The organism is Vibrio genomosp. F10 str. ZF-129 (assembly GCF_000287055.2).
In the GTDB taxonomy this organism is placed as follows: domain Bacteria; phylum Pseudomonadota; class Gammaproteobacteria; order Enterobacterales; family Vibrionaceae; genus Vibrio.
In genome coordinates, this window is sequence record NZ_AJYQ02000078.1 from 1 (window position 1) to 57,671 (window position 57,671).

The following is a 57,671-nucleotide window of genomic DNA, read 5'->3' on the forward strand; positions in this document are numbered from 1 at the left end:
GGCAGTTAATTTCTTTAACTGCCATTATCTCTATTGCGGGAGTTGGTATTCAAACGACAATGGTCATTTTTGAAGAGGCTCCAGATAAAGAATATATTCTGAGGTCAATTAAAGATATTGACCAGTCTTTAGAGGCTTATTATTCCGAAATGAGTGCTAGTCTAAATGCTGATGCTAACCAAGTAAATTGTAAGAATTTCAATGTTGATCTAGTAGAGCTTATTGATGGGGGCTTTTTAGATACAACCAATATTGATAGGTCATCAAACGTGACTTTTGAAGCAAACTACAAATTGACTAATATCCCTTCTCCTCGTATTACTGCAAAGGTAATCAGGCTTAACTTCCCTAGTGTACCTTTGGCTACAAAATTTGCATCGACTCAAACATGGACAAGCAACGAAGGTACATTCGTGACAATAGAGCGACTAATTGAACATAAGGGCCAGAATAATTCTATAAGCCGAATGTACATTGATACAGACTCTCGCTGTTGGAAGGAGCCAGTTAATTTATGAGAAATTCAATGAAAAAGCAGGGTGGTTTTGGGTATATATTACCTTTAGTTGTAATGGCTATATTGGCATCTTCAGCTTTACTAGATACTTTGATGTTTACTAAGGAAGTTAAACGTTACGACCATTTCGTTAAAAATACCACTGACAAAGTCGTAGAGATAGTTAAATCCGCCTGGACCTTCCATCTGGATGACCTTAATAACGAACCTGACCCTACAAGTATTAACAGGTGGCCAGAAAATACGGATTCATTGTATGCTGTCAACTACTTAGAGCAATGCGACCCGTTAGCAAGTTGTATTGAAATAAATCGAACACTTTGGGACTCACCAATTGAGTTCGAGAGATTTGTTCCTCAAGATGTTACCGATCCTCTTAATCCCATAGATTTACCGGCAAAAATTCGATTCACAATTGATACTAGTGGTGCAACCGACAATGGGGCAGGTGATATCGGTCTTGCAATGGAACTTGCTAGCCATTTTCCTGCCGGTTCGGTGATTGGTACGGAAATTTCATTTTCTGTATCAAGGCCAGCTGTTGATATTGCCCACAACGCCTTAACACGAACGGATGGTACCAATCTCCCAACAGCCCACTGGGATTTTGATGGTTTTAATATAACTGAAATGGGTGATATGAATTTTAAAGATTATATTGGTGGTGATGGTACCCCTGTTTCCTTGCGAGATTCAGTTTTTGATACTATAAGCCTCTATTCACATGGTTCCTACATCAATAAACCATCATGTCCTGCTGGCTCTATCTCGAAAATATATCTAGGAATGTCTCAGCTTGTAGGTAGAAACTCTAAGGCTGTAAAAATGGGTTCTTTTCAAACCTATGCGACGGATAGTGGTAGTCGATGGATGGTTAATATTAGATATTACACTCAAAATACGTCTGGTGTAGGGTATTGGGAATATCCCGATGGGAACAATGGTAAAGCTTTAGCGTTCACTCGTTGTGAAACCATTTAGAAACACTAATCTTCATGAAAATTCATTAAAAATTTCATAGAAATCAAACTCGACTCTAAATCTTTAGAGTTAGTTGATTTCATGTAAGTAGAACTTTAGTTTATGCAGTTAGAACAATAGATATGTTGATCATATTGTGCTCAAATTGATTTGTTAAAAGAGTAATTTCGATGCTTAGATTTACTACAACCTTTGGTTGGCATCACTTAATTCCATATCACTTCTGTGACCTATATATTTTTCTCCATTTGAGAAGAACCTCACAAGCCGCAATTTTTAAATTAGCTCTCACCATTTAATTCAGCGATGACTAATTTAAAGAAATCGAATATTTCCCACCTTCATATTTTTGCACACAAGGTCTAATCGTGTTCTCATGGTTGACACGTTGTGCAGAGTTTCATATTATATTTAAAAAAGGAGTATTATTATGCTTTCAACAAAGGTATTGGCATCGTTAGCCATTCTATTGAGTGCGACTACTGCAACTACTCAAGCTATGTCAATTGGTTCTAGAGACAAAACTTCAGTGGTATCCGCAAGGTCTGTTTCTTCATATTCTTCAGGGATTTCGATTCCAGTCTGTTCAATTGACTATACAACTCTATCTAAAGAGCACTATCAAAGAGTTGCTTTCTATGTGACTGAAGATGTTTTGGACTATGCGACAAGAGAGCAAGTTGAAGATTGGATCGATACTCAGATTAACTATTCAAATCTTGGTCTTAAGAACAGTTGCGTTGACTTCCAACAAGAAGTCGCGGTGATACGATATGTAGAGTCACCTGTTAATCAACAAGATTACGGGTCAAATTTTACTTACGATACACAAGAAGTAACAGCAGATGTTTATAATGACATCATTGCTTCTTTAGATGTTGATGATCTAAGGTTACCATCGCGAACCCCAATGGGTAGAACTGGCGACGTTATTAATGCAGATTGGTTGAAGTATTCATTTGATCGTGTAGTTAGTGTGCGACCTTATTACCAAGCAAGCGGCTCTAAAGGTTCAATCTGTGGTGTGGGCCTTGGCAATTGGTCCCGACCGAATAAAGCCTCACCAGACTACATGGATGCGCCAGAAAACTTTTGGGGTGAAGTGAAGATTGGTTCGGATGCATTCTCAACAGTGTTGTACCCAAATGATTCGATTTGTTCTTCAAACGATATTGTTGCCCATGAACTCGGACATACTAATGGCCTCTCTCATGAACGGTCTTCAAATCCAGAGAATAATCACGCTGATGCACTTGGGTTTGCTGCAAGTTGTAATGGCGAGAGAAGTATCATGTGGTCTGGAACTGGAAATGTACGATCTGTACCATTCTTCTCATCCCCTAATATTACGTCTTCAGGTATTCCTTGTGGTAGTCCTGATACATCGTTCGGGAATGACTCTAGTGAAACATTGAAGTATCAATTAGGGACTTCTTACAAACATAACTCACCTCGTGTTACTCCTTTTCAAGGTGTGGTTGATCCAGGAACCAGTGGATCTGTTGGAGACACTTCCACATGGAATACGATTACTAGTAATCGCTACAATAATATGACTGTTTCAGGTGAAGTAAACTTTGGGACTATGCCATCAATTATTAATGAATCTAATGGTTCATTTAATGTTGAAGTTACAAGAACCAATACAACTTTGGTTGGTGATGTGCTCGTTCGAGCATATGGTGATGGAAATATTATTGCTGGTTATGATTTCGACTTCGAAAAAATGGTCAGTTTTGGTATTGGAGAGTCTAGTAAGACGGTAACCTTTAATACGACTGAATCTGGTTTGTACCGTCAAAATGGTCAAGTAACCTTTAAGCTTGAAACGCCATATCAAATGATTTTAGGTTCGACAAATACCTATACCCTGAACTACCAACCTACGTTGAGTGGATTCTCTGGTAAAGTTCTAATTACCAGTGCAACCGCATCATGTAGCGTAACTTGTGAAGGGATCGTACAGTTAACGAGAACGGGTGGGGCTCAAGGTTCGATTGAAGTTGACCTAGTTTACAGACTAAATGGGTATGAGATTGTTAGTGACACTGTTACATTTGCTGATGGTGAAACTTCAAAGCAATCAAACATAACTCATACTTCCATGTTTGATTTAACAGTTGATGTATCTGCTGGAAATCCTTCGGTTGCTTCTTATAGTCGTGCCATGTTCAGCAATGATGATGGCGGATCCGATAATGGGTCAGACTCTGGTAGTTCAACTGATACTGGGGGCTCAAGTGGCGGCTCAATTGGTTTCCTTGGTTTGCTCATGATGATGATGATGCATTATAGGAGAAAATGAGAACATTTAAGATATAAAAACGACCTATTAAGGTCGTTTTTTTTGGTTTGATATGCAAACCTAGACTGCTGTTGCAGTAGAAATGAGATTGATAACTCGTCTCGAATCTCGACTTGCGTTACCATCTTGCAATAATGGTTAAATGGTGACATAATTTATTGGTTGAAACGAATATTGGCCTTCGGGAGTAAAAAATGATAGTTGAAGAATTAAATAAATTAGGGAAACGAGCTTCCTTTATAGCTAAAGGAAACCAAAAGACGATTGAAGCTTTTTCAAATAAAAATCATGCCGATGTAACTTATTCCTCTGATGAATTATGCGCAATGATGGATTGCTATGCTAAACCACGAGATCTCAGAGAGCATTTGAAGAAATTGATGGAAGATGGAGTCTATAGTTTTGATCAGTTAGCAAATAAACAATATGCTCTGACACAAGATCAGGTTCGATGGTTAGCCGATCACAACAAACAGCCAAAATATGAATACAAATCATTAAGAGCTGTCGTAGCAGCATTTCTCAATTTAAAAGGTGGAGTAGGCAAAAGTACTCTTACTGTAAACTTTGCTGAAGGTTGCACGTTAATGCCTTCAACAATCGTCCAAGATAAGAAGATTTTAATAATAGATCTTGACCCTCAAGCCTCAACGACATTTCATTTTCTTAAAGGTAAACTACAAGAAAATCACATTTCAGCTACTCAGCTTATGTCTATGGAGTCTGATGATATTAATAGAAAACTGATTGAGGAGTGGTCAATCTGTAAAACGAACAATGCCAATATTGATATCATCGCATCGTCAACTAATGATGGTTTTGTTGCAGATACTTTATATGGCCTTGCAGAAAAACAAAATATTGCAGTACATGATTTATTAAGAATAAAGGTTATTGAACATATTCAAGATGATTACGACTATATACTTCTAGATGTTGGTCCACATTTAGATGCGGTTCTCAAAACAGCTCTTGGTGCAATCGATGGTTTTTTCTTGCCGACCACACCAAAGATTATTGATTTCGATTCGACACTTAAATTCATTGGGCGATGGGAAGATTTGTTTGGTGAACTCGAAAATGAAGGTTATGACTTGAAAAGGCTAAAGTTCATTAAAGGCTTCTTAAACATGACTAGTGCATCAAGTTCAAGTTTAAAGGAAGAATACAATCATCGAGCGCATTTAGACTTAAGACAAATTTTCAAACAGTCCTATATACCTGCACAGTTATCAGATTCATTTGTTCATCAAAGGTGTATGAATTATGGGTACACAGTGTTTTCAATGAGTGAGCGTGGTTACAAGCATTATGAAATTGGAGATATCAAAACTTTTTCTAATAAAAAAAGTGAACTTTCGAAGTGGGTAGAACAAATAGAAATGACACTAATTGATTGCCATGAAGAAATGGAGACATACAATGAGTGAATCAAGACAAGCAAAAGAACTTAGAGAAAAAACTAAAAATGCGACAATGATTTCTCATATTACTACTGCTATGGATCTAAGCGGCGTTAGTTTGGATAAAGATGTTCTACTAAAGAATATTGATGAGTTACATAAATTAGCAACAAAGGTTATGGATGGGGATGAAGTAGACTGGTCAAAATTCACTTCCCATCAAGAAGGTCAAGTTACGGCTCTAAATATGACGATTGATTCGCTTCTTGAAGGATCCAAAGAAGTTCAAGTCTTACGAGAATATTCGACTCCTGGGATTATTGATGGAGAGGTTGTCACTAAATACTTAGTAATCATCCCACATCATTTGATTGAGGAGACGACATATGTTGTTGAAGAGAACGACCGTGAACAAAAATCCTTAAACGCAAATACATTGTCGTACATATTGAACACGCTTACTGAAAAGGGGCAACTTGTTGCTGCAGAAGCATACAATGATAAACAGAAGGGTAAATACGCTGTTATCGAAGGCTCTTCAAGACGTGCGAGTTGTATGTTGGGTAAACGTGCTTTTAGAATGTGGGTTACTGATACGGTACCGAGTAAGGAAGCTGCTGAGTATATTTCTGAGGTAGGCAATGCATCGAAAGCCTTTTCAAGCTATGAGATTGGTAAAAAGATAATTCGTTTCAGTAACAAGTTCCCAGACGCATCAAGAGAGGCCATTGCTGAACAATTCAAAATGAAGATGGGCCGAGTGTCGTTATTTATCAATGCTGTAGAAATAGTCCCAATTGAAGCTTATCTTAGATTTCCATCAGTGACCTCTGTTAGTCGAGAAGTTATCGAGAAACTAGTGCCTATTTTCCGTCGCTTTCATAATAAAGATAAGAAAAATGGCAATGGCGATTTTACTAAACGATTGCTCGATTCAATTAAGGCCATAGATTTAGATGGAATGAATGACAGTGAGGTCCTTGAAGAGGTCATCTTAACTGCTGATAACATTCTTCCAAAAGTTAAGACTGTCGCAGTTAGTAATTGGGTTAATGTTGGCAACTCGAAATATTTGAGCGACATCAATGAATCTGAGAAGTCTGTAACGTTGAAGCTACAAAATGTAGATCAAACTGTATTGGATAAATATAAGAGATTTCTTGAGTCCTTATAACAACATCAACGTACAAAATTCAAAACTATCCCAGAACCACACGTATTTTCCGTGTGGTTTTTTTTCATTCAAAAAACGCCGCTAAAATGATGCCAGTCAGACATGGTCAAAAATAGTTGTTCTCTCTAGTATCGTTAGTAAGAGTTTCAACTTAATGGATAAGCATGCTTCAGACTAATAATTCAAAATGGTTGTTTTTTACGGTTGTACTGATTATTTCCTCATCGGTTAATGCCAGTACTCAGTCATATCGAGAGCACCTCCTTAATGCCAGGGCTCAGTTAAACCAAGCAATACTTGCACTTGAAAGAGCAGAAAGAGCAAATGATGGTTCTCAGAGGTACAGTTTCGATACGATTGAAGGGAAGCGTTCTATACGTGAAGTTATGGAAGGCGTTGACCATTTTATGAGTGCACCACTACAGCCTCAATTGATACCTAATCAATACTCGAATAAAGAAGGCGACTGAATATGGCTTGTGATAAACCGAGTAAGGAATGTTTGAAGCCAGCATTTGATGCAGTGGCTGGTTCTGATGCGGTTAATGCACTTTTAAACGTTATTACAGCAACATGGTACGTATCGATATTGTTTCTAGGTCTACTTATCATACTTGCTATGATGGTTGGCCTTAGTACAGGTAAGCCGAACGCACTTACATATTTCACTCAGTTTTTAAGATTTGCAGCTTTAGTTACTTTTGTAGGTTTAATAATAGGGACATAACATGATTTACCAAGTTAAAAAAAGAATCTGTGCAATATACATCTTTATTTGCACTCAACTGGCTTCATTTCAGGCCTTCGCTTTAAATCCACCGTCAGCACCTAAGATTTCGGGGCTTACTCAGGGTGATAGTAATTGGATAAACGTATTAACCGTCATTGTTGCGGAAGTAGGTAATCTCGGCGCATTAAGTGTTACTGCATTCATCTCCTTAGCTGGCTTAATAGGACTTGGTGTAGCTATCTGCCTTGAATTATTTACTGAACGTGGTTCAGGTAAACAAATTGCTTTTGCGGGCGCGATTTTAGCAATTGGTTTGACTACATCCGCATACCTTGTTCAAGACTTATTGACACTTTTAGGTAAATCATAAAGTGTCTGGCCAATACCCTGAAAGTTCACTCGACGAAATTCAAATGTCCCCAAGTGTTATTAAGGGGGTCTCGCTAGGGGAACTTGCGATCATCGTATTTTTAACACTATTTGAAGTAGCTTGGTTTTGCATTCAATTGTCTAACCTGATCCCTTTCTTTAAATTCTTTGTGGTTGTATTTGGAATGGGGATGCTCATTAAAAGGTCGATTACACGCTGTATGAAAATGAGCAAGTTAAAGAAACAACTTCCTGGTGCATTGGCCCATTTATCAATTAAAAGATCACTTAAAAGTTATTTAACTCCATCAATAATTGTTCTGTTTTTTAGCTTGTTTTTTATATTGTTCATCATATTGCCAGTTATTTTTTCAATATTTGGATTGGCTTCGCTAAGTTTTTTAGCAGCACCCTATTTGATGGGGTACTTAATTATGAAATGTACAAGTGATGTTGAAGCTTTTTCCCCAAAGGCTACACCATCGAATAAAGATGATCTCATAGTTTCAGATACTATTTTTAGTACAAATAAATATTAAGGATACAATTCATGGCTGGTCCTAGAAGTAAGGCTGAACAACTTCAAAAGATTATTTTCTGGCTACTTGTAGGCCATGTAATATGGCCTGTTGTTATATTGAAACTGTCATCAAATATAGATGCAATCCCAAGAGAAATGACTGTAGATGTACCACCGGACCTAAATATGGGGATAACTCGTAAATTATATGAAAGGGATCCGGCTCAAGTGCATGGTTATGCTTATATGATTCATGAACTCATCAATAGTTGGGATGAGATTGAAGACAAAAAGAAGCTTGATATTTCAACAGAAGAAAAACGCAGTCAGTCTTTTCCGGTGCAGCTTGTGAGTGATTATCGCTGTTACATTACTCAGGAATTTGAAAAAGAGCTCACTCAAAGAAGAGAAAATTATGTGGCCAAAGGTGAATATATAGGCCAAGCCAGATACTCAAATCTGATCCCCGACCTGGCTTTTTCAGATAAAAATGTATATTCATTGGGCGACTCTTGGGTTGTCGATTTACCAGTCACGCAGACCGAGTATTACAACGGGACTAAGCTTTATTCTAGAGATATCAGCGTAAAGTACAGAGTCATAAGAGGCGAGTCACGAGCAATTAATTGTCATGGTGCTCAATGGAACTTTCAATTAGCGGGGTTCTATGAAGAACCTAAAACTATAATTAGAAACTCAGTGGAGACTCAATAATGAAAACTCTTTGGGTTAGTGTAATTATGATTTTTTTTGCATTTAGTGCAAACGCTGTAGAGGTTCATATATGGAAAGGTGAACCAATTAAAATCGTGTTGGAAACAGGTAAACAGCGCATCATTGAGTTACCAGATCATGCAAACCTTTCAGTACCAAGTTCAATTAAAAGTAAGGTATTAGTAGAACCGGCAAATGGGTCTATCTACATAACGGCCCTTGAGAAATTTGATACTACACCTGCAAGAATCACATTAAAAAACTCCAACATTCAAATTAGACTGAATTTAATGGTTGTTGATGCGACTGATTTAGAGGTTGAACATATAAAAATTGATCTGTTCGAAACTAGTGTACAAAATCCCACTGTAAGTAGAAATGCACAATCAAATAATGTCCCTCCATTCATGCAAAGTTCGAGCATCACGGACGTCGCTCTTATGAGGTTTGGCCATCAACTCTACTGGTTACCTGAAAGGTTGCGTCCTGAACTACCAAGAGGTGTTACTCCTGTGAGAATACCTGCCAACTTGGACCTTACATCGCTCATGACTCATTGCTCGTTCGGAGTTTTCGCTTTTAAAGCTTTGGATGGTTTCAAAACAAGAGATGGCCGTTACATCACTACGTTGGAAATGACGAATTTAACTGATCGTAAAAGGTATATCAATTTAACCCATTGGAACACACAAGCCCTTCGTGTATCCCCTCATGATTTGTATGTTCAACCAGAGGGTACCGCTGGGTCTTATACAACGTTGGTTGTCATTACTGAGACACAGTTTCATGCGGCCATAAACTCTAATCCTTACATTTTTACTGAATTTGGCATGGATGAGGGGTGTTATTAATGGCTAAGAAAAATAAAACCTTTGCGTTAATTGGTGTAGGTACCCTCGTAATGATTGTTTGGGCGGGTTACATGTTCTGGTCAAATACCATTGCTCCCAAGTTACTTGCTCCTGTACCTATTGTAAGTTCATATGAACAAAAATTAGAAGATAACCCAGTAACAGAAACTGATTTTATGCCGCCAGCTGCAATGCTTGAAAAATTACGTGGTGACATAAACAGCGCTAATTCGTTGGCGTTGAAAGCTATTCAGGATAATCAAGATTTAAAAAATCGACTCGAGACGGCACAACAAGAGGCCTATGAGAAAGGACTGACTGAAGGTGCAAGCAATTCTAAACCGGATAATGCAGAAGAGTGGATTGCTGGAATGAGTGAAAAATCCACACCACCATCAGATTCCACCACGCCAATTTACAAACGAGATGAAGGCGATGATTCCGTAACTACGTCACTTTCGAAAGCTATGGGTGGAGACCCTTTTGATTTGGCAGATAGAGTTGCAAGCTTTAGCGAAAATCGAGAGAAGGCATTTGGAACACGGTATACAGAAGATAAAGCCAATGTAACCATTGAGTCAGTTTTAGAGGGCTGGACTGGGGAGTCTCAAAAAAAGATGGTTGTCGATACAAGCGAGTCTGGTCGCCCTTCCGGTTTATCTTCAGGCAATGACAATGCCTCGTATGAAGCAACGTCTGGTGATACTAATCCTAGTGATAATGTCTGGGTCACTTTTGAGCCAATAGACAAAATTGAAGTATTGGATGAAAAGGGCATTGCAACGACAACTTACCCGAAAATCGTTGGCAGAAGAACATCCTCATTCGCAATGAATACTATCAATGAAGATCTAGATGAAAAGACTGAAGATACTGAACCTAAGCCAATTCCTTTCGCAACAATTAATGCTGGAGCAAAGATCGTAGGAGCGAGAGCACTTGACGGTATCATTGGTATAGTTCCTCTGGATGGTGATGTAACAAATCCGAATCGATTCTCTATAAAAGTGGGTCCAAGAGTTCTCGCTACTAATGGATTAATGATTCAAGGCCTTGAAGGCATGGAATTTTATGGTGTCGCCTCTGGTAATTTCTCTGATTCATGTGTTAGAGGGTTTATTGATGGAATGACTTATATATTTGAAGATGGAACTATTCATACTCTCAATACAGAGAACTCTGGAGATTTAGGTTTTTCAGATGCATTCCTTGGTAGGTTGGTTGATGATGAGGGCTATGAATGCATTCAAGGGGTGGTTACCAGTGATATTGATGAAGTTTTACTGGCTCGCGGTATTACCCGAGGTACACAAGGTATAGCGAATGCCTTCGCAGAAGCGGAAACTGAGAAGTTTACTAGCTTAGAGTCAGGATTAGAATCGTCAACGGTCAATGGAAACCCTTTTACTTACGCTGCTGCTGAAGGTATTGCAGAGGCGGCTGCAGGAGGGGCTGAAGTGGTCGATCAAGTATACGCAAGCCCTCAGATAAGTGTTTGGGTGCCAAATAATACACTACTTGGAATAAGAGTAACGCGGCAGTTAAATATTGATTACAACCCGAACGCTAGGAAAATTAATTATGAGTATGGATACAGTGATGAAAACAAAATTTATTCTTCCGAGCTTGATTAGTTTTTTAGTTCTAGGTTGTAGCAGTGGTTCACATATACCTAAGTCAGGTATCTCTACTGAGGATGTGTACCACGGGGGCACTTCCGCGACCTATACAGGTAACTCAAAAGCTAGTGGTAATAGGAATAGTGTTCCTTGGCGATCTACTACTCCACACGAGAGAGCTGAAGTTGATGTCTATACCTTGCATAACTCTCCTCGGGTGAATTTTCAATTGTTAGACAATCCGACTATCTATTTTTATGTACCTCCAAAATTAAGTAAAACAGATAGAGTGCCTATACCTGGGTACTTCAGTGAATTCAAGCTCCTTGAAAAAGACGAATATGCATTACCAAGTGAACGAAATCTGTCCAATAGCGAAACTTACAACTTTAAACAGGGAGAGTAGGCAATGAGTGAGTCCATGAATGTAGACTTAACTGAAGACGAATCAACGCTAGAAATGAGTGCTTTTTCTCAACTCTTATACTCCGCACGTAAAGTTTTGTCTGAATATTTGGATCCTGATAGAGTTGCTGGCGAAGCCTCACTCTCAATGGCAGAACATAAAGCATTATTTGAAACTCATGGTGCTTCATTTGGAAAATACATGCCATATATGGGTTACTGTCAAGAGACGGATATTTTCAGTTTTGATGATGGGAATAATTATGGAATCGTTTTTGATGTAAAGCCTCTAGCCACTGAAGGCCGATCTACCGACTACAAACGTGAAGTAGCCATTGAAATAGTTAAGACTCTATCTAACTCATTTCAAGAATATGATGAAGCTGATGGTGAATGGGTATTGCAACAATACCGTTGGAAAGACACGGATCTTGAATCACTTGCTGATGAGGCTTATGAATACGCTGATGCTTATGCAAAAGAGTCACCTTTAGCGGAAGTGGTACTAAAAGGCATGATGAAGAAACACTTTAAATCATGCGCTGCTGAAGATGGTCTTTTTACTGACAATGTAGTTACGAGACAACCATTTGTCGGTGGTATTGAACGAACAAAATTGGTTATTTATCGTCGACTTGGTCCAGATTCACTTAAGAGAAAACGCAAAGTTAATGCAAAGAAGGAGCTTGAGACTTTAGCGACAGGCCTTGAACAATCATTGAAGAAAATCGGAATTGATTTAGTACGTAACACAGAATTCGACTTTTTCTATTGGTTAATTAAATTCTTTAATGACAAACCTGAAGGCCAATCATCAAAAGATTACTTTGAGAATATTGTTCCTAAAGTCAATCTTGATGGCGACCTTCCTGAAAACGTTCAAGCAAATCTTTTTTTAAATCGTCCACGATACGAAGCAGAAGAAAATCTGTACACGATAGGCGAAACTCATCACAAACTGGTAAGAGTGAATGGTCTGAACGGGATGACAGACATAGGGCACTTAACAGGGGAGGTTGAGACCAGCGCATCTTCCACTTGTATAACGGATCAACTTCCTGCAGGGACAATGATGTGCATGACGTCAGTTTTCTGTACTAAAGAATTTGTACAAGGTCTACTGAACAGGAAAGAAGCGGTATCACAATCAAATCTGAGTCCTGGCAATGCGATTATGAGAGAGAAGATTCAATACCACCGCGAATGCTTGGGCCACGATCATGTTCGCCCTACAATGACCTCACTGTGTTTCTACGTTCGAGGTCGCGATAAGGACGAACTTCATGACCGATATTCTTCTGTTTGTAATACGCTGGTATCTGCAAACTTAACCCCAATTCAAGAGCGCGGATACATAGATCCTTTAGCGGCTAACGCTTTTATTTACAACTTACCTATGTGTTTTGACCCTACGATTCCAAACGCGAAAAAGTGCTTGGTACCAATCTATTTGCATGATGTGGGGAATTTGTCTTTCTTTTTCGGTCGAGAAGTTGGTTCAGGCAATCCATTGCTATTAATGTTTAATCGGTCAGGTTCAGTATTAACTAAAGACATAATGGTGAAGAAGGATAGGCAAGCTAATGCCCACATGCTCGTCACGGGTACTACAGGTGCGGGTAAGTCGGCCACTTTAGTTTATTTAACCTTGTTATTGATAGCTATAAAGCGCCCAAGATTGTACATAATTGAAGCGGGTGGTTCATTTCGCCATGTTGTTGGTTTTATTAAAGACCATGGAATGACAGTTAATGAGAAAAGGATAACTCCGTCTGACCCTAAGAACGATTATTATTGTCCAAATTTATGCCCTTTCAGTGACCTTGTTCTTTTGATTAATGATGGTGTTGTTGAGTTAGACGATGAAGAGATCCAAATCGCATCATTTAACCAATCGGCGGCCCCAGATGTGAGAAAGACTTTTACCATTGAATCCGGCATTTCGTTTGAACATTTAGATGGGGATGGTGGGTCATTGCACGAAGTTTTGATGGAGGAAGCAAAAGAGGAAATTGAGTCACATTGGGCTCTTATAAAGAAAGAGCAAGAGTTTGACAAAGCACGAGTTAAAGCAATCAATAAAGGGGAATCATTTACGGAAATATTTGAGGAAAGTGAGCAGAAGGACCGATTAGGGGAGATTGAGCTTATAGCGTTTTCCATGATTACTTCTGGTGAAGAGAAAGAAATGAATCGTTTCTACCAATCTGACAAACGATACTTACGACAAGCTTTGATGAATGCAGGGAAGTTAGGATACATCAATAATTTCACTCCAAATGTACAAACGGTTGCCGATGAGCTTTTCAGAATGGCTGAGGATAAGTCAAATAAACGTCTTTTAGAGCAGCAACGTGTCAGGCTATTTGATATGGCTGGTGCCTTAGAAAACTATACCCAAGGTTTTGATGGTGACTTGCTTAATAAAGTCCCCGCCAATGATGATGAAATATTTCCAGATGTTGATGTTACGGTGATTGATTTGGCTACTTTAGCTAAACCTGGCAAAGAAGCATTACTTGGTGTTGTATATGTTTCAATTCTACAGAGGCTAAATGCTCTAGCTGAAAAATACCAAATGACAGGTCGATTGCTCATTAAAATTACCGATGAGTGCCACCTCGTGACAAAAAATGTCTTAACCTCGTTGTACATAGTTAAAGTCATAAAATTATGGCGTAAATTAAATGGTTTCGCATGGATGGCAACACAAAACTTAAAAGATTTCCCTGGTGAAGCTGAAAAAATGTTGTCGATGATGGAGTGGATAATGATGCTCTTGCCTACTAAGAAAGAGGTCGAACTTCTTGAGGCGTTAAAACCATTGACAGACGAACAAAAGACCATGGCGTTATGCGCGAGAAAACAAGAGCACTCATACACTGAAGGTTGTCTATTTGGTGCGGATTTTAATGCTTTGTTTCGATGTGTCCAACCTTCAGAAAGTCTTGCAATGGCGGGTACGGATGGTGAAGAAAAATTGGAGATTGATCAGTTAGCTAAACAATATAATTGCCCTCATAAGCATGCGAGTTTGATTAAAGCATACAAACTAGACCGTATAAGAGGTGTTGAGCCTATTCGGTATGAGCATATTGCCTATACGGGGATTTACGATGAAGCTAGCTAAGATATTAAAGTATGTCTCAATTGCGTGGCCACTGGCAGCAACGAGCCAATTTGGGCATGCAAGTATAAAGATGGATGTTTATATAGATAGCAATACAGAAGTCTTTGTTCCAATGTCGCGTAAGATTTCAGCTTTTAATGTACATAAAGTTGATGCATTAAAAATAAATGAAGAGCGGATTTCCAAATTATTACCTAAAGACCCTAAACTAGCACAAGAACGCATCGCTAGCTTTGTTGAATCTGGTGAGTATAAGCAATATGCGCAGGACTTAATTGATAGTTGGTCATCTATTAGCTCGGTGGTTGGTCGGGGGATAAAGAAAGTACCGGCAGTAGTTATTAACGATAAATATGTTGTATATGGAATGAGCCCACAAAAAGCACTTATCTACTATGATGCTCATATCATCAAGTACGGCTCTCAGTAACGAGATGGATTGATGAAAAAAATAATTTCTATTCTATTAACTATCTGCTTAATTTCCCCACTCCAAGCTAGTGAAGACGCACAATCAACTATGCCATTTATGGAATTGTCCACGGCGTCCATGGCTCCTCAATGTGTAAAATGGAAGGTGACAGGTATGTGCTTTTGGATGACTTGTACACCATTCGGATGCTTCTTTTCGTCGTCTGTAAAAGTTAATCATTGGAATCCTGATTTAGTAGTCGAAGTTAAATCGGATACTGTAATGTCCCCGATGGGATATACGGCAATTACTGGGGAAATTTTTAAAGAAATAGGAGGAGAGTTACTTAATCTTGCAGGTATTGCAAACGATGGCTTACAAAGCTCTTCTTCAGGTAGTGCTAACCCAAACTCTAGCGGCGGGAATGCCTCTTCTAGTCAAAAGTTCTATGATGCAACAGTAATAGGAAATCCAGCATTATTACAATACTCAACATTCTATGGCACTGCATTTGGGACTATCGGGTGGTGCCAGTCTCCAGCGACACCTTTAAATATTTACTACGACTCTCTACTAGATGCATTTGAATGGCGTGTCGGGATGTTTGAAGGATTTACTGCAATGTATCAATCGGAACCCCTTGGTCCACCTTTGGTCGATACATTTGGAGATCTATACCCCCGAATAGGAACAACAATTAATAGTTCGCCATACAAATCAGCATCAACCTTAGCTTACAGGGCTGCACATATTGTAACAATGGGGTCAGGAATGCATGCGACATTGGGTACTTTACCCCCGACCAGTACAACCAGCCATTCATGGCCAGTACTTCCTATGACTAATTACACAGCTCTCTGGTCAAACGTTAAACCTTTCCCTAGCGTTATGTGCCAACCAATGGCTTCTGAACTTCAGCATTCAATACAGGAAGGTTCGGCACATTCTGAATTGCAAAACTATTTAAAAATTTTATGGCGAAACTACACTTGTTGTTATCGTCGCGGTTCGAAATTAATCAGTGGATAAAACGCCGCCTAAATAGTCAGATTATGGCTAGGGAATTTACTGATGGATAATGTTTAATCACCTTATTATTGAGATAATAAGGTGTTTTTTATGATAGGGATGTTTCGAAAATCATTCATAGTGATTGCAATGACTTTTCCAACGTTAGTACATGCAGACTTTCAAAAAGAGATTGATTTGCTTTCTGGAGGAACATCTACTCCTAATGTCCCAGTAGCAGCGAATTCGATTGTTAAATGGGGGCAATGGCAGGAACTTTTCGAAACAAGTATCGGTGGCTCAAATACTTGTGGCAACTTTGACCCTATCCATAGTGTCCAACAAAGCTTTAAACAAGCCAAAGGTAGGGTTAAACAGACTTTAGAAGTCATTCCCGATGCTATTAAAGGGTCAATAAACCCTGCATCAATCGCTGCCGCTGCACTCCAAAGAGCAAGCCCTCAAACATACGAAATGATGATGAACGGGATTTCTATTGGTTTTGATGAATTCAATTTAGCTAAAGATCTTTGTGAACAAGCCCAAAAACGCTTACTCGATACAGTCCCTGAATCTGAATATCAGAAAGTCGCTCAAAGAACAGAAATGGAATCTGTAAATAGACTACTAAAAAATGGTAATAAGATCGATATTGCTGACCTTTTCGGCAGTAATGGGGCGGAAAAGGAACTAAATGGTGATGGCGGTATTGATACCCCTGATGGTAAACGTGGTGGAGCTGGTGCCCCGAGGTTCCTTGTAAACGATTCAGCTCGATTTGGTTTCGATAAAATAGCTGAAGTAACTGGTGATGATGAGCCAGTTATGCCGATTAACCAAATGAAACCAAGGAGTATGAAGGAGTATTTCAAAGATGGAAACGAACTTAAGGAATATGTCGACCGCGTGATTGGCTCCATTGCCATCGCAACTTGTACAGATTGCAAAAAAATTGAAATACATCCTGGCCTTGGTATTGACCCGCTCATAAATGAAACTGCGATATCATATTATCAAGATATTTTCGAGTTAGTGGAACGGCCATTAGGTGAGATTGAAATGGCACACTTGAATGAAATATCTGTATACCCACTGGCTAGCGTAAGTAGTACGACAATCCGATATCTAAAGGGAACTGAGAGTAGCCAACGTCAAAATGATATTGCTTCGTTGGCTTATGACCTTGCGACCGCTGAACATCTTCAAAAAATTGAGTTTGCTAAACAGGCTTTGTTAGTCGGTAAAGCATCACCAGAATTTGCGAACAATGTAGCTGTTAAGAATGATGTAGATAATCAAATTGCACTTCTAGATTCCCAAAGAAGTAATGTAATTACTATGTACAACGCAAAACAGGTTCTAAATTCTGGTGGGATAAATACAATTTATGAGCGTAAACGTATCGAAGATAAGTATCGAGACTTTAGAAGTCCACAACCATTGGGGTTGCAATAATATGAATGACAAAGTCCATAGTTGTGAATCAGAAGAGCCTGAAAAAAACGTTAAAACCGATGTGGTTCGTTACGGTGTTATTGCACCAATATTAGTTTGTATTCTAGGTGCACTGTCGGGTCTTATAGCATATCTAACTGGAAGTACCATCTTTGATCCTATAGTGCGATATACGGTCAACATAACCATGATAATAATTCCTTTTGCGCTTATGAGAATTTATTTTGGGATGCCTAAAAAGAAGGAAACCAAATGGCAACTTACTCGTATAGCAAGCTATATGATTGTCTTATCTATCTTTATTTGTTGGTGGTGAGAATATGCTACAAGCTAATGATTATCTAGATATCTTCATGCTGCCTATGGGGTTCTTTATTCACAATAGACTGTTTGAAATATTGGAAATGACAGGCCTAATTTGGTTACCATTTTTAGTGATTGCAGTAAAATCTATTGTAGATGCTCGTCTAGCGGGTCTTTCGGGTGAAGAAGCCATGGCTTCGATTCTAGCTGTGATTGAAACAAGGTATGTGATGATGGCATTAGTTGTCATGGTTGCGGTTTCCCCTGTTGAATCTGTTGGTGTTGCAACACCAACTAGCGTGAAATATGAAGTAACAAGTTGCAATGACAAATATAGGCGTGTTTTAGTAGGTGAAAGTGTTCAAGGTGTTCGAGAAGGCTTTGAATTCACGCATGACATCGAGAGCTACACAACACTCGCATATGGCCTTACAAATATGCTGTCTACCGCGACAGTAAACAGTGTTATTGCTACTTTGCCTTGTACAATTGGTTATCGTGATTACCAACATATCTTCGATAATACTAACTTAAAGAATGAAAAGACGAAAAGACTTGTTGATGCATTTTCAACACAGTGTTACATACCGGCACTAAGCAAAATTCTCCGGAATCATTCAATTGAGTATGATTTTCAAGAAGATGCGTATTTTAAAGTGTTTGGTGTAATGGCTCCTGACATCGTTGATCAGTATGGTTCTAAGGACCCTCAATTGATAATGACTACCAAGATTTCTGATTGGGATATCCCCCCTGCAGACAATATGCTAGCTTCTGATTCAATCAGTCAAACTTGTTTGACAAGTTTCAATAAAATAAAAGAACTCATACTTAATGACCCTTATATTCAAAGACAAGTCACACTAGCAATTGAATTAGGTGAAGAAGGTACAAATTCATATATGCAGACTTTAACCAATGTCGGTTCACCAGACCTGAAGTACGTTGGTGAGGATTTAGATAATTTAAAAACCTATCAAATACAAAAGCTATTTAGGTCAGCTGTTGGCCAAGGACTGATGGAACGATCGCCTTCACGGTTAAAATTGCCTGAAGTAACGGGTGGCATATTTGAGTTTACTGAATCTACAGTATCATGGTTAGTGTCAGCAATTGGTTCAATAATCGCTTGGGGTATTGCAATTGGTACGGCGGGTGTGGCAGTAGACTTGATACCATGGATGATTTCAATATTCCAAGGGGTAGTAGCATCCTTTTTTATAATCATTCTGTTTTTTAATGCTTATTCAGGTAGGTCACTTATGATTGTGATCGGAACTGTTGTGGCACTAGAGTTTGGCATGCTTGCACTGGAACTCGCAATTTGGATAGACAATATAGTGTTTACTATTTTGAAATCTAAGTTAACGTCTTTCTCAACAATGGATCCAATGAGACCTCAAGGCATATTCTTAGCTGGTATGGCAGCGGCTACGATCTATATTGGTATACCGACATTCACTTACAAGTGGTTAAGTCAAAACATTGGTGCAGGGATGGGACATGCAGATATAACCGGAAATGCAGCTCAAGTAGGTCAAGCTGGTGCAGTTGGTTTACTTAAATTACTGAGTAAAGGTGGAAAAATGGGAATGGGGGCAGCTAAAGCAGGAAAGGATAAGTTAGCTAGTGCTGCAAAAGCTGGAGAAAATATCAATAACTCCCTAAACGGATAGGCATTTGAAAGGTACGAGTCAATAGACTCGTACCTTTCGTGTTCTTAAGCAAAGAAGAGCATAAGGACTACCCCTGCAAAAAGGGATACTAAAATGTGGTAACCACCATAAATTTCTAATGGAATAAACCCTACCCAAAAGAAAAAACGAGGACCAGTAAATAAACAAGTTAGAATATTGAAAACTATAGTACTCATAGTGAATCCTTAATATAGGGTTTACATTCATCGAAATAGCGGCAATTTTGACATTTTTTCTTATCTGGGTTTCTTTCTTTTACGAACTTACCGTTCAAAATCCTTTTTGCAAGACTTATAGATTTTCTGTATTTTCTAGCAGTTTTTTTAGGCGACAATGCATTCAGTGTTTTTTGTTCTGTTTTGTTTGAAATAACGATGTATTTAATAGGTGGGATATTTGGATCAGATGCCATAGCTAGTACAGCTATTTCTGCCTGTGCGATATCACTATCATAAATACCTTTATATCGAGCTTTAATTTCAACAACGGTACCTTCTCTAAATCCGGTTTCATAAACTGCATCAGGAGTCGCGCCTATGTCATATTTCTTATCGATAAATGCAAACCCTCTTTTTGATTTTGAATCATCAAGGAAGAGCTTTTTCCCCCTAAATCCAAACGGAGTATCTGAATATCGTAGAGCCGCAATAAAATCTAAGAATTTCGTAAATAGAACAATTGCTATTGCCAACAAAATTAAAATCAAAATAAACTGATACATACAATCACCACAATAACAACTAGGATAATCACGAATATTCGAGAACTGTTTTTTTCAGCTGAAACACATGCCTCATTGACGGAGTTATGGTACTGGTCGCCTTTTTCTCTCAATATCTTATCTTTTTCAGATATGACAGCACCTTGACGGTCACGACTTGCAGCGTACGGACATCTAACCACTTGCCCTAAAAGACTCGCTGGGACCAATTTTTTTTTCATAAGTATAATTCCTTGTGTGCACACATGGTGTGTATTTGTTCATAAGGTTAGTATGAATCCGATTTGAATAAATAGCAATCACTAATTTGACAACATTTAGTAGAACTGCGATTATATAAAGGCAAATTGATTATCCCGACACATTCTGATAATCACTAACTTTGTTAGCGTGTCATTGAACTACCTCAGTCCATTGGACTTTTTTTGCTACACCATTTGGGTCGTATGCGAACAACACACAAGGAAACGAAAATGTTTATTCTATCAATGCAAGTAGAACACCTAGCACTTCTAATTATCGTCACTATAGTAACTTATTTTTTTATGAAGGCCAAAATACGGTCTTTATTCAAGTTATTGAATAATATCGCAATTTATGCCTTCTTTAGAGCTGGTGACAACTGTGATAAAAACGGCAACTTAAAGGGTCAGGCTCACATCGAAAATCAAGCACGTCGTGCTCGAGAAAAGATGGTGTCCACTAGTCCAAAACCCAAAAATACAAGGGTTAAAGTGGAGAAACAATCAGACTTTGCTTCTGAGAGTTTTCACTTCACTGCAACTGAAGAAGTTGACCTTTCTGAGCCAACCTTTAAAAGGAATGGCTTCAAAGTAACTGATACCGATGGATTACTAACTGTCGGTAAGTAACTAACATTCTATTTTAACCATTAAATACCTCCGCTCTAGCGGAGGTTTTTTTTTAAGGGTCCGAAAAATGTTAAACAAAAAACTGTTCAAGAATAGCTTTGAACTTTGCGGAATTGTTTCTGAAGAGTCAGATGCTTTAATCAAATTGTCCAATAATGGAATGCTCATCAACATCGAGCATAACTTCACTGATACGCCTTTTATGGTGGGTTCTAACATCCAAGTATTTGGTACCTATTCTTATGAGGACAGACTCCCAATATTCAGAGCTTCGTCTATTGATTTTATTGACTCCCCAGAATCACTGAATGGACAAATTGAGGGGGTTGTTAAGAAACTAACCCGTATGGGAACAAAAGATAAACCATGGGCGAAAGTATTGCTTGATGTAAAGCATCATCATGCTTTTCGAGATCCGAAAGAGGTTACATCTTCAATCTGCCTCGTCAATTTAAGTCAATCATCACTGGAAAGTATTGGATACGATCTCTATGAAGGTGATGTTCTTGGCTGTAATGTCCATTCGGCTTCAAATGATGTTGAATTGACATTGAAGGTGTCAAAAATCTTCCTTCATTACCCCAAACACGTCCTTGATTACTTTCATTCTTCTCGATACACGAATGCAAGGCTAAAGGAGGCCTCGAATGGTAATTAACTACCTGGGCATGGGGTATTACAGAATGGGAGAGTTTATTGGAGTTGCTAAGAAGTTTGAATCAAAGACAAACCGAGTTCAGTTAGATACAGGGTTGTGGATTCAATTAGATATTTCATTAACCAATCAGAATTGTTGGTTAGGCAGTATCGCTGGATTGTCGGCATATTTCACCAACGGCATTAATAACAGATCTTCCTCGAAAGTGAATTATTCTGGCCAATATGAGTACACGATTAAGTACATAGAAGATACAGTCGTGCACATTTATGGTGGTGGCCAATCTGTTTGTATTCAACTAAATGAACCATGGTGGTTTTTTAGCTGTGCAGAACTGATCGGTCTAGCAATAAATGACTTTGAATCTGTACACCCTCACACAAGGAAAATCAATTTTAATAAAATTACTTCTATATCCGAAGACTCAAGTTTCTTAGATCTGGCGCAAGCCGTTGAAGTTATGAAATCTTATCAAGATTTTTTTGGCAACTTTTACTTCGAAAGTCAGAAGGAAATCGATGTTCTAAACGCCAATATTGGTTGTGATGTTAGATTGCAAGAGGCCGAAAGAGCACTTCGTAAATTCATTCATAACTCACAACTACGTTGTGAATACTTTAACAAAACCAACTCACGAAAATTGCGAGTTATTGAATTACAGGAAATAGACTATGACTGAACATGAACTAGATATATCTGATCTTATCTGCCCTGAATCATTGTTGCTGATAAAAAAAGCGGTGAAAAAGGCACGTCCCAATGACAAGATCAAAGTCATCAATAACCAAGATGATGTTATTGAGCGTCGAATTAACGAGTATGGTCATCTACTTGGTTACATTAAAGAACAATCGGAAATGAAGTATTTCAATAAGATTGGAGAGCACACATATCTACTGGAGGTTGCATGAAATTAAATTTGGTAGAATATGGGTTTGGCTTGATAAGAGCTGATCTAGCGGATGGTCTAAAGACAATAATGTTTTCAACTCCGTATGTTGAGCAGCAGATTAAAGCAAACATTGCAAACGCTATTAAAAATTGTACTAAAAAATCTAGTTTTTCTATTAAAGTATCTAATGGGAAATCCAATATCGAAATGAACTTAAATGCTGAAATTGATTCACACTTATCTTTAGTGAAAGTATGTGAGTTATAGCATAAAACCAATAAAGCCTACTCTTTTGAGTGGGCTTTTTTTTATGTCTGGGTATGACATAGAAGTTCATACCAATTATAATGAAGTGATGTATACAACTAATATGGAAGTGGCCTTGAATTATTAGTGGGTCAAATATGGAGATTTTGAATGAGTGTTACGAAGTATATTGGATTAATGAGTGCCTCAATAATGTTAGTGACATCCTTTTCAGTAGCAGCCAACCCTTTAGATGAGGCATTGAAGGTTGTGAACCTTGATAATGTTTCTTACGTCAAGATGGATTTTGAGGATTACTACTATGTACAGGGTATCAATAAAGAAAATAATCAACCGGCATCTATTCAACTAACAGAAAAGGCGGATACATTCATTAGTGGTGATATCTTAACAAGAAATGACAAGAATCAGCTAACAAATCAATCAGTTAGGGCGAAGCTTGCCCTTCTGAATCAATTCAAGCCAATTACATTTCCATCAAAGATAAATGAAATAGCACACATCAATGTCTTTACCGATACGACATGCGGATATTGTATTAAATTTCACAATACCTTAGTGCCGCTATTAAACGAGCAAGGGATTTCAGTTAACTATTACGCTTGGCCTGGCTCTGGGGTAGGACTGTTTAGTAATGATGATATGGCCAAAATCTGGTGCTCGGTTGACCCCAAACAGGCTTTGCATGATGCAAAGAATGGGAAACCTGTTACCGAAGATAAACCGTCTCTGATGACATGTCAGGACGATATAGTTGAACAATACGTTTTGGGTACAAATTTCGGTATGCGTGGCACCCCCGCCATTGTATTGCCAAATGGTAGAATGCTTGAAGGATACCCTGTGATAGGTCCAAACAAGTTGGTTGAGAATTCAGAGCAATTAGCCATTTGGTTAAATGATACAGCTCTGATGACTAAAGGAGAGTAATATGATTGCAAACAAGTTTTTGGATGAAACAAGAAGGTTGCTTGTTTTTCAAATAACACAACTTTCCCAGTCTAGAGAGGAGATACTAGACTTTCTAGATAAACATGAGTTAACAACAGAAGTGTCATATATTGACATTCAAGAAATCGACACATTGATCCAGCGACATAGCGCAGTCATTAGTGGTATCAATAAGCATGCGCTGAGTAAATTCGATGAGACACATGATGCCAAAATGAGTCAGTATCATAATGATATTGTACTAGACTTAACAAGATGTAAGCCATGCGATGTGAAGTATCGAGCAGTAGAAACCTTACTAGCAGAGATTTGTTTGATTGATGATTTTTTTGCTCTAGTAGATAGTTTTAAATTTGTAAATAAAAAATGTCAGGACGATGTTATTACTCTTCATTGCTCTCCTGCTAACTCTACACTTAGTGCCAAAACACAAAGTAGACTGGATAATCGGCTTTCATATTTGAAGCGAACTCTATCTCGCTTAGAAGGAATGGATAAAGGAATCTCGAATAGCATTGCAGTTGAGGTGAAGGACGGTGGCTTATTTAACAACACTTGTTTAGGTATTTGCAATGGTACCCAAGCTAAACATCAATACCTAATTTTAAGAACGGCATCATAAGTTTCACTGTAGTTGTTTACATGTTCTGCTCTAAGTGAGAATATTTAAATTCAAGTAGATAGCATTGGCGCAGAAGGCTATCACGCAATTAAGCGGTGCCCCTCTTAACACTTCACCCGATTAGGGTAATTTTAACACAAGGAAATCTCTATGAAACTTGTACGAAAAGCTGTCCAAGAACCTATTGAGCACATTCACTCTGAATTACAAAGCCAACAAGACGTTACTTTCGGATTGGTTAAAACCACACTACAGCATCATTTCGAACCAGCTATCACGTTTGAATACGCGGCTTAACCAACTGGCCATCCACGAATTGCTTGAATCGCTAATTAACAAAGCGAACTCCTTTTATCAGCAATTGCGCCACCGTGTCACATTGGCAGCTTAGTGCTGCATTATGTAAAGGAAGAAAACATGATGAACAATTTTTTTGAAGTTACCCCAGAAGATATTCGAGTCGCTCTAAATGTTACTCAAGAACAAGCGGATAAAATCTTTGATACCATTGATCTCGATGTAGTCTGTTCAGCAGCTTATTACGAGCAGACACTAGAAGAGCAAACCGTTGCAGTACATAAGGCGATTCGTCAGGAAGTGGAGCATTGGCATGTTCGTCGAGTTGATGCATCAGAGACTCATTACGCTGATTGGTATCAATACACTCAAGAAGCCATTGAAAAGGCCTTAGGAAACGAGGAAATAGGAAACCTAATCAGCGAACTCGGCAACGGTAAAACCAGTACGTCGAATCATACCATTCAGACCCATCGCGGCTTAGATTATCATGCGATAATAACCCTCAATGCGAGTTACCCTGTTTGGAAAGCGGCAGGGAAACCGACATCAATGTTACAGTTTCACTTGGTGAAGTTTTGCAAAAAAACAGGTGAGGCAACACTATGAATAAATCAGATTACATTGATGGTATTTCACTTCTGCAGTTTACTTTGCCGCAATAGAAAAACCACTCACTACATTGCTTCCATTTGCTAGGCAGAATTCGGTCAAGTAATACACAACCTGAGAAACATGCAAGGAGGATAATTGCTTAATGTGGCGAAAGAAATTGTACTTATTTTACTCATTGGTGGATTAACTGCATTTGGCCACCCATATTTAAGAAAAGTATTATACATCGGAATCGTCAGCTTATTACTGATTATTTATCTTGAGTCAAAACTTAGAGATAAGCCAATCTTCAGTGTTGCACGTAAGTTTCTTATCCCAATTGGTTTAAATCTAGGCTACCACTCTTTCGTTTTGACCATTCATTTGCATGGCAAACCAATAGAAGTTGCCTTGTATTCAGTTGCAGGTGTAGTTTGCTTACTAATATATGTAATGACGATACCATTCACTAAATAGCGCACAAGGAAAAATAATTACGGGCTAGCCATTTTGCTTGGTTAGCCTACTTCACTTCTTATTACTCGTATGGGTAATCACCACACACAAGGAAATAACATGTCAAAGTTAAATTTTGAAGATTTTATGATCTATAAAATGGCTATAGAATCTATTAAGGAGTTATTAAGGTCTGGAAATACTTTAATAATATCATGCAGTTACGGAAAGGACTCTACGTGTGTTCTTGTATTGTTTTTAGAGGCGGTTAAGCAACTGATAGCAGAAGGTGTATATGTACCGATTTGTTACGTTACTACATCAGACACTCGTCGGGAAATGCCTGAAATACATAATTATGTTGGTGGGCAAACTAGCTTACTAGAGGTATACATTGCCAAACACAATCTACCGATCGAGGTCGTTGTTGTCGAACCTGAACTATCTGGTCGATTCACATGGACAACGTTAGGTAGAGGTGTATTGCCAACCTATGTAGGTGGTGACCGTAAATGTGCAGTTGATGAAAAAATCACACCTCAGAGGCGTTTTCTTAAAAGTATTGAATCTAATGTTGGACAGATGATCAGTTTAGTTGGTTCACGCCGATCGGAGTCAGTAGTTAGAGGACATTCTATGGAGAAATATAAAATGTCTGAATTAGCGGTTTCTATTGACGAATCTGGCTTTAAAACATTTGCGCCAATAGCAAATTTTGATTTGGATGACGTTTGGTTACTACTTTGTTCGGTAGCGAAACCAATTGATGATCCAAATCTTTTATTTCAAACTTACGCCGATAATCTAGATGAGTTATTTAAACTTTATAACTCAGCGAATGGTGGGCAATGTGGAGTGATATTTGGAGATACATCGAAACAAAGCCCGTGTGGAAGCCGCTTCGGATGTGGGTACTGCGTAGCCAACAGCGGATCGGAAGGCACTGATAACTCTCTTGAAAATATGATTGCTGATGATTTAGATCGTTATGGATATATGAACGGTTTATTGAAGTTCCGAAAATTTCTTCTTGCAATACGTTGGGATTGGAATAGAAGAGACTTCAGAGGTCGGGTTGTTTCGGACATTGGGTATCTAAAAGTAGCACCTAATTACTTCAATGGCCGTACACGTCGTGAATTATTTAGGTACTTAGTCACATTGGATGCACTCGAGCGAGAACGTGCTGAAAAACATGAAATGGCATATCAAAGGGGTGATATCGAACAATCAAAGGAAAACGAACACCTTTGCAATGTTCTATTTGAGTTCATTTCGTTTGATGATGTATTAGCCATAGATTTTCAGTGGTCAGTATCTGGTGAGTTCCCACAAGAATCTTTTCCAGCTGCAAAGGACTATCTTGAAGTCCATGACTTGGGGATTCGATATCACATACCTGAGATCGAAGTAGAGGAAAAACCAGTCATTGACCAAAATCGCTGGATTGATATAAGTAGCGAACTTCTAGAGTTAGCTGAAGAAGGCAATCCACTTTTTAAGCGTCATCAAGCGACTGGAGCGAATCTCAAATACGATGTTGGCAAACGATTGAGTATAAGTGAAGGTTCAGGCTTTGCGTATCTTGAAAATGTTCGGGCACGTTTCTATGAGTTGCAGCACATACCATCAGAAGAAGTGGCGCGATATATTTTGGAGTCTGGTTTTCTAACACTCAATCAGTCTGATATAGGAGTATATGCCGCTATATCGGATAGGAATTGGGCGATCCTTAGAAAGTTCCAATCAAGTGATAATCTGTCGGTGAATGAATTTACGGGAAATGAACAATTGATGACTATCAATCGATATCTGATTGAAAACAGTATCTCTAACGAAAAGCATCTTGAACTACTCACTCAGCACACAGCAACTGTAATTGATGAGCAAGAGGAGCAGCAAGATATGTTCGGTTCTGATTCTATAGCAAATGCTTTGCTAATAGAGCCAGAGAAGGTGAAGAAAATCAGGAAGGTATCTACAGTACCTATTGAGATTTTCAGAAGCATTAACTCTCAAATTGCACTTTTTTAACCACTAACCCAGCATTGCTGGGTTTTTTTTTGAAATGACAAATGGAGGATTGTTAAACAAACCATTCATGTGCTAAATTTTAAAAAGAATGCGTATACCGAAAGTATGTGCATTAACAAATTTAAAAGGTAAAACAATTTAACTGGTCATAATATTGTTTGAAATTTTTTAGATAAGAGGGATAAACATAAAAATCTATGTATTGCCAATGACGTTATTATTAATGGCTATCTGGCCAACAATAGCTGTAACGGCGACTAATCAAGAAGACTTAGCATTTTAGGCCTTGGGTCTATGGACCCAAGAAAGACAAAATTCATGTCGATGTTTTGCTTGCTTACTGACACGGCTAAGAGTGGAAATGTTTCTGCGGCGTTCATTGATATTAATTATGGTACCTATAGAGTTAAAAACAGCAATTACATTCTGATTAATGGAATGTATTATTAATGGCCAAACCTGTTGGTAAGTAACTGAAATACATTATAAAGGACCAAGGGTTAGAAGATGCGAACAACCGATAAACATAATGTCTGGGAACTTTTAGTTAATGATATCTCGTATCCAATCGTTGCAACTCACTTCTTGAATCGTGTTGGTAATGGCATCCATGAAAAAGCACAAAGCGTTGTTAAAGCACGGATTGCACAAAACCCAGAATATGTTCGTTGTAGTGCTTGCAAGTGCGGCCTTGTTTACATAGCTGCTTCTCAGAACGGGTCGGCACATTTTCGACATAACTTAGCATGGGCTGACCCTCACCATGAACCAAAAGAATGCGTTTTTTATAGCCAACAAAATGAAGGGTTTCACCTGGTTGATCTTCTAGGAGAGAATGGGCAGTGGCATTTAAAAGCTAAGCTGACTCTATCGGAATTACTTTATCAATCACCAACTGTAAAGAGCGCATCAATAAGGGTAGACCCTTATTTGCTTAGCCATGATGATGATCTGAACACGTTCAGAAAACCGGATATATTTTTCATTGATATTTTGGGTAATAAGTGGGCTATAGAGTTAACACGCTGGTGGATGTCGCCAAAATTGGTACAGGCTAGAGAGCATTTTTTTAGGGAAGAAGGTATAAATCTTCTTTGGTTGTTTAGTCCTGGCTGCAAACAAAATAATCAGACGACCTTTTATCTAATTATGTATGGGTCAAATTGTAAAAATGGGGTGCGCCGTCGAAGCTCAAGTGACAGGCCACAATCAAACGCATTTATATTTGATGATGAAGCGATCAAGGCTAGTCGGTTGAACAATAACTTGAGTATTAAGGTCCAGTACCCAGTCTACACACTAATTGGTAACGAGATCTCAGCTGATTATAAAGAATCGATTGTTAGCTTGGCTGAACTGGATACTTTTCCGACTAAACGCTTACCTTACGCTATTGATACCGAATCAAACCTAAGCAGGGTTCTGAGCGCCAAAAATAACAGAGCAATTGAAAGAACAAAAGCCGACAGGAAATCTCTTTATGAAAAAATTAAAAGTGTAAGGAGAGCGTATTATCAATTGCTGGCTTACACGGGTTTAACTGTAAATGAGCAGCGTAAAGTAGAAAGAAAAATGGGGTGCTTTGAACGAATTCCTGATACCTACAAGTTTAAAGGTAGGCTTGCTATCATGCATGCCCAATCCAAGTTTTTCTGCAATTCATTTGAAGAGAAAAGAATTGCAGCAGCGAAACGCAAGATAAAAGCACAGAAACTATCTAGAATAAGAACTCAGGTTATCGAAGCAAAGTTACTTCTTGAGAGAAAACTCAAGAAGCAAGATTTAGATTACTTGAAAAGCCTATTAGATGGCCTTAGCAAGAGTTTAATCGATACACCCAACAAAGCACTTGAGAGTAGGGTACATCAGCTTAGGATCGAGCTTAGGGCTTCATACCAACGATTATCTACATCCCCGTTAGCAGACGCAGAAAAAATGAAAGATTATGAGTCATTATTAAAAGACCTACAAAATGATATGGCCTTTTATCAAATTCCGACTAATCGGGATGAATTGACGCTTAGACTTAAAAGGTTGAAAGATACCTGTGCAGCATCAGGAAAATCCCATCTAAATGAAGTCCTGGAAAGCGAATATAATTTGTCGCTCGCTAGATTTAGAAACCACTATTTACGTACACATTTTAACTTTGACTATGAAACGGCATGGACACCGGAACATAACTTTCATTCTGACTTGGAAATAATTAGAGAATTCCTTCAAAATTCGAAAGTCTTATCAGATGAACAAAGAGTGGTTCAGAAATGGCTATTCAGAGCAGTATCAATGTTTGTGGAAACTATTGTTACAGCTCAACAGCGTTACATTAGTGATTTGAAAGGGAAAGATGCTTTATACATGCAAGATTACCGAAACAACAGAAGACTTGGACCAGTTAAATCTGTTAGGACCCTTGAGTGGATCGATAATAAGAAACTTGCGAATTTGACAAGCGTACAAGTTCAAACGTGTCATAAGTTGAAACAGATAGTTAAGATTACCTAACTACCTAACTACCTAACTACCTTGCGCAATATTGGTTAAATCTGGTATTGAGCCTACTTGAATAGCTATAGCACATAACTCGTCTTTAGTTAGCTTCTCAGTTAATGATGCACCGCAACATTCCCTATAGTTATTGTAGAGAAGGACGATAGTTTCGGAATGGGTGATATTTTTAGCTTTTGAGATTTCTGCTAGCATGCGCCATGCATACATATGAAGGTCAATTTGTTTTTTCTTAACGGCAGTGGCTGCATTGTTATATCGATATCTTTTTGCCCGAATGCTGTTAGTTAATGAGTTTTTTGACTTGTCGGTTAGTGAATGTTCAAGCCAGAGTTCTATGTCTTTGTCATCGGTATGAGATTCTAGCTTTGCAAGAGCCTCTTTAATCTCATTTTCATCCAAAAATCTTGTCAAATTTACTCCCATAAAATCCTTTTTTAAAATGTACTCTTTCTTCCATGATGCTTCTAGGTGTGCCGCGCAATTATCAGCCATTATAGATCCATTTATTCAGTCGTTTTAAATACAATACAATACAATTATTTGAAGAAATACGAACGCCGCCTATTTTGACCAATAGTTAGTGTTTGTAATAAAACAATAAGATTCGTATACTTGACATCTACAAAGACACATCGGCTTAAGTGTCATCACGATTTTGTGCAGCCATTACGCTAAAGCGCTTTTCACTTGGTTAAACCAAGAACCACACAAGGAAAAATTATGGACAACCTTCTTGATCTATTTAATAAACTCCCAAAACTAAATTCGATATACGGATTCACCGCCGGTTATGAGATTGTCTTCTCTGAATCCGATAACAAACATTTCTATGAATGCTTGTTTAGATACAGAGGACAATGGGTAAAAGCAAATATCACAAGAGATGAAGTCGCTTCATTTCAATCTGAAAACCTGACCGAATCTACTCTGAATGCCCTTACAGAAAGATTCCCTACGGATGTTCGAATAGAACAGTTAGAACTACCAACAAGCGTTAAAGCTTTAAGTTCACAGCTAAGTGAGCAAGTTAATAGCTCATACAATTGTGATTGGGTAGACATACAAATTGACGATAGCCTTGTAGGTTACTTCAACCTTTCATTGAATACATTGATGATACTTAGCGAATCAGATTTGTTTCGCCATTCGGGTCATACGATTCAAGTGGATAGTGGGGGCTATAGAGCCAAAGGCATTGATGAAGTTTATTCTTTCAATCTAATCAGTCCTAGTATCTATGGCGTCCTACCGACGGCGGCAGCGAAAGATTGTGCAGATCGTGTAGCCCAGAAGATAAGATTATTCGAATCAATGAGCCACCGTAGAATCATTCCAGTAGAAAGTATAGCCAATCAGGATTCATATTTTGAAAGCTACGACGATGGTTTCTATCGAATTGTAAAAAATGGCGAAGTAATAACACTCGTAAATAACTTGAATGAACTTGGTTCAATTGTGCCCGATTCTCAAGGGTTTAAGGTTATATTAGAAACGTTCAACAGCTTGGAAAAACCAGCCTTTGTCAGTTCATTTGCTGATGCGCTTGATAGACTGTGGCTTAAGCGCTCAATTGCATTAGGCGCAGTTCATGCATAAAAATCACTGATACTTTGGTCAACACTAAAATGCTCTCCATTGGAGGGCATTTTTTTTTAACTAATTACACCTAAAAAAAAGCAATACTAAATAGTATTGCTTATGAGTTTGGTATGGTGATTCTGTGGTTTATGGATGAACCATAATCAACGGCTTTGTAAAACTGTCAGTCCAGTAGCTAAGGTCTGGGTTATTGAACCTTATCTCATTTAGAGATAATTGAAGTTCATTAATCAATGTAGAGTCACTGCATTGAAAACCTAGCGCAAATTTATAAACGTTATTATTGTCATCAGCCAATGGTTCAAAACTAAAACACTCTATAGGGAAGTTTTCTGTGAGGGCGCTTAATTCGATAAAATGAGCAACCTCTTCACAGAGTTTGGCAAGCGCTTCTCTATCTTTTGCATTACTCGAGTATATCGCGGTTTGTTTTTGCATTTGTATGTAAGGGTAATTCAAACCAGTGAGCCTTTTAGCAAACATGTCACCAAACGATGATAGATTGTAATTGATATCTTCTGCCGAACGTTTCATACATATTTCTTTACCGACAAGGGTACCCATTTCGTTTTCTAAATATACCCCAAACAAAAATGGTCCCGTAAGATCCACATTCATATTGAATGATAAATCGCAATAATGGGCGACTTCTCCATTTCCATTCTTCCTGGTTTGAAATGTGTCAGGGTCATATTCAATGCAACCGATGGATATCATTCCATCATCTAAGCATCTCGATGAACCGGCAAGTTTTGAGGCTTGCAATCTCAAGTTTCCTTTAATGATATCGGTCAGATCGTCGTTATTGAGGTCATTAAAAGAAATGGATGTGTCAGATACCGCATAACAGAATTTATCAATTGAGTATTTGATGCCAGTAGTACCGGATGAGCTTCGAGAGACACCTTCGATTGAAGGGCAGAAATGAACAGCATCAATACGAGACTCGATCATTGGCTTTTTAAAAAGAAGGACTTCATGTAACTCTTTGAGTAATTCTTCGGACAACTTTGAGGCTGCGTGTGTGATGTACGATACGGGTAACGCAATATTTAAGATAAGGCCCTGTGGTATGTCTGAACTAAAACACCAAATAGGATTGATTACATTTCGCCCTAACGCTGTCAATATCATGTCAATGCATGTAGAAATACTTGCTGGTGGCGGGGTTGGTAACTCGGCATCTAAATTTGCTTCAAATATTATTTGTAGACTAGCCCAGTCAACAGTGTTTCGTATTGAACTACTATTAATGATTACATCATGAGAAAGATGAGAGAGACCAAGCGAGGAATATATAGCGTCTAATATCGCTGGATAATGATCTTCATTGGGAAGTTTATCATCTTTAATAGTGATATTTAGATTAGCTATGTCTGGTGATGACTTAAAGAACGACCAACTAGGGTCAATACTGTTTTTGTCAAATAATGAGGTAACTGCAGTAAGAGCGTCTTTACCCAACTCATCCGAAATACCCTCAACCTGAACTGCTTCATCAAGTGGTTTAACAGCTATATCAAGCGTCGACCAGTTTGAAACCTCAGTCATAGAAATGTCCCCTCTAACATATATATCGTCAAACTGTAAAGTGACCTGGTCAATTTACAAAACGATTGGCAGAATATGTGTGCGGCGTTTTTTTATCTTTAATCAACTAATGATTAATCCTATTGAGAAACTTTTGAAATAACGCTACGATGATAAGTGAATAAGTAACTTCAGCGCGTAATGTTACAAACCTTATGGTTGCGCTATTTCTACCTTTCGGCTTAGCCATTAATTCAGTTTTTATATGAATTCATACACACAAGGAAACCTCTATGAGTAATAGACGCTCGACTTCAAATCAAATTAGAGCACGTCAACGTGTTCGTCAGATGCAATCATTAAGAACAATGATAATTCAGCATCTAAAATTTTCTGGGATTCAAGGTGTTGATCTTGATTCTTACGTAGAGTTCTCAATCGATATTTTTCTTAAATCTGATACTACTATTGGAAAGTTCAATGACCTTCCAACAAACTTAGTAGCCATAGCAAAGAAAATGACATTTCCACTACTTGAGTACTCAGCTAAAGCGGAGTACATCGCAAATCTGATGCTAGACATCAAAGAAGGACGCTATAGCAATCCTTGTGAGAGCTTGCCTGTTCAATGCCCAGATTGTAGTGGGTTTTGTAAACTGACGCCTAACCATCATCATGGTCGTGAAGTGAAGTACGTTTATTTTTGCGAGACTTGTTCTACTTCTATATCGACCTATATTGGTGATAAATGGCCAACCGGCGTACCAACTTCCAAAGAGCTACGCCTTGAGCGGTCCAACCTTACTATGGATATCCGACAGCAATCAAAACAACTTGGAATAACAGAGCGAAAAATGAATATTAAAATCGCATCTGAACTTAACCTGGCAACAGGTTACATAGCGAATGTGAATACAATAACAACCGTCGACATGATTAAGCAGTATAGAGATGCAATGGAATCTATTTCATCACGTATGGCTGCTTAAGTGCTTTGCACCAACACACAAGGATATACATATGAACAGAATAACGTTAAACCAATGGATGGAAGAGAACTCCCGAGAAATCTTTCTTCAGAAATTTGAACAAAAATGTCAGGGTAACTACGAAGCAATCTTTTCGCGATGTGGTGGTGGTCTAGCCATCGAATCATTGCAAGGTGGATATAAGCATGTGGATTGCCCACAACACTCTGGCAAAAACGGTAAAAACTATAGGGCCATTAAGGGCACTTCTAATTTGGGCCCTAAGCCGTTTAATGACTTCGCATTTGGTACTTGTAATACTTGCGGTACTAAGTCTGGAATTGGCCATCTTATGTGGCTACGGGGTGATGCAGAAATGAAAGAAACCCGAAAAGTTATAAAAGACGCTATGGGTTGGACTTGGGGAGAGATATTAAATGACCCTCGCTTGGATGCGAATATCTCTCCAGCAGAATACCGAGAACGTCAAAAGCGAATGGCTGAAGATGAAAAGAAGCAAAATAAGATTCGTGAGGATCGGGAAAAGAAACTTAAGGATGAAGCTCTACGTAAAAACGTTTGGATAGATAAGAAGCTCAAGGAACTCTTCGCTACTTGTGTTCCATTAGCACATAAGAAAGCTGAACCAGCAAGAAAATACTATCAAAGTAGAGGTATACCTGATGTCGCGTCTATGAGTGATACTTTAACAAAATGGATTCGATTTTCTGAATCAGTTCATATTGTTATAAATGGTATTGATTATGGTTGGTATATGGCTATTGTTTCAAAAATTGTTGGTGGCAAAGGCGAGATCCTAAATGCACATCAGATAATTATTGATGAAAATGGCCACCCTTTAAAGCCTTCTGTGGTGATTAATGGTGAGTTACATACAGCTGAAAGCCCGAAGATCAAGACCCCTTCAAAGCAGCTCGTTGACAACAGCAATCGAGGCATTAAGCCTTTTAGTGCTGATCTTGTACAAGCAGTCTGTGAAGGTCAAGAAGTTGGTCTAGCTGCAAACTTCTATGACAAATTGCCTGTAGATATGGCAGCTGACGCTAATGGAATGATTGCATGGGTACCAAAAGAATCTGTGAAGGTTGCTTTAATACTCGTCGACAATGATCTACCAAGTAGGAAAGATAATATTTCTGGAGGAACTGGTGTAGCAGCTGGGCTGAAATTAAGAGAAAAACTCTTTGATATTGGAGTTGTCCCCTTAATTATCTATCCCAACTGGGATATCCCAGAAGGAAGTAAATCGGTTGACTTAAATGATGTTTATGCCAACTTTAAAAATCAATACTCTCCTAAAATACTCAAAGAATGGGATGTTTTTGAAGAAAAACTTAGAAAAAACTCCGGTCATGTAACTGAAGAATTGCTAAATGAATTCGAAGTTCCATTGGATGGAATTGTATATATGCAGTAAAAAAGTGAGGCTTTGCCTCACTTTTTTTTTGACCATGAAACGCTAGTTAGTGACACGAATTGTGCGGCGTTTAGTAATTAGGTACTAATCATTTGATAAAATAATGAGATTACAATTAAACAGAGCAATATATGGAAATCAGTTGTGAGCTATGTCGTTGTGATGAATGCAATGAAACTATAGATATAAGCGAGATCGATAACATCAAATTGTGCGAAACTTGCGACACTGTGTTTGACGTTGTTAAAGCAAAGCGCAATTTCAACTTTGATGAGTTGTTTGTTGTCTATCAAGCTAAATATGACTGCGATAATAGTACAATCTCTTCCGTTGAAGCTCTTGTTCGATGGAATCATCCTACTTATGGTGTAATTGGACCAGATAGGTTTCTGCAGCAATTATTCAATCTTGGTTACTCGTACGAACTTTTTAGTAATGTATTAGCAATGGCTCTAACATCTATCGAAAACTGGTACGATCAAGGCTTTAAAGTAGGGCTTTCAGTTAATGTTAATGCTTCTGATCTTGTTGACCAAAGATTTGAACAAGAACTGTCTGTGCTTGATGAGCTAACAGGTTTACTTGGGTTTGAACTTATATTCGAAATTACTGAGAGTCAGTCATTTTTTGACGAACAAAAACTCGCATCCGTCTTCTATCAAATTGAAAAGTACAATAACATAAATCTTTCTATTGATGATTACGGGGTAGGTTACTCATCACTTAAAAGATTACTAGCTGGTCACTTCAAAGAACTAAAGATAGATAGGTCATTCACAGAAATGGTCAATCAATCTGATAAATACAAGATTGTGATAGGTAAAACAATACAAATGGCGCAATCTTTAGGTATGAGAGTCGTTGTTGAGGGAGTTGAAGACTTACAACAGAAAACTACTCTTCAGTCTTTGGGGGCTGATGTATTACAAGGCTACCTGTTTAGTAAACCTATCCCTTACAATGAAATTTCAAGAATTCTTAAATCTCAAAAATTCAGCACACTTAAAGTAAGCAGTTTTTGATGCAAAGCGGTAATTTGAGTAATGATTTGAACCATTTTGATTTTAGTCTTAAATACCATTACTATATAAATTAAATATCTGTATCGGCTTGAGCAGAGACTAGACACTAGTTAGCCCCTTTAAAATAACGGCCTTTGCCACTTTAACACACAAGGATATACCATGAAAAAAATCACATCTGTAGATCAACTTATTGAATGTACAAAAAGTATTTCCGCTGAATTGATTTTACCTGAAGGCACTTCTGATGAAAAATTGACGAATTTAATTCAAGAAAATCAATCAAAGAAAGCTCAGTTCTTATCTGAATTGTTTTCATGCCCTGCTAGTGGGGATGGTTACATTGTAACTTTATATGCTAGCTCTAATGAGCATGCAACCAAAAATAAACAATCTTTACTAGATATGGGTTATAAGAATATACGTACCTATATACCACTAGTTTGCGATGGAAATAATGGGAGTAAACCCGATCCAAGACTTGACCGAAAATTTGCTACTGAAGCTCACTGTAGTGTGGAAGTAACTTGCCTTAAAGGCGACAAATTATTGGAGGCTCTTAAGTTTTTAACTGAAGATTTTATAGAATACGCTACAGCAATATATGCTTGTGGTCTGGAAGGAATTGCAACATTCTCTTTTGATAACATAGAGAAAGCAAATCTACTGGCTGCTTTAGTCAGTTTAACCAAAGAAAGAACCAAAGACGCACCTTCTTTTAAAGCGCATGGCATTAAATTTGAGGCCCCTAAGGTAAAACAAACATCTTTAGACGTTTGGCAAACAACTATTAAAGTCAACTTCCCCCTCAATAAGACACAATAACTTTCCACAAATGACCCGCCATTGCGGGTCATTTGAATTATCATGTGTGTATGATAACTGCAGAGGTAGACATCAATTCCTCACTCGCTAAATCACTTGAAAAATGATACGTATCTATTTTCTTGAATATTTATGCATAATATCGACGTAATATGACCTTTCTCATTAGGAGAATGAGCAAATTTCTGTATTACAGTAATAAAATGGTTTATATTTAATATTAAAATGTTGCATCGGTGAATACAGCAACGACCTATATGGTTCACCTCTATAAACGAAATTTTCGTTTTTACTCTGGTTCTATACCAATTACACACAAGGAAAACCCAATGGAAACTAATCCCCAAATTGTTAGGGAAATCCTTCTTAGGATGGATTTTTTTGGTAACAATAAGGTTAAGTTAGAAGAAAAATTTTGTCCTGACTTGGTAAACTTAATGTGGAATAACTCAGGCTCAGATATTTGGACCGCAATAGATTGTGAATCAATATTGCAAACACTTAGCTTGAAAATCAGTGCGATCACTGAGCATTATAAAAATAGACAAGAAACCTATCCAGAAGTAGGGGACTTGGTAATTAGTGAACAACATAAAAACTCAAAGTCTCTTCGGCTATCCTGGTCTAACCCTTCTAGAGACACCCCAATACTTGATGAGTTACAAACCGGAATGAGCAATGTTTATGTCAAAAATAACCAAGTTAGAGTTTTCCCTGGTGGGGCGCTTTGCTTCCCTTTAAATACATCAACGAGTTCCTTAACTTTCATTGGCAAGCAACAAGCTAATGTTCATGTCGATTTAGGACACTATTGGATATTGCATCCAGTGGTAGTCACTTTCGATGTACCAATCTGGAGGGTTTAATGATTGACAGAAGCACTTTTGAATTTGTGAGAATGTGGTCATATAAACGGAGAGCACTTGGTAAATCGACATTACCAAAAGTTGTTCGAAAAGTATTGGCTAGAACTACAATACATCGGGCGTTGATGCAGGGCTATACTGGTTCATTTCTATTGTACGTAGAAGAGAGACAACAATGAAAAAATTATCAAAGTTAGTGCGAAACCAAGTAGACATCGAAAACTCAATTTGTGATGAACTTGCCAAAGAAGTAATCAAAGCAGTTCAGAATAAAGATCACAAATCCATGCTTCAAATAGTTGGTGCTTTATCCGGTAGAAATATTGCTAGTGATAAGCTCCTGATTTCAATTCGAGACGAACTGGAGAAAAACCATGTGTAAAACGTGCGAAGATGGCATCTGCAGTGGTGGTTGCCAAAGACAAGTTATTCCCACAAAAGGGAAAGAGTGATACCAACCAAGCAAAAAACGCCAATAGAATTTCTATTGGCGTTTTTTTTGACTATAATCTAACCCATACAATTGGACTTGTATGGGTTGGAATCAGGACGGAGCGTAAGCGTAAGCGAAATCATCATTTCGAAAGCCAATTGCTAAGTCTTCAGCATTAACTAAAATGAAGTTGTTTGCCTTTTTTAAAGAAACAATGATTTTAAACGATTTTAATCTATCTATGTTTATCGGGTTCTTTTTTTGTTCCAAAAATAGGAGCTGGTGAAGCGGGACAGCTTCTTTAACAATACTCAATGGGAATGAAATGTTTGATTTTGAAATGAATGTGTTTTTTTCTGGGTTCCATGATCCAATCGAGTTATGCCCATTAGTTGAAGTAAGAAAGTACCACTTTCCTTCTACCAGGGAATCAACTAAAGAACCGGCCAATCTTGCTGATTCTGATAACCTACTCTCATCCAGTTCCGTAGAAAGTAAGGAAAAAGTTTTTGAACTTAACATAAATTCACCGAATCCAATTGTGCTTGCCATCATTTAGGAAAGTATCAAATTAAAAAATAGCACATCAGGTAATCTCATAAGTGAGAATCGTGTCAATTTTTGCCAAATATGATAAGTCAGCACTTAGATTAAACTTGCATAAAATCCCTGTAAATAATATGCAATACGTGGAAACATTTCAAAATTTAACAAAATTACCATTCCTGTGTAATAGTTCATTAAAACATTATTACAGTGAACAATTTACCACAATCCATAAACTGAGGATATATGACAACGCAAAATTCAAATATTGGAACTAACACCCCGTTCTATCCACTATTTGGGGATGCTGCAAGTATAAGGTCCCCTGCCCCGTACATTATCGACTTGATTATGGACTTAGAACATGAAGGATTGATTGGAGATGTAGCTTTAGAGTATGAAGGTTGCTGCGATTTTCTATACATTGCTATTGGGGCATCTTCTTTAACTAACACTAAAACAAACCTCAATAGTTTCAAAAGTTATCGATCGGAAGTAAATAAATTTTTAAACTGGTCTTGGTTTGTAAAAAAACAATCGATCACATCGATGAAACGAACAGACATCGTAGAATTTCTTGAGTTTTGCTCTGAACCACCTTTACATTTGATAGCTAAAGCCAGTCATTCATTAACCTTGAAAGATGGAACTATTAATTCCAAGTGGAAACCTTTTGTTAATAGGAACGGAGTTGAATTCATCAGAAAGCCAAAGGCAATCGAGACTCAGTTATCCGTGTTAAGTTCAATGTATGACCACCTCATAGAAGAAGAGTTCGATACAACGAACCCAGCTAAGCAAGCTAAGAAGAGAATTAATTTAACAGGAACGCCTACCAATAATGAATACAATCTAATTTCAATTGATGATGTGGGAAAGTCCTTTAGTGTTGAACAATGGAATGAAATTTGGAGTGCAACAGAGCAGCTATGTGAAGAAGACCCTGAAAAACATGAGAGAACAAGGTTTATTATGCTAATGCTTTACTGGCTATATTTAAGAATTAGTGAAATATCATATCGACCTGGTTACATACCCTACTTTGGGCATATCTACGAACATCCAAAGAAAAAAGGACTTTGGCTATTTCATATACCAAATACAAAGTGCGGAAAGAAACGAACGGTTGGACTACCTTCCCCTATCATTGAAGGTCTAATTAGGTATAGACGTTTTAGAGGTCTTACGGACTACCCTTTACCTAATGAAAAAGTGCCAATCTTCAACCGAATTAGAGTTGGTAATAACGGGAGAGATAAGGGTGAAATTGATGTAGCAATAAGTTCTGATGCAATATTCAATGTTGTGAAAGAAGTCTATGAAAAAGCAGCAGCGTCATTCGATTCTAAAGAGATGTATCAGGATAGCCAGTACTTAAGAAATGCTGTGATACATCAATTAAGACATACTGGTATTACCCACGACTTAGACTTAAGAAAAAGAAGCATAGAATCCGTTTCGAGAGATGCTGGCCATAGTTCAACAGCTGTAACAAAAGGATATGTTAATGACGATACACTTGAACGATACATCGACAGTGCAGATAAAGTGGCCATTCATAAATCAAGTAGCTAGTGTTCATAAGTTACAAATTTGCTCTCAAGGTGTTGACATTGGTCATTTACTAAGGTTATCATTCAATTCCTGATTAGCGTTTCGAATTGATTCACTAACTCTCACACAAGGAAATATTTAATGTCTAATAATATCTATTTTTTAACCTCAAAAGTAACTTCCGGTATTTCAGTCAAATTCTGTATTGAAAATCAGTATCAGGAAGTAATTGTTCCCTCGGACTTACTTATTGCCAAGCGAGGAACTACAGACTTAGAAAGCGCTGAGATAGACGTTCTGCTGCAATTGGTTGATTCCGATGTTGTCAGTAAAACAAATTCTAAAATTCTTACTGAAAATGCAGACGCGATTGAACTATATCTCGAAGAGGCGCTGCGAGGTGAGTTAGTACTCAATATTGAAGCTAAATACATAGATGAGTCTTTTTTCGACAATAAAACCGCTGAACTTATCTTGAATACCCAAAGCATTGAATATTCAAGCAACAACACGGAAGAAGACCAGTCTCAAGTTATTGAATCAATTACTGACCATGTTGTATTTTCAACGTTACCACTTGCAACAACAACAAAAGGAATCATGAGCATTTCGGATAAAGCAATTGAGAATGCTTGTGATCATATTGAAGAAATAAATTGCGTTAGTGATTTAGTCAAATACCTTGGTAGTAACACCGCTGAATGGAGCTCTAAAGCTCGAAAAGATAGATTAGGTGGTGAAGAGAGATTCATGCAATGCGGAAAATTGGCAACTTTGGTTTCTTTTAACACTGAGAAACATATGCCTCCGGTACTGGTATATGCTTTCGAGGGCAACGAATCTAAAGTCTATCTAGATACTAAAGTTAAAGTAAGCAATAGAGAAGTAACTTTTAGTGCTGACCAATGGATGTCATTGTTTAATATTGCTGAATCAGTAGATTCGAGTTTATTTGCCGAGTTTGGTTTCAAAAACGTTAATAATCTTGTGAGAAAACTAGACGCAAGTCTAGACAAAGATTTACTTAGTTTACCAGTTCTAAATCTGTCCTTGAAAATTGATAATACTGGCAAAGTCTTAGATTCATTAACATTGATTGAAAAAGGTAGAACGCTTAAACCAAAATGGAGAGAACCTGTATCCACAGTTTTTGGTGATGTAGTATTGGATAAATTACCGGCAATGAAGTTACAAGAGTTATGGAACCTGGATATCAACTCAACGGATTTTTTATCAAAGTTCCATGAGAGCATGAAAGGCAAGATATCTAAATCCCCATATCTACCTGAAAGACTTGAGATTTCTTGTGGTGAATATGCACTGCTTGTTTCAGTAAAGGATAATGAGTTATTCATTACAGATGTGACTTTAGGTTCTGATCTATATGACTCAGTATCTAATCGTTTTGGAACTTTTCTTATTAAGAAAGAGTCTGCAAGTCACAGATCACTTAGAAAATTAATAGCAAAACATCTTGGTAAATTAGCAAGCGAGATTGACTTTAGTATTTTGAACGATTCGGAAGTGGCGATAAAATCAAGTTCAAATGGTCATTTTAATATACAGGATCATAAGATGGCACAGATGCTGTATTATCCAGAGATTAAATTGACATTAGGTGTGAAGAGAGTTGGTATATCTCCTTTATTAGAAATAGTTGTCGTTGAACAAGATATAGAACCGATAACTCTAAATTACTTGGGCTCGACGATAACGTTATCTAATGAAAATGCAATTAGAAAGTTAAGTGCAATTTCGAACACTACTAATGAAGGTGTAGAATTAGAAGAGTTTTTGTCAGAAATATTAATGTTGGATATATGTGATCATCAAGCTGTTGAGAATATCCAAGAAGTTGTATTTGGGGATTATGCACTTAATATTACTAAAATCAACGATGAGTATGAAATCGTTGATGTTCGCCTAAATTCGAGAAAGTTTTTTTGGATATGTAATGATAGATTCACTTATATCTTTGAGAGAGGTACTAAGATTGAACGGGCACTTTACTCTATAGTCTTGAATAACAAAGCTTCAAAGAACTTTGGTGGCGCACGTTCTAAATTAGCCAATATGGAAGCTGAAATGGTATACGGGAAAAAAGGTCAAGTTAGTATCAATTATAAGGAGTTAGGTGTGTCTATCAAATTAACTCACCTGACAGACCCAGTAATTGGTCGTGAGCCAATTATGGCTGTCTCAAGTTTCAATAAATTATAGACAGTGCAAGATTTAACATAAATGAAATTAAGGTATATAACATGTCAAAAATTAAATATGTGACAATGATTGTTGGTATTTTTTACTTCTTATTTTTAGTTTGTGCGGTTTTTGGTTCGTACATTCTAACAAGTATTCTTTATACTGATTATGAGATCGTAACAATGTTATTTGGGTTCGAAGCCTCAATCTTTGTAAAGACACTACTGTCTGGAGTTTTTATCACAACGCTCTACTTTACTTTTGAGTTAAAATTCTTTATTAAATCTGCCTCTAATTCGTATGATTCAGTATTTGGCCATGGCTTTCAGTCTTGATTCAGCGTTGTGATGATGCTATCTTAAAAAAGTAAAAGGTTATCAGCACTTAAAAACCAACTCGACAGAGTGTGCTATTTTAATGAAACAGCGGAGTACCGCTAAACACACAAGGAAAATCTTATGACTTCTAGAGCCATAAAATCCCACTTAGAAAACTGGAGCGCGAATATTTCATCAACCGCTCAAGCTACTTTGAGTGCATCAATTGCACCATTATCAATTGATGCCACTAAAAAGAAAGCTAGAACGACTAAATCAAAAACACCTTCGAAAAAACTTGAAGGCCTTTTAACTAAGTCCTTACCAAAGGAACTTGAAATTTATGTTGTTCAAGATGTTAACAAAATATTTGAAGGCACTTACGACAAAGGGGATTATATCGTAGTCGATAAATCTGCGAATTCAAGTGCTGGAAGACATGGATTCTTCGGTCACCGTGTAACAAAAGGCAACATTGAATTCGGGGATCTAAAATTGATAATAGAAAAGAGCTTGTACCATATCTCTGTTTTCTCTTCGGACGTTTCTTTCGTTGGAAAAATCGTAAATGGGAAGTTAAGGCTCAACCCTGGCAATAAAGATGCCTTCTTAAATAAAAACCGGAGCAATATTGTTCCAACTCAACATTAATAACTTAAAAAGCAGCCGATTTCGGCTGCTTTTTTTATCTCAATAACCATTCTATATATAAATTCACATTGCTAAACCCCAACATCTCACCATGATTTTGTAATTTTTTTACAGTCAGGTTGTTTAGTTTAATAGTATCGAATTCTGATTTTGTGTTAGCTATATTATTTACAATTGAATTTGAAGCTGCTATTAAATAGGCACCTATCTCATGCTCTTGTATCTCCTTAGAACGTAATAGATGACTTTTAACAAGAAATTCATCAGGGTAACTTTCCATCATCTTACGGGCTCTTCGTCCCGATACCCTTCTGGTACTGTTAGTAAACAAAAAACACCAGATAAGGGATAAGTTATATCTTAATTTCAATGTATCTTCTGTTGTTAATAGTTGGAATATTTCTTTAACTTTGAGGTTCAATAGATAATCTGGCCCTGTATCTGAAACTAAATCTGCGAGATCATATTTTGATATTTCATCCGCCAGAAAATCAGAAAAAGCGATTAACTGATTATTCGACATTAAGTATGGATTGTTATTCGTGTTTGTTGCTTTCAAGAAAACTTGAAACCCCTTAGAATAAACATATTCATGATAAAGGACATCTAATCGTTTTCCTTGAACGCCAATCATATCTCCATTGTTACTTAATTCAGCAATGTTATAAGCTCTAATCTGAGAAAGTTCTTCAATAAGGTACTTCTTTAATTCCTGTTCCTCTGTCGTATCAAAGTCATTTAGATTAGTAAATATGAAGCTCGTAATATCATTGAATTCCAATACATCCAGAAGAAAATCTACGATTCTTAAAATATTACTGGGTCTACTATTTGTAAACGTTGCTAGTCCAGCCATGGTTACCTCCATTTCCGATACTCAAGTTTAGATACAATGCAACCTTGAGTCAACTATTCCACCTTAAGAGCAATTTTTTGTGATTTTTCACGTTCCTTCCGTTTGATAATTACAATTATCAGACAGACACAAGGTAAATATTCGATATTTTTGGCTCCCTATTAGGGCAAGTCATTACACTCAGCGTGACGCCGTAACATTTTTGTCCCATTGGTTTTATCGAAACTTACCAACTACGGATTTATTTTTGATCTTACAACTCTCTAATAGTAAACTTAAATAGTTAATGATGATTTCGGCACTCATTATTCATCAACTCTTTTGAGTTCGTGCCCTTTCCACAATTTGCTTTAACTAGCAACTCTCAATGTCATTTTGACATTTACACACAAGGAAAACCAAATGGACCAACAAGGCTATTCTGTCTCTGGGCAGGTTACTATGGATCTGTTTTCATCACTCGACTCTATCTCAGTGAACGAAGAAATTACTGTCGTACAACTGGATAAATGGACTGAATGGCGCAGAGACATACTTGAAGATTCATCTTTAAACTTTAGTTTAGGTGACAATGAATTAACTTCAGCGAACCTACTTATACGTGCAGTACAAAGTATTAAAGACAAGTTTATTTCGGGATTTAATATTGTATCCGCGATAAGTGGCGGGAAAGATTCAAATTTATCTACTTTAGCAATGTTTATTGCCGCTATGGAGCTTAAGCGCGAAAATAGACTAGATCTTATCAAGCCTTTCGCAATTTTACACAACAACACTTTAATTGAATCACCGGAAGCTCATAACTTGGCCATGGGTCAGATTAATGAATACCAGAAGTTCGCTACTGAGGAAGGACTTCCATTTTCAGTAATTATTGGTAAACCATCTATTCAACAGTCCTGGTTTGGAAAGATTTTATCTGGAAGAGGTATTCCAATATTTGTGAATGCCAACACAAGAGACTGTGCTGTCGATTGGAAAATTAAAGCAGGAATTTCCGCTGTAAATCGTTGGGCAAAGAAAATTGGCTTCACAAGAATAAGTAATTTCCGTAAAAGTAACTTATTGCTTTTACTAGGTTCAAGGCTTGACGAATCCGTAAAAAGAGCAGCTTCTTTATCTAGGCTTGGTGGCGATGATATTAAAATCGTACGTAACTCATCTGGGGAAGCTTTCCTATATCCAATTCTAAATATGACTGAGGAGGATGTATGGTCAATACTGTTAAAGGCCAAGAAGTTTGGTTCAGTAATCCCCGCCCCTGTTCAAGACTATGACGATCTGTATGAGTTCTATTCTGACTCATCGGGTGGAGAATGTGCTTTAGTCTCAACCACAAACGATTCTGGAGAGCAAATAGTTGATACTGGTTCAGCAGGAAGCACGGCCTGTGGGACTCGTAGCGGTTGTATTCTATGCACTGCTATTAAAGATGACAAATCAACAATTGGCCTCATAGATTCTGATCCTGATAAATTTGGGTACCTTAAGCATCTCAACCGTATCCAGCAAACTTTATCAATCAGCCAATATAATTGGAACTTACGTACTGCGGTAGGCAGAACACTATATTCAAATGGGTATATCGAACTGAAACATGATACATACAGTATTAGTTTTCTTATTAGAATATTGAAAGCGCTCATAACTGCAGATTATTTGGAGGATCAGCGAGCGAATAGAATAAAAGCTAAACTTGAGAATGGCACCATTGCAAATACTCGACGCAACCGTAGGATGTCTAAGCCACAGTTCAAATTCATTGATGAAAATATCATTATTTATTTGGACTTTATTTGGTCTATTCATTCTTACTCAGAACAACCTTTTCTTGCTATGAAAACTTGGCAAGAAGTATATCGATATGGGGAACTAGAACTTCTTGACGACTATCAGGACTACGCTAGAAGTCCAACAACTCGTTCCTCAAAGAACTTTCTAAAAGTTTGTGCCGCAGATCAGTTTTGGGATTCTGGAAAAGAAGATTGGGATGATAACCTACAGCCTAGTAACTTTGGCTTGTATGAGTTTAGCAGTGATAACCATTCTGATATTCAGAAAGATGACCTGGACGAAGATGTCGATAATGATTCGAGTTACTTAGCTTTTGATGCCGGTATGGAACCAGATCCTGTTATACAAAAGCAGTATCGTGATGAAGTTTTTGATTATCATTCTGGTGAGCAACTCTCAATCAATGTAAAAGAATCTGACAGTCGTTCGATACAAGTTGACAGTTTATATTTCAATGAATTTCTTGAATTCGAAGTTACTCAATCCAATAGTGCTGGAAATACACCTCTTACAGCAGCTAAATCACTTCTCAAACGAGGCCTTGTTTCGCTTCCAAAGGGACAGTATTTGAATAGACATTATCAAGCAATTAGAGGACAAGTGCTAAGTGCTAATGGATTATATTCAAATGTAACTTTAGAGCAAATAGTCATCAGAGCAAGAAATAATAATTTTGTTATTACTGATAGCTATACAGCGGAAATGAAGTCTAGTACCGTTAAACGTAGAAATAAACCTACCTCTAACATAAGGAGTAATCAACCAAATAATAATTATTCTCTATTTTAAAACACAAGGAAATATTATGACTAATTACGAGTCACATTTAGACATTTTGAAACTAGTAGATAACGTAACGGATGAGCACTTAAGGAAAGACATTATGTTTATGGAATCCATGAATCATAATAAGTTTCTATGGGTTTGGGATAAAGGCAGTACTACAGTTATTCCCCTAGAACTCGGCCTTTCTATGCAATACTTTGAAGCCGTTTCATCCCCATTCTCTGCATACCTAATACTTGACCAAGGTAGAGTCAAACGTATAAATAGAGATTCTGCGCGAATAGCAATGGAAGTATCACCTCCTGTCACTATTAGTGCGGATAACACGACCGATGAAATATTCGAATCCATTGACACCTTACTGTCTAAATCACCAGCTACTTGTACACTTAAGTTACCGAAAGTACAAACATCCAATATAGCTGAAATAATGATTAAGCTTACTCGTACAGGAAAAGTAAGAGTGCTAAGGTTTATAAATGAAACCTTAGAAAAAGGTGGGCTATTAAAGCCTTTATAGATGACCAAAAGCCACTGTGATATCACAGTGGCTTTTTTTATAATCACCATAATGAATACGTCCAATAGAAGAAATACTAACTTCATCTTAATTTACAGAGTAACTAATTACTGACTAGCACTGCAGTTATCATACATATGAATACATTGCGCAAAATACTCTCCTACTCTATACTGTTCAAAACAACAGCTTGTGTTTATAAACATGCTTCTAGGGGGCCTCATGAATGATCTAGCAAATTTATCTAAATCGGTATCCGTTTTTGAAGATCATTTCCAAAAACGATTAGCTGAGATTGAACTGCATGATGCGAACCCAAATGATGTCGACGATGAAACCGCAACTGTTAAATTACGGGTTTGGCTTGAATCTTATAAAAGGAATTCTGCGCCTAATACTTATAGAGCTTATATGGGAGCATGGGAAAGGTATGTTTCCGCATGTACTGCGGTTGGAGTAAATTGGTTACCAATTACAGCCTCAAACATCATTAAAGTTTTACATTATTTAGAAGTTAATCGTAAGCAAAAACTTTCTACTTTAAGGTTAACTTGCTCGATGGTTAATAACTTTCACGATGCTGCTGGCTACCCAAAACCTACGTTAAATAAACAAGTTCAATCCGAACTTAAAGGCATTCGTCGTCGATTAAAGGTCGCCTCTAAACAGGCTCCAGCTCTTACAGAAGTTCATAAAGATCAGATTATACAAACATATTTAAAAGAAGGGTCTATACGATCAATTAGAGATGCTTGCATGGTTAGTGTAATGTTTGATAGCTTACTTCGACGTTCAGAAGTCGCTAATATAAGAATGCAGGACATACATGAAAGATCTTTTCCTCTCGGTACTTCTGACAAGCCCGACAGACAACTTCCTATGCCCTTTCCTTATAGAAGCAATGAGAGACTAGATGGTCGCTTACACATACCAAGCTCTAAAACAGATCAAGACGGACATGGAGCTAATGGGTATTTGAGTCCTGATAGTATTCGACTTATTTCGTTTATGGTTGATAAGTGTGGTTTAGATGTTAGAGATTCAGATTCATTTCTTTTTAGAGGTATAGACAACTCAGGTAATCTTGGCGAAAGGATTTCTGATCAAGGTGTATATCGAGCTATGCAAAAGATGAGTGAAGTCATTGGCACTAAATTTAAGTTTACAGGCCATTCATGTAGAGTTGGGGCTTGTATATTAATTAGTAAAACTTCGTCTACAGCTGAAGTAATGAAGGCTGGCAGATGGCGGTCTCCCGCCATGCCAGCATACTACACTAGAAATGAAGAAGTTTATGAAGGTGCTATGGCTAAATACCATAAACACAGAGATGAACCTAATTTCATTAATTTACAGAATTAACTTAGAAATTCATCAAGTGATACCGCGAAGTCTTCTAGTGACGCACCATTTTCTATAAGTTTGGTAAGAGGGCCTGGCTGAGCCCCCTTACCTCTATATTTGCCAGTTGTCCCATCACCGTTTGGAAAAACATAAATTACTGATCTATTAGCTAGCGTTCCAACGACATCGCTCATCTCTACTTTACTTTCATTGGCCATTTCACTAACTATTTGCGAAGCATCTTGAACACGGTTTAGATACTCTTGACGTTTAGCTTTAATTTCTTGTATTTCGGCTCCTCTTGAGTCTAGTGCTTTACGAATTTCAGCATTTATGACATCGAACTTTTCAGTTGGTATTCCCTCAATTAGTCCATTTACTATTACAGGGCTATGAAGAAACTGCCCTACTAACTTCGCTTCATTTTTTTTTGGCTTAACTGTACCTTTCATATCTTGCACCTATATATTTCTATTTCAAATGGTCGTTAAAATTGCTGCAATGCTTTTTTTGGTCATAATGGTTACATCTTTGATGTATTCCCTTTCTTTATCAGTTGGGTATTCAAAACTTTTGATTAGTTGCACTTCCCCTTTGTAATGAAACTTAATCTGTTCAAGTGAGTTCTCCGACTTTTCGAGAGTTGCCTTAAGTTTATCTGCTACTATTTCTACGTAACATCTTCCTATCTTGTTAGTATGAATGTTCTTTATGCTAAGAATGAAACTTGGTTGAAGGTGCGGGTGGTTTTTAAAACCAAACAAAGGTTTTGTTAGTCTGAATCCGAAATCAGGGTAAGTATTTCTATAGTGAGTTAATATGAAGTTAACCGTACGCAAATAATTTAGTTCGTAGACGTTGTTGACTGGACAAATTGAACCATCACCTAGAATTGGCTGAACGGCGACCTTACCCACAACTGGAAGTTTTGAATCAGGGCTTTCAAATGTCATTGCAGCGATAACTACTACCGGATAATCAAAACTGTGACTCATATCTGTTGCGTATTTGGGCGGGGTTACTAAGTCCGTTAAATGAGTTACTGAAGGTGAACCGTCATAGTCATTTACTAGTGAAACTGACCTTCTTTTTGGCTCATAGTGATATGAATCTGCTGTAAGAAATACAATCGCTGTAGGTCGACTTCTACCTTTTCTTTTTTTCATCTCTGTAATCAAAAAAGATTCAGCCATTTCTTTACCTCTCTCACCGACAAAGCAAATCTCTTTGAGAGGGTTGTCAATTTTATCTCTTTCTTCTTGCGACATTAGGTGTGGCATTCCGCCTCTTACATACATCGCATCAGTTCTATCCCGAGCTAACATTAACTGATTGAGTACTGACTGTTGGTCTTTAGAAAATTTCTCACCAAAGAAATGATTTTGATATCCACTATCAATGCAGTTGTACAGAATTCTAAATAGTGAATCTATTTTTGGTTTTGAGGGCGTAGTAACCTTCTTATCATCATTTCCATCTTCATGAGTCGTATATTCAGCAGGAAAAAGTCGAAATAGCGCAAAAATATTCTCTCTACCTAATAGATCATGCAAAGAATCATCGACAAAATCTCTTGAGGAATCTTCTCTTTCTGCGCCTTTTATTTGAGTATGAAATCGACAGCTTGGATCGTGAACACCGGAATGATAGTGATTAACTAATCCATAAGTGCCGCTCTGGTGTCTTGTGTACATTAAAGCCATCGGTGTTTTGCAATCACAAGCTAACCAACGTTTTGATTTCGATAACCGCTGCAACATTGTTTGTGATTCTTGACACGACCGATCCCCAGACAACAACTCTAATTCCGTAGTATTGAGTTCTCGCCCAACTACATTTTTACCATTATCGTAATGAAAGACTTTCACTTGCTTAATCATAACTACACCGTTAGATGAGGGTTTGCTCGTAGATCCTTAAACTGCTCATCAAACAGTTCCTTTGTCGCATCAACTGTAAGAAGTAGTCCATATACTCTTGACCCACGAGACCGTTTAGAGTGATTAGAAACTGACGCACGGATAATGTTTTGGCCGTACTTTGATTCACATAACTTTAATTTGAAAAATGACGTTTGCACCTTGTTAATTTCTTGGTTTTCATTGCTTAAGTTGTGAGCTTTACAGTAATTAAGGAATATTTGAGGCGAAACTAGAAAGGCCTGTGCTGATGTGTGATTGATTGTTACGTGTACGGGTGCCTTCGGTTTGTTCAATTCAAAATTCTTGTTTGCAGATTCCTGAAGCAACCAGTACCAGAAGTGCCTTCCTGTTCCTTCTTCACCCTCTAGCTCTACTGGTGACATATCCGATGCTATTTCTTTTTCCAGTGCAACGTCTTTTTTAGCAAGTAAAGATGACAGTGACATTTTCGAACTGCTTTCATTTTTACTTACTGAATTTTCAGTTTTTTTAGAACTCAATTTTGCTATTTTGTTAGACAATGGTGGCGTTTCAACTTGTTCGACCATGTTATTCTGATACGTATCATTACCATCATATCGCTCATAACTTTCATCATGTCCCTCTGACATCTCAGGCTCAATTACATCATCATTATCCCAATTCCGTATTGATTTTTGGTCAATTTTCTTTGGACTAACACTTTCTGGCTTAACACCTAATTCGTTCGCTACGATTGACTGTATTGATTCATTCTCAATCTTTGATGAAATAGGTACCTTGGTAGTTTCATTATATTGTGGGGTTTCGTTAATTTTAGATGATGGAGGAATCTCATTTTTGACATTACTATTGACTTCAGTTGAATCCAGTTTCTCATCAATTCGTTCTTTATTAATGCCATCAAAAACGACACCTTTACTATCTTTCAAAGTTAGAACCCCCGCAAATTCGGGAAGTACTTTGTCAGGATCTAACAATTCACGACGTATAGCGGCTAAGTGTAAGGTCGCTTTCCAATCAGATTTACTTTCTGACGTAGTTGGAAGGAAAATATCTATTTGGGAACTTGTATGGGTGGGATTCGATTCGTCTATCCCCGCAGCTGCTTTGTGCTCAATTAGTTTATTGAGTACTTGAGCTCTAGTCATTTTTGCAGGTACTAATTTATCCTGTTTCAAAAAATCCATTGCTTCAATAATCGCTTTTGGTGAAACAAAGTAAACGTGTTTGGTTCCTACAAATGCATAAGCACCTGGAACATTAATTTTCACCTCATTACTATGCATTAGTTCTGACCAATACTTAATGAAAGGTTCATGAAAATACCTTTCACCAGCTCCATTAGCTCTCAATGCATTTGACTCTTTTCCAATAGCATTAGAATTGTTTTGAGTTTCAAAGGCAGAATTACTCATACCGGCACCAGATTGCATAGATTTCTTGGCGCAAGCTATATCTGCTTTATGAATGCAATCATAAACATCTCCACCAAAATCTTTTCCATGCCCAGAAACCGTTGATACCCAAAGCCTAAATAAATTATCATCTAACTGAGTTATCCAACGAATACCCTTCTCTGGAACTATCTGAGATACTAATAACGCACTAGCATGAGCATGATCGTCTTTACTTCGATTCATACCTCTATTCATTTTAAATGAATATTTACAACCAACAGGTATCGGCCCTGAAATTGGATTCCATCTAATTGGCTCTTGAGAGGTCTTATCAGGAAAATAGTATACTTCTAAGTCCGTTATTAGCTTGCCTAAATCATGTAAGAGCGCTGCAGTCGTGACAGTGAAGACAAATGCCTGACTAAGTCTAGCAACATCAATCTCTTCTCCAGTAGGTGTAAACCTTCGTCCTCTAGTAACTCTTGCTGCATACATTGCAATTTCTAATGAGTGTTTTAGTAACCCACCGATTTCATTGTCATGATTCGCTGCACTGGCTGGTAAATTTTGAGTAAACTTAGCAACATTTCTTATCAATTCAACATAAGTAGTTTCCCAGTCCATATCAGATAGGGCCGTACACCCTCTTATTTCCGATATCAGATTACTAAATCGTTTTAGTAATTCAGTCGATTCATAGGCAATAAAAGGATTGTCGACTTTATTATCTTTTACAGATCCATTGTTTAGTAAGAACTTAATTAGGTTACGCATGCTCTGCTATCCCCAAAAAATTTGTCATTTCGAATGATGCTCTAGTCTCTAACGATACTTTCACGAAAAGGCTTTGTTTCATAAAGTCTTCAAACGGGATTTCGATCGGGGTCCAGATGTAACCTTCATTATTTATGACTCTATAGAACGGCAATCGACTATCAATGAGCGTTAGTAGCAGTACATCCATTAAAGACGCAGCTGGATTATCGGATTTGTAATGCTTGATACGCACTAGCCATTCCTGCTCTAACGAAAGGTCTATCTCATCTACCCTTAACAAGTGCTCTGAGAGCCCTGTAATTGTTTCGAAAAAGACCTGGACATATTGGATTATGTTTGGGTTTCTACATTTAAATGCAAGTTGAATAATTTCATTCCTACTGGCTTCTACACTTAAGTATTTTGATGACATAGAACTCACAATGATTACAGTTTAACGACTAACATTCATCATAATGACTTAGACTAAATCCCTTAAGAAAAAATCAGACCTTCTATGCGGCGTTTTGTTTGAACGTATTAATCACGGGATAGATCATAAAAGATCATTATTAAATGCAACGTTGACGACCAATTTTACTTATATCATTACGTAACAATTTTTATGATAATTAATATTTAAAGTATTTTGTTAATCTATCAGTCAATCTCGTAACATATTCAAAACAATGTAAATCATAGGTTTCAGGTAAAAGTGTGCACCATGTAACGGATAATCATATTTCGAATATTTGATATTGGTTCATATTTCATATAACCTTTTTACTTGATTGTTAATATATTAGAGTTGGAAAACCTCACGATTCACCGTGTGAATTAAACTAACCATAACAATCACAGTAGTTATGATGAATCAGTATCGGCAAGGATGACCAAATGGAGCGATCGGCTACGTTAATATTATCTAACTCAGCAGAATGCAATGAGCAATATCATTGTATTCGTACTGCTGCGTCTGTAGATAATATTGATGATGTGGTTACATCGTGGAAGTCTTTGCTAAACATTCATAGTTGCGCAAAGGATGAGTTGATTTTTCTGTGGTTTGACATGATTACAATATTGATGACTAAATTTAATATGTCATTAGTTAAATCAGTTTCTACAGTAAATGATATTCATGGTATTGAAATAGATCGCAGAAGATATAGTGAAGTTCAGAATCATTTGATTTTGAACCGCTATGGATACACCAAAAGCTTTTGGTGTGCCAAACGTGATATATTGACCATCAAGAGATTTATGATAGAGCATTCGATTGATACGTTGCCACTAGCTATATCAATGTGGTTATCCAAATCAAATAGTTCTCCCGTAGAAATTCTTAAATTTGCGCAAACATACACTCCTGAATTGAAGTCATATTGTGATTTGTTCAGACACAGTGAACATACGCCTACCCGTCTTCTAATAAACCTCCCAACTAAAGGATTGGCAGAGAATGAGTCTCCAATTCTTGTTGCTGCATGGTACACACTTTTTCTGGCCACAACTGAAATACATTGTTGTGATTCCCCGAAAAAGCTCACTGATTTACTTGATAGACTAAGTAACGAATGTGAGGGTGTAACTATAATGCAACAGCAACTCCTGGCTAATCAGAAATTCGATCCTAACGGACCAGTTTCATGGCCGATGTATCTAAATGGAGTTGTGATCACGATAGTAACAAGTGCACTAAAACAATATTCAGAGATATCGATTGAAGACGAATTTTTATTTGCTTTGTCTCCAACATATATTTCCCAGAATATTCAGGCTATGCCTGAACTGTTGGCTATAGTGCATGCACAAAGATGGTTATTTCACAATGACAACAACGACATCAGGACAAGAGCGATTAACTCGTAAAACAGCTTTGGAATATACAACTTTCTTAGACAAAGTGGCATTGGACGTTGCCGTTTGTAAAGCTGTACATCCTCAATCGGCTGAGAAAATCATTGAAAACTTAGGCTTACAAGGTAAAGAAGAGCTATTAGACCAATCTAATTGTACTTCCCTCGGCAAATGCATTTCGCTACAAAATCAACGTTTACAAGAAATGATAGTTGTAAATGTTGACCTTATAAGTGATCGTTTAAAGGCTCTTCAATTTGGTACTCTTTATGAATATCAAACGCCAGACAGTGAATCACTCAGTAACATACCCATTGACGTGCTCGTGTATTTTGTTCGATGCGCAAACAATGGGAGTAGATCATTCTTATGTAACATCGGTTTATCAAGGCATGATATAGATATAATTAAGGACCTATCCCTTCCTGAAGTAGTGGTGATTGCACACACTATTGACCTGCAAAAAGAACCCCTAATAACTTTTACCCCAAAATTTATTGATAGAATTTTAAAGGTTTCTTATGAGGTTAGCTCTGAAGAAAAGTTACATGAACTAGTTGTCTTGCAAGGGATTACACAAGAATTAGCAAATAAATACCTGCGAATGGGGAAAACAAAATTATCTGAAATTCGTACACACCTAAAAGTGAAAGAAAGGAGATCTGAAACTGAAAAGAATACTAAGGTTAACCGAAAGCTTGGCTCTGTTGCGGCTAGTGAAGTAATAAATATGTATGAACGTGACTACGGTCTTTACAGCATTACTCAGGACGCAGAGAGAATTTACGCACTTGCAATATACTTTAATGTCACATTTACATGCATTGCAAAAGTAATTGAGCATCAAGAAGACTTCTATGACTATCTAATGAAAATGCAAACTTCATTTTCATTTGCTAAGTCATTTTACAAGGTGCCAGAAAGGCTAAGGAAGCAGTTTTCTACTGCGCCTCCTCCGCAAAAATCAGAATCTTGTAATTCCATAACTATTCAGAAAGTTCTATCTCATAATGTAGCTGACCCACGTCTAAGACTATTAGAAATATACAGGGATACGAATCTACCTTTGAATGAAATCTATAGTATCGCAGCCAATCAGTGCTGTTCTGAGCGAGAAACTGACTCCCTTAGGTCGGTATTTTTATCAGTCGCCAATTCTAAACAAGGATAATTTTCAATGAATAAACAACTAAACTTTCTTGACAGTTTGTTGCAACAACAAAAAAATAGTGGTTCTTCATTACTTAGTGCAGTTGATAACGCAAATGCAATTGGACGGTCAAGAAGTCGTGACGATTTAACTCACGCAACCTCGCATGAATACGATTTTATGAATGAAACAGCTCTAAGATTGTTTGATGGGCTAAATGTTGGTGACTCTGTACGGAAGATATTTATTCCTGGATATCACCATCTTGATAACGCAATCGCTGGACAAATACGACCGGCATATTTTAATGGATGCCCAATTGCTCGTTGGCAAATTTTGGCTATTGAGAAAAAAATCAGTGCTATTAAAGAACTCGCTACCCATGAGCACAACATCGCGACAGGGATGATCACTGAGTTTCTAGAGCAAAATGAAGGACACAGTATTCAAGAAAACCCAAATGCTACTCGCGTTGTCAGGTCTCTTTCTTTTAAGTCACCACACTTGAAAGACTTAATGACATGTATGAAGCAGATTGAAAAAACATTTGTTCTTATGGATAGTCTTTCGACAATGAATCCAATCGATAAACAAAAGTATCGTGAAGTTAATAAAGGCCTTGGAGCTGAAGTTCGCTCTCTTCTACATATGCAGTCTCAATACAAAAACACTGGTGCAAATGCTGTAGATTTTGAAGAATACAACAAGAAAGCAATTGATGCTTTGGCGGCAAACTCAAATGTTGCTCTTCCTGAAGACTTCATGCAATCGTTTGTCGTTAACGATACTACTCAGAGTATTTTCTTTGAGGGCTATAATACTGCTGAAAAGATTCGAAAAGAAAAAGATGCAATATTTGATCAAGCTATGGTCACTTCTGAACAA

General features: G+C 37.5%; 56 protein-coding genes (1 of these 56 running past the window's edge). 47 read left to right on the plus strand and 9 right to left on the minus strand.

Annotation, left to right across the window (positions count from 1 at the left end):
* The 19 genes from A1QO_RS20395 to A1QO_RS07885 all read left to right on the plus strand — a co-directional run.
* On the plus strand, window positions 1-518 hold a 518-nt coding region (locus A1QO_RS20395; RefSeq protein ID WP_038132006.1), incomplete at its 5' end, for a hypothetical protein.
* Between the two features lie 8 nt (window positions 519-526).
* Window positions 527-1,498, plus strand: coding sequence for a hypothetical protein (locus tag A1QO_RS07800; protein ID WP_198927275.1), 972 nt, complete (start codon window positions 527-529; stop codon window positions 1,496-1,498).
* A gap of 430 nt (window positions 1,499-1,928) precedes the next feature.
* Window positions 1,929-3,803 carry a GlyGly-CTERM sorting domain-containing protein gene (locus A1QO_RS07805; protein ID WP_017041638.1) on the plus strand — a complete coding sequence of 625 codons (1,875 nt, stop codon included), beginning with the start codon at window positions 1,929-1,931 and terminating at the stop codon, window positions 3,801-3,803.
* Between the two features lie 194 nt (window positions 3,804-3,997).
* Complete coding sequence (locus tag A1QO_RS07810; RefSeq protein WP_017041639.1) at window positions 3,998-5,233, plus strand: ParA family protein; 1,236 nt, start codon at window positions 3,998-4,000, stop codon at window positions 5,231-5,233.
* Window positions 5,226-6,380, plus strand: a complete 1,155-nt coding sequence (locus A1QO_RS07815; RefSeq protein WP_017041640.1) for a hypothetical protein — start codon at window positions 5,226-5,228, stop codon at window positions 6,378-6,380. Before A1QO_RS07810 ends, A1QO_RS07815 begins: the two co-directional genes overlap by 8 nt.
* Window positions 6,381-6,544: 164 nt before the next feature.
* Complete coding sequence (locus tag A1QO_RS07820) at window positions 6,545-6,850, plus strand: RAQPRD family integrative conjugative element protein (RefSeq protein ID WP_017041641.1); 306 nt, start codon at window positions 6,545-6,547, stop codon at window positions 6,848-6,850.
* A gap of 2 nt (window positions 6,851-6,852) precedes the next feature.
* Window positions 6,853-7,107 carry a hypothetical protein gene (locus tag A1QO_RS07825; RefSeq protein ID WP_017041642.1) on the plus strand — a complete coding sequence of 85 codons (255 nt, stop codon included), beginning with the start codon at window positions 6,853-6,855 and terminating at the stop codon, window positions 7,105-7,107.
* A 1-nt stretch (window position 7,108) separates the two neighbouring features.
* Window positions 7,109-7,480 (plus strand): hypothetical protein, encoded by a 372-nt coding sequence (locus tag A1QO_RS07830; RefSeq protein ID WP_017041643.1) that lies wholly within the window; start codon window positions 7,109-7,111, stop codon window positions 7,478-7,480.
* 43 nt (window positions 7,481-7,523) lie between these two features.
* A complete protein-coding gene (locus A1QO_RS07835) occupies window positions 7,524-8,018 on the plus strand; it encodes a hypothetical protein (protein WP_158006774.1) in 495 nt (164 codons plus the stop codon).
* Between the two features lie 11 nt (window positions 8,019-8,029).
* Window positions 8,030-8,713 (plus strand): DUF2895 family protein, encoded by a 684-nt coding sequence (locus A1QO_RS07840; protein ID WP_017041645.1) that lies wholly within the window; start codon window positions 8,030-8,032, stop codon window positions 8,711-8,713.
* Window positions 8,713-9,564 (plus strand): DUF3438 family protein, encoded by an 852-nt coding sequence (locus tag A1QO_RS07845; protein WP_017041646.1) that lies wholly within the window; start codon window positions 8,713-8,715, stop codon window positions 9,562-9,564. Before A1QO_RS07840 ends, A1QO_RS07845 begins: the two co-directional genes overlap by 1 nt.
* Window positions 9,564-11,198, plus strand: a complete 1,635-nt coding sequence (locus A1QO_RS07850; protein ID WP_026027088.1) for a hypothetical protein — start codon at window positions 9,564-9,566, stop codon at window positions 11,196-11,198. Before A1QO_RS07845 ends, A1QO_RS07850 begins: the two co-directional genes overlap by 1 nt.
* On the plus strand, window positions 11,164-11,589 hold the full coding sequence (locus A1QO_RS07855; protein WP_017041648.1) for a hypothetical protein: 426 nt from the start codon (window positions 11,164-11,166) through the stop codon (window positions 11,587-11,589). Before A1QO_RS07850 ends, A1QO_RS07855 begins: the two co-directional genes overlap by 35 nt.
* A gap of 3 nt (window positions 11,590-11,592) precedes the next feature.
* The gene (locus A1QO_RS07860) at window positions 11,593-14,718 is read left to right on the plus strand and encodes a conjugative transfer ATPase (RefSeq protein WP_084818944.1); all 3,126 of its coding nucleotides are present in this window, start codon (window positions 11,593-11,595) and stop codon (window positions 14,716-14,718) included.
* On the plus strand, window positions 14,705-15,148 hold the full coding sequence (locus A1QO_RS07865) for a DUF1525 domain-containing protein (RefSeq protein WP_017041650.1): 444 nt from the start codon (window positions 14,705-14,707) through the stop codon (window positions 15,146-15,148). The genes A1QO_RS07860 and A1QO_RS07865 overlap by 14 nt, the downstream gene beginning before the upstream one ends.
* A 12-nt stretch (window positions 15,149-15,160) precedes the next feature.
* The gene (locus tag A1QO_RS07870; RefSeq protein ID WP_017041651.1) at window positions 15,161-16,159 is read left to right on the plus strand and encodes a TraU family protein; all 999 of its coding nucleotides are present in this window, start codon (window positions 15,161-15,163) and stop codon (window positions 16,157-16,159) included.
* A 90-nt stretch (window positions 16,160-16,249) separates the two neighbouring features.
* The gene (locus tag A1QO_RS07875) at window positions 16,250-17,593 is read left to right on the plus strand and encodes a hypothetical protein (protein WP_017041652.1); all 1,344 of its coding nucleotides are present in this window, start codon (window positions 16,250-16,252) and stop codon (window positions 17,591-17,593) included.
* A 1-nt stretch (window position 17,594) separates the two neighbouring features.
* On the plus strand, window positions 17,595-17,909 hold the full coding sequence (locus A1QO_RS07880) for a hypothetical protein (protein WP_017041653.1): 315 nt from the start codon (window positions 17,595-17,597) through the stop codon (window positions 17,907-17,909).
* Window positions 17,910-17,913: 4 nt separating this feature from the next.
* A complete protein-coding gene (locus A1QO_RS07885) occupies window positions 17,914-19,572 on the plus strand; it encodes a conjugal transfer protein TraG N-terminal domain-containing protein (protein ID WP_017041654.1) in 1,659 nt (552 codons plus the stop codon).
* A 193-nt stretch (window positions 19,573-19,765) separates the two neighbouring features.
* Here A1QO_RS07885 and A1QO_RS07890 read toward each other — a convergent pair whose 3' ends face one another.
* A complete protein-coding gene (locus A1QO_RS07890; RefSeq protein ID WP_017041656.1) occupies window positions 19,766-20,314 on the minus strand; it encodes a hypothetical protein in 549 nt (182 codons plus the stop codon).
* Window positions 20,315-20,787: 473 nt separating this feature from the next.
* On the opposite strand from A1QO_RS07890, the gene A1QO_RS07900 reads away from it, so the two are divergent.
* The 12 genes from A1QO_RS07900 to A1QO_RS07950 all read left to right on the plus strand — a co-directional run bounded on the left by A1QO_RS07900 (window position 20,788) and on the right by A1QO_RS07950 (window position 30,462).
* Complete coding sequence (locus tag A1QO_RS07900; protein ID WP_017041658.1) at window positions 20,788-21,186, plus strand: hypothetical protein; 399 nt, start codon at window positions 20,788-20,790, stop codon at window positions 21,184-21,186.
* Between the two features lie 67 nt (window positions 21,187-21,253).
* Complete coding sequence (locus A1QO_RS07905; protein ID WP_017041659.1) at window positions 21,254-21,844, plus strand: hypothetical protein; 591 nt, start codon at window positions 21,254-21,256, stop codon at window positions 21,842-21,844.
* The gene (locus tag A1QO_RS07910) at window positions 21,834-22,523 is read left to right on the plus strand and encodes a hypothetical protein (RefSeq protein WP_017041660.1); all 690 of its coding nucleotides are present in this window, start codon (window positions 21,834-21,836) and stop codon (window positions 22,521-22,523) included. Before A1QO_RS07905 ends, A1QO_RS07910 begins: the two co-directional genes overlap by 11 nt.
* Entirely contained in the window at window positions 22,516-22,755 is a 240-nt protein-coding gene (locus tag A1QO_RS07915) for a sulfurtransferase TusA family protein (protein WP_017041661.1), read from the plus strand. Before A1QO_RS07910 ends, A1QO_RS07915 begins: the two co-directional genes overlap by 8 nt.
* Entirely contained in the window at window positions 22,752-23,003 is a 252-nt protein-coding gene (locus A1QO_RS07920; protein WP_017041662.1) for a hypothetical protein, read from the plus strand. The genes A1QO_RS07915 and A1QO_RS07920 overlap by 4 nt, the downstream gene beginning before the upstream one ends.
* Before the next feature lie 150 nt (window positions 23,004-23,153).
* Window positions 23,154-23,933: a DsbC family protein gene (locus A1QO_RS07925; protein WP_017041663.1), complete on the plus strand. Its 780-nt coding sequence runs from the start codon at window positions 23,154-23,156 to the stop codon at window positions 23,931-23,933.
* 1 nt (window position 23,934) lies between these two features.
* Window positions 23,935-24,576, plus strand: coding sequence for a hypothetical protein (locus A1QO_RS07930; protein ID WP_017041664.1), 642 nt, complete (start codon window positions 23,935-23,937; stop codon window positions 24,574-24,576).
* Window positions 24,577-24,726: 150 nt separating this feature from the next.
* On the plus strand, window positions 24,727-24,873 hold the full coding sequence (locus A1QO_RS20400; RefSeq protein ID WP_017041665.1) for a hypothetical protein: 147 nt from the start codon (window positions 24,727-24,729) through the stop codon (window positions 24,871-24,873).
* Between the two features lie 120 nt (window positions 24,874-24,993).
* Window positions 24,994-25,482: a hypothetical protein gene (locus tag A1QO_RS07935; RefSeq protein WP_017041666.1), complete on the plus strand. Its 489-nt coding sequence runs from the start codon at window positions 24,994-24,996 to the stop codon at window positions 25,480-25,482.
* A gap of 150 nt (window positions 25,483-25,632) precedes the next feature.
* Window positions 25,633-25,944 (plus strand): hypothetical protein, encoded by a 312-nt coding sequence (locus A1QO_RS07940; protein ID WP_141707123.1) that lies wholly within the window; start codon window positions 25,633-25,635, stop codon window positions 25,942-25,944.
* A 99-nt stretch (window positions 25,945-26,043) separates the two neighbouring features.
* The gene (locus A1QO_RS07945; protein ID WP_017041668.1) at window positions 26,044-27,957 is read left to right on the plus strand and encodes a phosphoadenosine phosphosulfate reductase family protein; all 1,914 of its coding nucleotides are present in this window, start codon (window positions 26,044-26,046) and stop codon (window positions 27,955-27,957) included.
* 507 nt (window positions 27,958-28,464) lie between these two features.
* Window positions 28,465-30,462, plus strand: coding sequence for a hypothetical protein (locus A1QO_RS07950; protein WP_017041669.1), 1,998 nt, complete (start codon window positions 28,465-28,467; stop codon window positions 30,460-30,462).
* 12 nt (window positions 30,463-30,474) lie between these two features.
* Here the strand turns inward: A1QO_RS07950 and A1QO_RS07955 are convergent, their stop codons facing one another.
* The gene (locus A1QO_RS07955; RefSeq protein WP_017041670.1) at window positions 30,475-30,960 is read right to left on the minus strand and encodes a hypothetical protein; all 486 of its coding nucleotides are present in this window, start codon (window positions 30,958-30,960) and stop codon (window positions 30,475-30,477) included.
* A gap of 228 nt (window positions 30,961-31,188) precedes the next feature.
* Between A1QO_RS07955 and A1QO_RS07960 the strand changes: the two genes are divergently transcribed.
* Window positions 31,189-32,064, plus strand: coding sequence for a hypothetical protein (locus A1QO_RS07960; RefSeq protein WP_017041671.1), 876 nt, complete (start codon window positions 31,189-31,191; stop codon window positions 32,062-32,064).
* 129 nt (window positions 32,065-32,193) lie between these two features.
* Here the strand turns inward: A1QO_RS07960 and A1QO_RS07965 are convergent, their stop codons facing one another.
* Window positions 32,194-33,618 (minus strand): hypothetical protein, encoded by a 1,425-nt coding sequence (locus A1QO_RS07965; RefSeq protein ID WP_017041672.1) that lies wholly within the window; start codon window positions 33,616-33,618, stop codon window positions 32,194-32,196.
* A 272-nt stretch (window positions 33,619-33,890) separates the two neighbouring features.
* Between A1QO_RS07965 and A1QO_RS07970 the strand changes: the two genes are divergently transcribed.
* The 6 genes from A1QO_RS07970 (at window position 33,891) to A1QO_RS08000 (ending at window position 39,098) form a co-directional block, all read left to right on the plus strand.
* Complete coding sequence (locus A1QO_RS07970) at window positions 33,891-34,586, plus strand: hypothetical protein (RefSeq protein ID WP_017041673.1); 696 nt, start codon at window positions 33,891-33,893, stop codon at window positions 34,584-34,586.
* A 31-nt stretch (window positions 34,587-34,617) separates the two neighbouring features.
* On the plus strand, window positions 34,618-36,003 hold the full coding sequence (locus A1QO_RS07975; protein WP_017041674.1) for a hypothetical protein: 1,386 nt from the start codon (window positions 34,618-34,620) through the stop codon (window positions 36,001-36,003).
* 131 nt (window positions 36,004-36,134) lie between these two features.
* Window positions 36,135-37,025 carry an EAL domain-containing protein gene (locus A1QO_RS07980; RefSeq protein WP_017041675.1) on the plus strand — a complete coding sequence of 297 codons (891 nt, stop codon included), beginning with the start codon at window positions 36,135-36,137 and terminating at the stop codon, window positions 37,023-37,025.
* 162 nt (window positions 37,026-37,187) lie between these two features.
* Window positions 37,188-37,850, plus strand: coding sequence for a hypothetical protein (locus tag A1QO_RS07985; protein ID WP_017041676.1), 663 nt, complete (start codon window positions 37,188-37,190; stop codon window positions 37,848-37,850).
* A 329-nt stretch (window positions 37,851-38,179) separates the two neighbouring features.
* On the plus strand, window positions 38,180-38,716 hold the full coding sequence (locus A1QO_RS07990) for a hypothetical protein (RefSeq protein ID WP_017041677.1): 537 nt from the start codon (window positions 38,180-38,182) through the stop codon (window positions 38,714-38,716).
* Window positions 38,717-38,891: 175 nt separating this feature from the next.
* Entirely contained in the window at window positions 38,892-39,098 is a 207-nt protein-coding gene (locus tag A1QO_RS08000; RefSeq protein ID WP_017041679.1) for a hypothetical protein, read from the plus strand.
* 162 nt (window positions 39,099-39,260) lie between these two features.
* Here A1QO_RS08000 and A1QO_RS08005 read toward each other — a convergent pair whose 3' ends face one another.
* Entirely contained in the window at window positions 39,261-39,704 is a 444-nt protein-coding gene (locus tag A1QO_RS08005) for a hypothetical protein (RefSeq protein ID WP_017041680.1), read from the minus strand.
* A 237-nt stretch (window positions 39,705-39,941) separates the two neighbouring features.
* On the opposite strand from A1QO_RS08005, the gene A1QO_RS08010 reads away from it, so the two are divergent.
* From A1QO_RS08010 to A1QO_RS08025, 3 genes are all read left to right on the plus strand, one after another.
* Complete coding sequence (locus A1QO_RS08010) at window positions 39,942-41,270, plus strand: tyrosine-type recombinase/integrase (RefSeq protein ID WP_017041681.1); 1,329 nt, start codon at window positions 39,942-39,944, stop codon at window positions 41,268-41,270.
* A gap of 120 nt (window positions 41,271-41,390) precedes the next feature.
* Window positions 41,391-43,469, plus strand: coding sequence for a hypothetical protein (locus A1QO_RS08015; RefSeq protein ID WP_017041682.1), 2,079 nt, complete (start codon window positions 41,391-41,393; stop codon window positions 43,467-43,469).
* A gap of 440 nt (window positions 43,470-43,909) precedes the next feature.
* The gene (locus A1QO_RS08025) at window positions 43,910-44,419 is read left to right on the plus strand and encodes a hypothetical protein (RefSeq protein WP_017041684.1); all 510 of its coding nucleotides are present in this window, start codon (window positions 43,910-43,912) and stop codon (window positions 44,417-44,419) included.
* 34 nt (window positions 44,420-44,453) lie between these two features.
* On the opposite strand, the gene A1QO_RS08030 is transcribed toward A1QO_RS08025, so the two are convergent.
* Entirely contained in the window at window positions 44,454-45,275 is an 822-nt protein-coding gene (locus A1QO_RS08030) for a hypothetical protein (RefSeq protein ID WP_017041685.1), read from the minus strand.
* 402 nt (window positions 45,276-45,677) lie between these two features.
* Here A1QO_RS08030 and A1QO_RS08035 point away from each other — a divergent pair, with 402 nt between their 5' ends.
* The 3 genes from A1QO_RS08035 to A1QO_RS08045 all read left to right on the plus strand — a co-directional run bounded on the left by A1QO_RS08035 (window position 45,678) and on the right by A1QO_RS08045 (window position 49,737).
* Window positions 45,678-47,858 carry a hypothetical protein gene (locus tag A1QO_RS08035; RefSeq protein ID WP_017041686.1) on the plus strand — a complete coding sequence of 727 codons (2,181 nt, stop codon included), beginning with the start codon at window positions 45,678-45,680 and terminating at the stop codon, window positions 47,856-47,858.
* A gap of 16 nt (window positions 47,859-47,874) precedes the next feature.
* Window positions 47,875-48,375, plus strand: coding sequence for a hypothetical protein (locus tag A1QO_RS08040; protein WP_017041687.1), 501 nt, complete (start codon window positions 47,875-47,877; stop codon window positions 48,373-48,375).
* Window positions 48,376-48,597: 222 nt separating this feature from the next.
* Complete coding sequence (locus A1QO_RS08045; RefSeq protein ID WP_017041688.1) at window positions 48,598-49,737, plus strand: tyrosine-type recombinase/integrase; 1,140 nt, start codon at window positions 48,598-48,600, stop codon at window positions 49,735-49,737.
* On the opposite strand, the gene A1QO_RS08050 is transcribed toward A1QO_RS08045, so the two are convergent.
* The 4 genes from A1QO_RS08050 to A1QO_RS20405 are packed head-to-tail and all read right to left on the minus strand — an operon-like array spanning window position 49,734 to window position 54,029.
* Window positions 49,734-50,171 (minus strand): hypothetical protein, encoded by a 438-nt coding sequence (locus A1QO_RS08050; RefSeq protein ID WP_017041689.1) that lies wholly within the window; start codon window positions 50,169-50,171, stop codon window positions 49,734-49,736. The two genes, A1QO_RS08045 and A1QO_RS08050, sit on opposite strands and share 4 nt — an antisense overlap.
* Window positions 50,172-50,195: 24 nt before the next feature.
* Window positions 50,196-51,599, minus strand: a complete 1,404-nt coding sequence (locus tag A1QO_RS08055; protein ID WP_017041690.1) for a hypothetical protein — start codon at window positions 51,597-51,599, stop codon at window positions 50,196-50,198.
* Window positions 51,600-51,601: 2 nt separating this feature from the next.
* Complete coding sequence (locus A1QO_RS08060) at window positions 51,602-53,794, minus strand: TraI domain-containing protein (RefSeq protein ID WP_017041691.1); 2,193 nt, start codon at window positions 53,792-53,794, stop codon at window positions 51,602-51,604.
* Complete coding sequence (locus A1QO_RS20405; RefSeq protein ID WP_158006775.1) at window positions 53,787-54,029, minus strand: hypothetical protein; 243 nt, start codon at window positions 54,027-54,029, stop codon at window positions 53,787-53,789. Before A1QO_RS20405 ends, A1QO_RS08060 begins: the two co-directional genes overlap by 8 nt.
* Window positions 54,030-54,673: 644 nt before the next feature.
* Between A1QO_RS20405 and A1QO_RS08070 the strand changes: the two genes are divergently transcribed.
* The 3 genes in view from A1QO_RS08070 to A1QO_RS08080 are tightly spaced (at most 6 nt apart) and all read left to right on the plus strand, a layout consistent with a single transcriptional unit that may run on beyond the window.
* Entirely contained in the window at window positions 54,674-55,648 is a 975-nt protein-coding gene (locus A1QO_RS08070) for a hypothetical protein (RefSeq protein WP_017041693.1), read from the plus strand.
* A complete protein-coding gene (locus A1QO_RS08075; protein ID WP_017041694.1) occupies window positions 55,608-56,807 on the plus strand; it encodes a hypothetical protein in 1,200 nt (399 codons plus the stop codon). Before A1QO_RS08070 ends, A1QO_RS08075 begins: the two co-directional genes overlap by 41 nt.
* 6 nt (window positions 56,808-56,813) lie before the next feature.
* Window positions 56,814-57,671, plus strand: the 5' portion of a protein-coding gene (locus A1QO_RS08080; RefSeq protein ID WP_017041695.1) for an AcaB family transcriptional regulator. The gene runs 72 nt beyond the window's last position; the window shows 858 of its 930 coding nt (coding positions 1-858); the start codon lies at window positions 56,814-56,816; its stop codon lies off the right edge, out of view.

Excerpts from the sequence above, each read along its gene's own strand:
- A1QO_RS07800 (WP_198927275.1), top strand. The coding sequence starts at position 527 with ATGAAAAAGCAGGGTGGTTTTGGGTATATATTACCTTTAGTTGTAATG.
- A1QO_RS07805 (WP_017041638.1), top strand. The coding sequence starts at position 1,929 with ATGCTTTCAACAAAGGTATTGGCATCGTTAGCCATTCTATTGAGTGCG.
- A1QO_RS07810 (WP_017041639.1), top strand. The coding sequence starts at position 3,998 with ATGATAGTTGAAGAATTAAATAAATTAGGGAAACGAGCTTCCTTTATA.
- A1QO_RS07815 (WP_017041640.1), top strand. The coding sequence starts at position 5,226 with ATGAGTGAATCAAGACAAGCAAAAGAACTTAGAGAAAAAACTAAAAAT.
- A1QO_RS07820 (WP_017041641.1), top strand. The coding sequence starts at position 6,545 with ATGCTTCAGACTAATAATTCAAAATGGTTGTTTTTTACGGTTGTACTG.
- A1QO_RS07825 (WP_017041642.1), top strand. The coding sequence starts at position 6,853 with ATGGCTTGTGATAAACCGAGTAAGGAATGTTTGAAGCCAGCATTTGAT.
- A1QO_RS07830 (WP_017041643.1), top strand. The coding sequence starts at position 7,109 with ATGATTTACCAAGTTAAAAAAAGAATCTGTGCAATATACATCTTTATT.
- A1QO_RS07835 (WP_158006774.1), top strand. The coding sequence starts at position 7,524 with ATGTCCCCAAGTGTTATTAAGGGGGTCTCGCTAGGGGAACTTGCGATC.
- A1QO_RS07840 (WP_017041645.1), top strand. The coding sequence starts at position 8,030 with ATGGCTGGTCCTAGAAGTAAGGCTGAACAACTTCAAAAGATTATTTTC.
- A1QO_RS07845 (WP_017041646.1), top strand. The coding sequence starts at position 8,713 with ATGAAAACTCTTTGGGTTAGTGTAATTATGATTTTTTTTGCATTTAGT.
- A1QO_RS07850 (WP_026027088.1), top strand. The coding sequence starts at position 9,564 with ATGGCTAAGAAAAATAAAACCTTTGCGTTAATTGGTGTAGGTACCCTC.
- A1QO_RS07855 (WP_017041648.1), top strand. The coding sequence starts at position 11,164 with ATGAAAACAAAATTTATTCTTCCGAGCTTGATTAGTTTTTTAGTTCTA.
- A1QO_RS07860 (WP_084818944.1), top strand. The coding sequence starts at position 11,593 with ATGAGTGAGTCCATGAATGTAGACTTAACTGAAGACGAATCAACGCTA.
- A1QO_RS07865 (WP_017041650.1), top strand. The coding sequence starts at position 14,705 with ATGAAGCTAGCTAAGATATTAAAGTATGTCTCAATTGCGTGGCCACTG.
- A1QO_RS07870 (WP_017041651.1), top strand. The coding sequence starts at position 15,161 with ATGAAAAAAATAATTTCTATTCTATTAACTATCTGCTTAATTTCCCCA.
- A1QO_RS07875 (WP_017041652.1), top strand. The coding sequence starts at position 16,250 with ATGATAGGGATGTTTCGAAAATCATTCATAGTGATTGCAATGACTTTT.
- A1QO_RS07880 (WP_017041653.1), top strand. The coding sequence starts at position 17,595 with ATGAATGACAAAGTCCATAGTTGTGAATCAGAAGAGCCTGAAAAAAAC.
- A1QO_RS07885 (WP_017041654.1), top strand. The coding sequence starts at position 17,914 with ATGCTACAAGCTAATGATTATCTAGATATCTTCATGCTGCCTATGGGG.
- A1QO_RS07890 (WP_017041656.1), bottom strand. The coding sequence starts at position 20,314 with ATGTATCAGTTTATTTTGATTTTAATTTTGTTGGCAATAGCAATTGTT.
- A1QO_RS07900 (WP_017041658.1), top strand. The coding sequence starts at position 20,788 with ATGTTTATTCTATCAATGCAAGTAGAACACCTAGCACTTCTAATTATC.
- A1QO_RS07905 (WP_017041659.1), top strand. The coding sequence starts at position 21,254 with ATGTTAAACAAAAAACTGTTCAAGAATAGCTTTGAACTTTGCGGAATT.
- A1QO_RS07910 (WP_017041660.1), top strand. The coding sequence starts at position 21,834 with ATGGTAATTAACTACCTGGGCATGGGGTATTACAGAATGGGAGAGTTT.
- A1QO_RS07915 (WP_017041661.1), top strand. The coding sequence starts at position 22,516 with ATGACTGAACATGAACTAGATATATCTGATCTTATCTGCCCTGAATCA.
- A1QO_RS07920 (WP_017041662.1), top strand. The coding sequence starts at position 22,752 with ATGAAATTAAATTTGGTAGAATATGGGTTTGGCTTGATAAGAGCTGAT.
- A1QO_RS07925 (WP_017041663.1), top strand. The coding sequence starts at position 23,154 with ATGAGTGTTACGAAGTATATTGGATTAATGAGTGCCTCAATAATGTTA.
- A1QO_RS07930 (WP_017041664.1), top strand. The coding sequence starts at position 23,935 with ATGATTGCAAACAAGTTTTTGGATGAAACAAGAAGGTTGCTTGTTTTT.
- A1QO_RS20400 (WP_017041665.1), top strand. The coding sequence starts at position 24,727 with ATGAAACTTGTACGAAAAGCTGTCCAAGAACCTATTGAGCACATTCAC.
- A1QO_RS07935 (WP_017041666.1), top strand. The coding sequence starts at position 24,994 with ATGATGAACAATTTTTTTGAAGTTACCCCAGAAGATATTCGAGTCGCT.
- A1QO_RS07945 (WP_017041668.1), top strand. The coding sequence starts at position 26,044 with ATGTCAAAGTTAAATTTTGAAGATTTTATGATCTATAAAATGGCTATA.
- A1QO_RS07950 (WP_017041669.1), top strand. The coding sequence starts at position 28,465 with ATGCGAACAACCGATAAACATAATGTCTGGGAACTTTTAGTTAATGAT.
- A1QO_RS07955 (WP_017041670.1), bottom strand. The coding sequence starts at position 30,960 with ATGGCTGATAATTGCGCGGCACACCTAGAAGCATCATGGAAGAAAGAG.
- A1QO_RS07960 (WP_017041671.1), top strand. The coding sequence starts at position 31,189 with ATGGACAACCTTCTTGATCTATTTAATAAACTCCCAAAACTAAATTCG.
- A1QO_RS07965 (WP_017041672.1), bottom strand. The coding sequence starts at position 33,618 with ATGACTGAGGTTTCAAACTGGTCGACGCTTGATATAGCTGTTAAACCA.
- A1QO_RS07970 (WP_017041673.1), top strand. The coding sequence starts at position 33,891 with ATGAGTAATAGACGCTCGACTTCAAATCAAATTAGAGCACGTCAACGT.
- A1QO_RS07975 (WP_017041674.1), top strand. The coding sequence starts at position 34,618 with ATGAACAGAATAACGTTAAACCAATGGATGGAAGAGAACTCCCGAGAA.
- A1QO_RS07980 (WP_017041675.1), top strand. The coding sequence starts at position 36,135 with ATGGAAATCAGTTGTGAGCTATGTCGTTGTGATGAATGCAATGAAACT.
- A1QO_RS07985 (WP_017041676.1), top strand. The coding sequence starts at position 37,188 with ATGAAAAAAATCACATCTGTAGATCAACTTATTGAATGTACAAAAAGT.
- A1QO_RS07990 (WP_017041677.1), top strand. The coding sequence starts at position 38,180 with ATGGAAACTAATCCCCAAATTGTTAGGGAAATCCTTCTTAGGATGGAT.
- A1QO_RS08000 (WP_017041679.1), top strand. The coding sequence starts at position 38,892 with ATGAAAAAATTATCAAAGTTAGTGCGAAACCAAGTAGACATCGAAAAC.
- A1QO_RS08005 (WP_017041680.1), bottom strand. The coding sequence starts at position 39,704 with ATGATGGCAAGCACAATTGGATTCGGTGAATTTATGTTAAGTTCAAAA.
- A1QO_RS08010 (WP_017041681.1), top strand. The coding sequence starts at position 39,942 with ATGACAACGCAAAATTCAAATATTGGAACTAACACCCCGTTCTATCCA.
- A1QO_RS08015 (WP_017041682.1), top strand. The coding sequence starts at position 41,391 with ATGTCTAATAATATCTATTTTTTAACCTCAAAAGTAACTTCCGGTATT.
- A1QO_RS08025 (WP_017041684.1), top strand. The coding sequence starts at position 43,910 with ATGACTTCTAGAGCCATAAAATCCCACTTAGAAAACTGGAGCGCGAAT.
- A1QO_RS08030 (WP_017041685.1), bottom strand. The coding sequence starts at position 45,275 with ATGGCTGGACTAGCAACGTTTACAAATAGTAGACCCAGTAATATTTTA.
- A1QO_RS08035 (WP_017041686.1), top strand. The coding sequence starts at position 45,678 with ATGGACCAACAAGGCTATTCTGTCTCTGGGCAGGTTACTATGGATCTG.
- A1QO_RS08040 (WP_017041687.1), top strand. The coding sequence starts at position 47,875 with ATGACTAATTACGAGTCACATTTAGACATTTTGAAACTAGTAGATAAC.
- A1QO_RS08045 (WP_017041688.1), top strand. The coding sequence starts at position 48,598 with ATGAATGATCTAGCAAATTTATCTAAATCGGTATCCGTTTTTGAAGAT.
- A1QO_RS08050 (WP_017041689.1), bottom strand. The coding sequence starts at position 50,171 with ATGAAAGGTACAGTTAAGCCAAAAAAAAATGAAGCGAAGTTAGTAGGG.
- A1QO_RS08055 (WP_017041690.1), bottom strand. The coding sequence starts at position 51,599 with ATGATTAAGCAAGTGAAAGTCTTTCATTACGATAATGGTAAAAATGTA.
- A1QO_RS08060 (WP_017041691.1), bottom strand. The coding sequence starts at position 53,794 with ATGCGTAACCTAATTAAGTTCTTACTAAACAATGGATCTGTAAAAGAT.
- A1QO_RS08070 (WP_017041693.1), top strand. The coding sequence starts at position 54,674 with ATGGAGCGATCGGCTACGTTAATATTATCTAACTCAGCAGAATGCAAT.
- A1QO_RS08075 (WP_017041694.1), top strand. The coding sequence starts at position 55,608 with ATGACAACAACGACATCAGGACAAGAGCGATTAACTCGTAAAACAGCT.